The organism is Brevundimonas sp. M1A4_2e, from assembly GCF_053345555.1.
Genome location: NZ_JBKFAI010000005.1, coordinates 55328 through 110032, shown reverse-complemented (window position 1 = coordinate 110032; position 54705 = coordinate 55328). Strand labels below are relative to the sequence as shown.

Here is a 54705-nt window from a genome sequence, read left to right as displayed (position 1 = left end):
GAGGCCAGCGGCGTACGCAGCTCGTGGCTGGCGTGGGCCAGGAAATCGACGCGCATCTTCTCCATGCGCCGCACGTCCGTCTCGTCGCGCAGCGCCAGCAGGGCCAGGGCGCCGCCGCCCCAGTCGTTCGCCTCGCGCGCGGGAAGCGGCCGGATCAGGGCGCGCCAGTGCCGTTCCTGAGCGCCGCCCCCGACATATTCCACCGCCCCCGCCACACCCTCGAACAGGGCTTCATCCACCGCTTCCAGAACGCGCGGCTCGCGGATCACCGAGACCAGCAGCCCCGCGCCGGTCCCGCCCAGCCGAAACAGTTCGCGCGCCGCAGCATTGGCCAGGGCGATGCGGCGCCCGGCGATATCGTCCGCCTCGCCGCCGCTGATGATGAACAGAGGATCGTCCAGCGCTTCGAACACATCGCCCAGCAAAGCCGCATCCGGCCCCAGGTCCACGGCGCCGCCGTCCAGCTCGGAAATATCCACCGGCGCCGGGGGCGTCCGGTTGACCAGCCAGGTCGCCAGAATCACCGCCGCCGCGCCCGCCGCCAGCCACCCGGCCAATTCCGGCTTCATCACCGCCAGCACCGCCATGACCAGGACCGCCACGCCGCCGCTGGCGCCCGCCGTCCAGAGCCGGGACGTCGCCGTAGGGGCTACGGGTGATGGCGGATGCTCATAAGGCATGGTGATCGACGTTATCTCATTCTTCAGCAGACCGACGTTAGGCTGCTGGACTTGGGGGCGCCGAGTCGCACGACGTCAAACGACACTAACGGCGTTTCTTCACGGATTTACGGCGGATTTTTCAACAGTTTTCGGAGCAAGCGGAACACAGGCCATGAGGACCGTCATCAGTTGCCTCGTCAATGATCACGACTGGCGCCTGCTCCCGGTCGCCATACTGGTCTGCCTGTTCAGTCTGGCGACCGCCTTCGTGCTGGCCGACCGGGCGCGTCGCGTGGCGCGGCGCTCGCGCCTGCCCTACATGGCGGCGGCGGCGCTGGTGGGCGGCCTGGGAGTGTGGAGCACCCATTTCATCGCCATGCAGGCTTATGACGCAGGCGTGCCGGTGCGCTATGACCCGGCCGAAACCCTGTTGTCGCTGGCCGTCATCGTCCTGGCTCTGGGCGCCAGCATCAGCCTCGGTTTCGCAGCCCTGGGTCCGCGCCACCGTTCAATCGTCACCTTGGGACGCAGAGCGCCGGGCGGCCTCCTTCCAGCGGTGACCGCAGGTTTCGGCGTCGCCGCCATGCATTTCGTGGGCATGGACGCCGTGCGCCTGTCCGGCGCCGTCATTGTCTGGAACCTGCCTCTGGCGATAGCGGCCGTCGCCGGCGGCGTCGCCATTTTCGCCTCCATCGCCTTCCTGCCCTCATGGCGCGACTGGCGGGCGCTGGCGGGCGGAACCGGCATTGCGGCGCTGGGCGTCTGCTGGCTGCATTTCGTCGGCATGAGCGCAGCCGCCGTCACCCCGGCGCCCGGCGTGCTGCTGCCCGAAGCCGCCGCCTCGGCCCGGCTCATCGGCCTGTGGACGATGATCGGCGTCGGCCTGACGGTGCTGATCGCCGCCTTCCTGACCGGCATGATGTGGTGGTCGCGGCGCAGCGTGCTGGGGCAGGTGCTGGAGGCGATTCACGCCATGCCCGACGGTCTGGGCGTCTATGACGCCGACGACCGGCTGCAAATCTGGAACCAGCGGTATCTGGATATCAGCCCGCATCTAACCAGCGCGTTGAAAGTCGGCGTCTCGTTTGAAGAACTTCTCGACATCGGCCTGAAGGCGGGCGTCTATCCCGAGGCTGTCGGCCGCGAACGCGATTGGGCCGCAGAACGACTGGCCCAACGCCGCAATCCACAGGGCCCGCGCGAGCTTCAGGTCGGCGATCGCTGGCTGCGTGTCCAGGACCGTCGCACCACCGGCGGCGGCCTGGTCACCGTCTGTTCGGACATCACCGACATGATCCGCAGCGCCGAAGCCCTGGCCGAGGCGCGCGACGCCGCCGAAACCGCCAACCGCGCCAAGAGCCGCTTCCTGGCCAATATGAGCCACGAGATCCGCACGCCCCTGAACGGCGTCATCGGCGTGGCCCAGGCGCTGGCGCGAACCGAACTCAACCCCAGCCAGCATGAGATGCTGGACCTGATCCAGTCGTCCAGCCGCACCCTGCAGACCCTGCTCAGCGACATTCTGGACCTGGCCCGGATCGAGTCCGGACGGCTGGACCTGAAGGAGGAAGCCTTTGATCTGGCCCGCGTCGTCGAAGAAGCCGCCCTGCTCTACGCCGCCGCCGCGCGCGACAAGGGCCTGCAGTTCATCGTCGAGGTGGCGCCCGAAGCCCGCGCCTGGGTCATGGGAGACCCCGTTCGACTGAAACAGGTGCTGACCAATCTGGTCTCCAATGCGGTCAAATTCACAACCTCCGGCTTCGTCAGCCTGACCGTCGACGCCGCCCCGGCGCAGGGGCCTCAGACCCTGCGCTTCGTCGTGCAGGACACCGGCATCGGCTTTGACGCCCCTACTCGCGATCGCCTGTTCAACCGCTTTGAACAGGCCGACGGCGACATCACCCGCCATTATGGCGGTTCAGGCCTGGGGCTGGCGATTTCGCGCGATCTGGCGGCCATGATGGGCGGCGACCTAGACTGCGAGAGCGAACCGGGCGCGGGCGCCGCCTTCATCCTGACCCTGCCGTGGCGCGAGGTCGCCGCGCCCGATACCGCCGCGCCCGCCTCCCTGCCGCAGGCCTGCGACCCGCACGCTTGCGACCCGGCCCCGCGCCGCCTGCGTATCCTCGCCGCCGATGATCACCCCACAAACCGCAGGGTGGTCGAACTGATCCTCGACCCGTCCCTGGTCGACCTGGTCTCCGTCGAGAACGGCGCCGAAGCGGTCGAGACCTATAGGGCCCAGACCTTCGATCTGGTGCTGATGGACATGCAGATGCCCGTCATGGACGGCGTGACCGCCGTGCGTGAAATCCGGCTGCATGAGGCGGTCCTTGGCCTTACGCCCACGCCCATCGTCATGCTGACGGCCAACGCCTTGCCGGAACATCTGGAGCAGGCTCTGGTCGCCGGCGCCGACCGGCATATGGCCAAGCCGTTCAGCGTCGAAACGCTGCTTTCCACGGTCGCCGAGCTGACCGCGCAAACGCCTCAGGCCGCGGAAGCCGCGGCCTGAGGTCGTCTTCATCCAATGGCGACAGCGCCTATTCGTAGCCGTGCGCCGCTTCGTTGATGACCTGGCTGGGCATGGATGAGAAGTCTACGCTCAGCGGCCGGGCGGCCTTGGACTGGAACGTCCTGATGACGTGCTCCAGACGGCGGCGGGCCTCTCGCTCGCCCTCCCCTGATCCGTCGAGCCCCAGCGGCGCCAGACAGAAGTCGATGATGGCCTGCGGTCTGCTCAGCGGTTCCATAGGCTTTCCTTTCCTGTGAAGTCTGGAACTCAGGCGGCGTGGAACTGGGCGGTTTCGGTGGAGTCCTTCAGGGCCGTGGTCGAGGACTGGCCCGAAGAGATGACCGTGGCCACGTCGTCGAAATAGCCGGTGCCAACCTCGCGCTGGTGGCGGGTGGCGGTGTAGCCCGTCGCCTCGTTGGCGAACTCGCGCTGTTGCAGCTCGGAATAGGCCGCCATGCCGCGATCGCGATAGCCGCTGGCCAGTTCGAACATGCCGTTGTTCAGGCTGTGGAAGCCCGCCAGCGTGACGAACTGGAACTTGTAGCCCATGGCCCCCAGCTCGCGCTGGAACTTGGCGATGGTGTCCTTGTCCAGCTTGGCTTCCCAATTGAACGAGGGCGAGCAGTTGTAGGCCATCAGCTTGCCGGGATGCTCCTTCTGGATAGCCTCGGCGAACGTCTTGGCGTCGTCCAGATCGGGGTGCGAGGTCTCCCACCACAGCAGGTCGGCGTACTTCGCATACGACAGGCCGCGCGCGATGCAGTGGTCCAGACCCGTGCCCGGCTTTAGACGATAGAAGCCCTCAGGCGTGCGGTTCTCGCGGTCGATGAAGGGGTGGTCCCGCTCGTCGATGTCCGAGGTGATCAGTTGGGCCGACTCGGCGTCGGTGCGAGCCACCGTCAGGGTCGGAGTGCCGCAGACGTCGGCCGCCAGACGCGCCGCGATCAGGTTGCGCTCGTGCGCCTGCGTCGGGATCAGCACCTTGCCGCCCAGGTGGCCGCACTTCTTCTCGCTGGCCAGCTGGTCCTCGAAATGGACGCCCGCGGCGCCCGCCTCGATGAAGGCCTTCATGATCTCAAAGCTGTTCAGCGGCCCGCCGAAGCCGGCCTCGGCGTCGGCGACGATGGGGGCGAACCAGTCACGCTTGGCGCCGCCTTCGGCATGCTCGATCTGGTCGGCGCGCTGCAGGGTGCGGTTGATGCGACGGCACAGTTCCGGCGCGGCGTTGGCCGGATACAGCGACTGGTCCGGATACATGGTGCCGGCCGTATTGGCGTCGGCCGCGACCTGCCAGCCCGACAGATAGATGGCCTTCAGACCGGCGCGGACCATCTGCATCGCCTGGTTGCCGGTCACAGCGCCCAGGGCGTTGATGTAGGGCTCGCTGTGCAGCAGCTCCCACAAACGGTTGGCGCCGCGTTCGGCCAGCGTGTGGGTGACCGGCACCGAGCCGCGCAGACGCAGAACGTCCTCCGGCGAATAAGGGCGCTCGATACCGTCGAAACGGCCGGCGGGCGAAGGAACCAGATCGGCGAAGGTCGTCATGTTCGTCTCGGTCTCGATAAGGCGCGGCCACAGCCGCCGTCCCGAAGACCTGAACACGCACCCGTCACGAATGACACAGCACTAGGAGCGTTATTAAAGTCAAACAGTCACATCATGACACTTGCCAGTAAGTCATGATGTGACATGATCACGCCATGAACGCCGCCGCTGATCGCAAGCTGTTCCTGGGCGGCCGCCTCAAGCGGCTGCGGCGCGACCTTGGCCTGTCGCAGACAGCGATGGCGGCGGACCTGGGCGTCTCGCCCTCCTATCTGAACCATATCGAGCGCAACCAGCGCCCCGTCTCGGCCCAGCTGCTGCTGCGTCTGGCCGAAACCTACGATGTCGACCTGCGCAACCTCGGCCAGTCCGGCGGTCCGGCGTCGGAGGCGGAACTGTCCGAAGTCTTCGCCGATCCCCTGTTTCAGGGGCTGGCCGTGCCGCGCCACGAGATCATGCAACTGGCTGAGGACCAGCCCGCCGCCGCCGACGCCGTGCTGCGTCTCTACCGCGCCTTCTCCGACCGCCGCGTGCGCGACCGGGCCGAGATCGAGGCGGGCGGCGGCGCGGCCCCGACCGACAGCCCGTCCGAATGGGTGCGCGAATACGTCCAGGCCCGCCACAACCACTTTCCCGAGCTCGACGCCCTGGGCGAGGCCCTGCACGAGGCCCTGCGCGCCGAGGCCCCCGGCCCCGACGAAGGCTTTGAAGCTCTGGCCCGCGCGCGCCTGTTCGCGCGCCACGGCCTGACGGTCCGCACCCTGCCCGCCGAGGTCATGGTCGAGTGGACCCGTCGCTTCGACCCGCACCGGGGGCGGCTGCTGCTGTCCGACGCGCTGGGCCCGTCGTCGCGCGCCTTCGCCGTCGCCAACCAGTTGGCCCTGATGGAGCATGGGCCTGAATTTCAGGCCCTGACCGAGGCGGCGAACGCCCCTGACGCCCCGACGCGCAACCTGCTGAAAACCTCGCTGACCAACACCCTGGCCGCCGCCGTGCTGATGCCCTACGGCGCCTTCCAGCGCGCGGCCGAGGAAACCGGCTATGACCTGTCCCGGCTGCAGGCTCGCTTCGGCGTCGGTTTCGAGCAGGCGGCGCACCGGCTGACCACCCTGTCGCGGCCGACGGCGCGGGGCGTGCCCTTCTTCCTGATGCGGGTCGATCAGGCGGGCAATGTGTCGAAGCGATACGCCTCGGGCGCCTTTCCCTTCTCGCGCTTCGGCGGCGCCTGCCCGCGCTGGCGGCTGCACTCGGCCTTCCGAACGCCGGGCCGCATCGTCACCCAGATCATCGAGACGCCGGACGGCGGTCGCTGGTTCACCCTGGCCCGCACCGTCGACCGTCAGGGCCAGGACGCCTTCACCGAGGGCCACGACCTGGCCATCGGCCTGGGCTGCGAACTGAAACACGCCCACCGCCTGATCTATGCGCGCGGTCTGGACCTTCAGAAGCCGGAGGTCACGCCCATCGGCCCCGCCTGCCGCCTGTGCGAACGCCACCCCTGCGCCGAACGCGCCGCGCCGCCCGTGGGGCGAGCCCTGACGGTCGACGACTGGTCCAAGTCGGTGAGCCCGTATCCGTTCGCATAATTCCCTTCTCCCCTTGTGGGAGAAGGTGGTCCGCAAGGACCGGATGAGGGGTGTCGATGCGGCGGCCGGCCGTTTCTACGAGACGAGCATCAACGGCCAATGCAGGCGCAAACACCTCTCATCCGTCGGCCTGGGGCCGCCACCTTCTCCCACAAGGGGAGAAGGATTAGTGAGCCAGCATCAGCGCCACGGGCGCTTCGGTCAGCAGGGTCTGCGTCACCCCGCCGAAGATCCATTGCCGCATCCGCGCATGGCCCCAGGCCCCGGCGACGATCAGCCCGGCGCCCATTTCCTCGGCGCAGTCGATCAGGCGTCGTCCGCCCGAGCGGTCGTCGTGGGCGCGGGCATCGGGCTCGGCGGCGATCTCGTGTCTCTCCAGCCACCGCACGACATCCTGCGTCCTGATCCGCGCGCCGTCGATATCCTCCGGGTCGCACAGTTCGACCACCCGTACGCTATCGGCGCGCTTTAGCAGCGGCAGGGCCGCCTGCGCCGCAAGCCGGCTTTCGCGCGTGTCGGTCCAGGCCAGCAGCGCCGGAGCATCCACCATCGACCGGGTCGGATTGGGCGGCAGCACCACGACCGGCCGGCCTGCCCGCATGGCCAGATCCGCCGGATGCGGCGCGCGCCACGCGCTGACCCCGCCCGCATCGCGCCCGACCAGAGCCGCATCCGCCGCCCGCAGGTGGCGCAGCGTCAGACCCGTGGGATCGCCCACATCGCCCCGCCATTCGCCTTCGATCCCCGCCGCCTCGACGGCGGCGCGGAAACGCTGCTCGGCCGATTTCAGCGTGGTTTCGTTGCGTGCCTGCTGGGCCGCCATCACCTCGCCCAAAAGGATGCCCGCGCCATAGGCGTCCGCCACGGGCGTCTCCGGTGCGCAAGCGGACACCCCGATCAGTCGGGCCCCGTGCGCGCCGGCGAGGGCGCAGGCCTCGATCAGGCGAGCGGGGTTGTCGGCTTCGTCATCGACGTAAACGATCAGACTGGCCCAGGGCATGGCGGCCTCCTGTTTCAGGACACGCCCCATCAACGCACAAACCGCCGTTCCGCGCCTTGAGCCTGATCAATTCGTCCCATCAGGTCGTCAGAACGATCCGCCCGCCTTCAACCCGATGCGGCACGCCCGCGCGGCCGAACAGATCGGCGATCTCGGCTGCGGGATCGGCCGCCCCCTGATCCAGCATCCGCCCGATGTCGGCCGCCAGCGTCGGATCGCCCGACACCCGCGTCAGAGCGTTTAGCCATTCGTCGCGGGACAACACGCCATCCCCGCGGTTGGCGTCCAGCAGGGGCCGCAGGAAGCCGAACCAATCGCCGCCGTCGCGCCGCTTCTGCGCCCCCTCGGCCGTCATGGCGAAGACGGCGCCGCAGGCGTAATAGGCGCGGTGTTCGCCCCGCTCCGCCGCTCCGGCCACGTCGCGCCCCTGGCTCAGGGTCACGCAGTCGTCGACCTCTTCCTGCAACGCCTTGCGGTCGTCATAGGCCGAGTCCAGCGCCTTCAGCGCCCGCACCGCCATCAGGTCGGCCCCGCCCTCGGTGATCCACGCGTCGCGGGCGAATTCATAGCGCACCGCCTGGCCCAGCCAGAAGTGGGCGCTCTCATGGGCGATGAACCAACGGGACACCGTCTCCATCTCCGCCGTCGGACGGGTCACGCCCGTCCCCTCGAACGACATGACGATCAGGCCGGGCAGGACGCTGCCGCCCATGCTGGTCATCCGCTCGGTCGGGCCGTTCCACGACACCATGACGACCGGCTTGTCGCCGCCCGCGCCGGGGCGCCCCAGCCGCTGCATGTAGAACTGGCCCACGCGCGGGGCGAAGTCGCGGATCTTCTCGCCGATCCAGGGCGGAAGATTGGGGTCCATTACCGTGGTCAGACCCTCGCCCGGCGTCACCCGCGCCTGACCCAGCAGAACATAAGACCGCTCGCCCGTCGTCGTCAGTTCGGCGTGACGCTCGCCGTTGAACAGCACCGGCCCGTCCAGGTCGCGCCAGGTCACGCGCGAGGGTCCGCCATCCAGATTGACCCCGTTCAGATCGGCTGGAACCGCCGCCGCCGCCTCGGGCGAGCCCAGGGCGAAGACATCCATCTGCCGCGTCGGGAGGGCCACCGCCCCGTCCGAGAAGACCAGGGTCTTGTATTCCGCCTCAAGCTCGACCGCCTGAGGCGTGACGCTGAAACGGACATGGCGCGGCACGGGGCCGCCGTTTGCGCTGCGGATGATGTCGTAGTGGCCGCGCCGCTCCATCACCACGCCGGGCGTCTCGACCGTCCACTGGCGCGGCCGCCACGGCTCGCGAACCTCGTCGATCAGGGCCGAGTCCATGAAGGCCCAGACCACGGCGTCGCGGTTGAAGGCGTAGTCGACCGTCAGCCGCCCGTCGGCCCGCGTCACCGTCACCTGCGGCGCGGCCTCGACGTTCCACGGGCCGGGCGCGGGCGCGGCGGCGCAGGCGGTCAGCAGGAGGGCGGCTGCGACAGCCCCCGTGGCCAGGATTTTCAGACGCACGCACGGCTCCCGTTCTGCATGTTCACTCTCCCGATCCTCTCGCCATCACTCTTCGTCATCCGCTTGACCCGAGAGTGACGGGTGAAAGCTAGAGGCCAAGCCTTACGCCCGGCACCTTACGCTTTGCTCAGCTTTACGCCCGTTCGAGGGCGCGGCCCGCCGCCGCCAGCGCTTCGCCCATCACCGCCTTCAGCCGATCCGGCCCCACGATCGTCGCCTGCTCGCCCCAGGTGAACAGGTGCCAGGCGAGTTCGCGCATGCCCGAGGCGCGGAACCGCACCACGACCGATCCGTCGGCCTGATCCTCGATGGTCTGGGTCGGGTGCCAGCGCCAGCCGCGCGCCTCGTTGGCGCCCTCGGGCGAGATGCGCAGGGCCACCTCTTCGATCTCGTCCTGATAGATGCCGAAGGACTGGCTGGCGAAGGCGCCCAGGTCGAAGTCGGCGGGCGGCCGCGCCGTGCCCTCGCCCGCCTCGACTGCGCTCATCCGGTCCAGGCGGAAGGTCTGGATGCGCCCGCTTTCGCGGTCCGCCGCAACCAGATAGTTGGCCCGCCCGAACATCAGGCCGCACGGCGTCATGGTGCGGGTGCGCGCCTCAGCGCCGGGCCGGGCGTAGATGAAGTTCAGCGGCCGCTCGGCCAGCACCGCCCCGCGAATCTCGGCCAGCACCGTCTCGTCGGCGCTGGGGCGCGGCCCGGCCTGGACGGCGATGGTCTCGGCCCGCACCAGAGCCTCCAGATCCGGCGCCATGCGGTTCAGGGTGGTCGAGCGCATCGCCGCCTTCACCTTGCGCTCCAGGCTTTCCAGCGCCGCCGCCCGCGCCGGTTCGCCCGCCGCGCGCAGGGCCGCCGCCGCCTTGGTCAGCTCCAGCATCTCGGTCGCCGTCGGCGCCTGTTCAAAAGCCGAAAGCCCGCCGCGGATGCGCCAGCGTTTGGTCGGCGGGTCGGACACCTCCTCGACTTGGGGGAACAGCATCAGGACAGCGTCGCGCATCCGCTCGGCCGTGCGGCGCCCGACGTTCAGCTGGGCCGCCATTTCATTCAGCGTCAGCCCCTCCGCGCTGGCCGCCATGCCCCGCGCCAGGTCGATGACCATCGCCGCCTTGTCGTGCCGCAAAAAACTTCTCCACAGCGATACGTCCGAAACTGGCGCAATGCTGTCGCATCCTCTCATCATCAGCAAGAGGCAATCGCTTCAGGAGATCACGACATGGCCTTCGCCCGCACCCCGACGGTTCAAAAGCCCGCCAAGAAGACCTTCGCCGACCGCTACATGATCGTGCCGTGCGAAACGGAGAGCGATCTCGCCGTCATCTGGGACCGTCAGGAGGAACAGGTCGTCGACGTGATCAGCGCCTCGACCAGCCGCTACACCAACGAAGACGCCTTGTGGGACGAGTTCCACACTCCGCCCTTCAACGCCCGCTCAGACTGGCGCATGGCGGCCTGAGCGCCAGCTGCGATCAGGACGCCGGCGATGGCGTGAAGCTGGCGTTGCGCGCCGCGACCCGAGCGCGGATTTCGGCCCGCATCCGCTCCAGTTCGGCCGCATCGATCAGGCGGCCGCGCAGCACCACGGCCTCGGCGCCCCGGGTGGCGCTGACGTCCTTCAGGGGATCGGCGTCCAGCACCAGCAGGTCGGCCGACTTGCCCGCCGCCACCGCGCCGTAGCGTTCGCCCTGGTTCAGGAAGCGCGGCCCGTCCACGACCGAGCCCATCAAGGCCTCGCGCGGCGTCAGGCCCAGCTTGACGTACAGCTCCAGTTCGTCGTGCAGCGAGAAGCCCGGATAGTTGAACGAGTTGAGGAAGCCCGCGTCCGTCCCGGTCAGGATGGTCACGCCCGCGTCGCGCAGCATGGGCAGGGTGCGCGCGGTCACGTCCTTGACGAAGTGGCGATCCTCGACCTGCTGCGGCGTGGCCTGGGCGGCGCGCTGGATGCGCCAGTCATAGGTCGCCCGGATGCCCGGCCCGACATAGGCCAGACCCTCGTCTTGCGAGTGGTCGTCCAGATCCAGATTGGCCAGGGTGGTCGAGCCGTAGAGGGTCGGCGACACCGCCGTGCCTAGCGCCCTCAGCCGCGCATAGACCCGCTTCGCCGTCTCCACGTCGAAGGTGTCGGCGTAGCGCCGCATGGTCTGGGCGTAGGTGTATTTGCCCGCCAGATAGTCGGCCGCGATGGCCGCCTCATCGCGCGAGCCCGCCTTCATGGCGTAGTCGAGGTGTTCGATCGACGACAGGCCCGCCTCGGCGGCCTCCAGCACGGTGATGCTGGCGGGAATGTGGGCCGAGGTCTTCATGCCCCGCTTCTTCGCCTCGCGCACGGCGTAGAGGAAAAGCTCGGGCGTCAGGGTGTTGTCGGTGATCTTGACGAAGTCGACGCGCAGGGCCTGCAGCCGGTCGAGCGCGGCGTCCACATCCGCCTCGCTGCCGGTCTCGATCACGCCCTTCCAGACGGGGGCGACGCCCTCGATCTTGGGCCCAGAAGTGAAGATCCGCGGGGCGTCGGCCGTCGGCGGCGCGTCGCGCCAGTCCAGCACCTGCTGCGCCAGATCGCCCGCCGCGTCGCGCACCGCCACCACGCCGTTGATGACGAACAACGGCATCAGCTCGGCGTTCTCCTCGATCAGAGGCTCGCCGCCGCCGAAGTGGACGTGCATGTCCCACAGGCCCGGCATGACGTAGCGGTCGCCCAGATCCAGCGTCCGCGCGGCCTGATAACGGTCCGCCTCGCCCTCGGGGCCCACAGCCACGATATCGCCGCCGCGCACGGCCACCAGCTGATCCGGCGTCGTCGTCCCCTTCTCGATGTCCACCACGGTGGCCGAAGTCAGCAGCAGGTCGACCGGCTGTACCGGCGTTTGGGCGGCGGCCAGCGGCGCCAGGGCGCAGGCGGACAGCAGGGCGGAGGCGGCGATCAGAAAGGTGCGCATGAATCCGCTATAGGCCCTTCGCGCGCTCGGGCAAGCCAATCAGGGATAGCGGCGTTTCATCTCTTCGAAAGACCATTCGCACAGCGCCCGCAGCGCCTCCATGTCCACCTGATCCAGCCGCTTGATATACAGGCAAGAGACGCTGGTCGTGTGCGGCCCCAGACGGCCCAGAAGCGCCGCCTGCGCCTGAAAGCCGGGCATGATGTAGAGCGTCAGCGCCGCCTTGCGCGGAGAAAAGCCGATGCGCGGCCAATCCGCCGGCTTGTTCGTGCCGTTGACGTAGGTGTAGCGGCCGAAACCGACGATGGACGGCCCCCACATCACCGGCGCATCCCCGGTGACAGCCTGCATCAGGGCGCAGACCGTGCGGGCCTCCTCGCGTCGCCGCGCGGGCTCGACCGACGCCAGGAAATCCTCGACCGAGGCGTCGGTGGGCTTGGTCTTAGGTTCGCTCATTCCTGCCTCCGCTTCAGGACAGGCCGACACCCTGCACCGGTCCGATCCGCCCCGCCAGACACCATCCGCCGATCGCCCGCGTCCGAATCCAGCCGCCTTCAGGAACCGTGAGCCAGCGGCCCGATCTGGCCGCCAGAGTTTCCAACCGCACGCCCGCCTCCGTCGCCAGCTCGACCTCCAGGGCCGCCCCCATATAGACGGTCCAAAGCTCCTCGGCTTCCACCGCGCGCCAGTCGTGCGAAGCCTCGGGCGTCAGCAGGCGATAGGCGCTGACCACGCCGCAAGGCTCCGCGCCGCCCGCAGCCGCCATCGCACGCTCCCAGACGCCGTCGTCCAAGGCTTGCAGGCCCAGATTGCCGATGACTTCCTCGACCGTGAAATCCACGCCTCTTCGCCCGCCCCCAATGTTCGCCAGCAGCGCTAGATGGCGCCGTTCGACCCCCTGGCCAATGCCTGTGCGCGCCAGACACATTTCGGCCGCAGAACGTCGTTTTCATGATCCACCACTCGGGGGAATTTGAAATGTTGACGGCTCTGATGTCCCTGGCGATCGCCCAGGCCGATCCCGGCGCAGCTGCTGACACATGCGTCCATGACCGCGCCGCGCTTCTGGCGCTGTCGCCTGCGGACTTTGATCAGGATCTGGACGGCGGCTGGCGCCCTCTTGGCGAAAAGCCGGAGTGCGCCGAAATCGCCGCCGACCTGCTGGCCGATTATCGGAAGACGCGCTGGGGCGAACTGACCCCAGGCGAACTCCACACCAACTATTGGCACGAGGGACAGCTGCGCGCGGGGCTGGGCCAGACGCAGGCGGCGACACGGCTGATGATGGCCGGGGTGAACCCGGACATGGCCCGCAGCGGCTTTGCCGACTATGCGCTGGGGACCATCGCCTTCCTGCATCAGGACCGCGCCGGCCTGCTCGCCGCCAGAGAGCGGCTGGCCGCCCTGCCCAAACCGCCCGATTTTGACGACGCCGCCCGGCGCTTCAAAGCCCAGTACGGGTTGGAGTTGAAGTGGCCTGCCAATCTCGGGGTGCTGGACGGCTTCATCGCCTGTTTTGGCCGCCCCTATAATGAGGCCTATGGCGCCTGCCCCGCCGACGACGACCCGCCGCCTGCATCATCGTCTGAACAGCCGCGATAGGCGGAGCAGGCGGCGCCGATCGCGATGATGCGGACGCGAGCTCAGAGCGCCTTGACGATCCCCTCGACCATCTTCTTGGCGTCGGCGAACAGCATCATGGTGTTGTCGCGGAAGAAGAGCTCGTTCTCCACGCCTGCATAGCCGCTGCCCATCGAGCGCTTGATGAACAGGACCGTGCCCGCCTTCTCCACGTCCAGAACCGGCATGCCGTAGATGGGCGACTGGGGGTCGGTCTTGGCCGCCGGATTGGTCACGTCGTTGGCGCCGATGACGAAGGCGACGTCGGCAGAGGCGAATTCGCTGTTGATGTCCTCCAGCTCGAACACCTCGTCATAGGGGACGTTGGCCTCGGCCAGCAGGACGTTCATATGTCCCGGCATCCGGCCCGCGACGGGATGGATGGCGTATTTCACCTCGACGCCTTCTTCCTTCAGGGTGTCGGCCATCTCGCGAAGGGCGTGCTGGGCCTGGGCCACCGCCATGCCGTAGCCGGGCACGATGATGACCTTGGAGGCGTTCTTCAGGATGAAGGCGGCGTCCTCGGCCGAGCCCTGCTTGACCGGCCGCGTCTCGACCGCCCCGCCGCCCGCCGCAGCGCCCGCCTCGGCGCCGAAGCCGCCCAGGATGACGCTGATGAAGCTGCGGTTCATGCCCTTGCACATGATGTAGCTGAGGATCGCGCCCGACGACCCGACCAGGGCGCCGGTGATGATCAGGGCGATGTTCTCCAGCGTGAAGCCCAGGGCGGCCGCCGCCCAGCCGGAGTAGGAGTTCAGCATGGACACCACCACCGGCATGTCGGCCCCGCCGATGGGGATGATCAGGGTCGCGCCCAGGATCAGGGCGATGGCGAACACGCCCCAGAAGGCCCAGACCGCCGTGCCGCCCGTCCCGATCAGAATGCCGATCAGGAAGACCAGGGCCAGAGCCAGGGCGATATTGATCAGGTGCCGCGCGGGCAGAAGGATCGGCGCCCCGCTCATCCGCCCATCCAGCTTGGCGAAGGCGATGACCGAGCCGGTGAAGGTGACGGCCCCGATGGCCACGCCCAGGCTCAGCTCGACGATCGACAGAGTCTTGATCCCGCCGCTGGCGGTGACGATGCCGAAGGCGTCGGGCGCATAAACGGCACCGACCGCCACCAGACAGGCCGCCAGGCCGACGAGGGAGTGGAAGGCCGCGACCAGCTGCGGCATGGCCGTCATCGGCACGCGGTTGGCGATCACCGCCCCCGCCCCGCCGCCGACCACGACCCCGCCCGCGATCAGGGCCAAGGTGAGCGGGTCCAGCGCGCCCGATGTCCCCAGCGTCAGCAGGGTGACGCCGACGGCCAGGGCCATGCCGACCATGCCCAGCGTATTGCCCCGTCGGCTGGTCTCGGGGCTGGATAGACCCCTGAGAGAGAGGATGAACAGAACCCCCGCCGCCAGATAGGCCAGCGCCGCGATGGATGCGTTCATCCCCCTCCCCCTCTTTCAATCCTGAATCAGAAAACGTTGACGATGGCGGGCGCGCCGCCGTTTGTGCCCGCAGCCTTGGCTTCGCCGTCCTTGACCACCGCCAGGCCGACGGGGCCTTCGCCGCCGGTCTTGGTCACCTTGCAGCGACCGTTGTCGCCGGGCAGGCGACCGGCCATCCGGCCCGAGCCGGTGTGATTGATGCGGTTCATGTGAATCCCCCGGATCGTGACCGGGGTGAAGCCGCACTCCAGCGCCCAGTTGGCGCCCTGCGGCGCGACGACCGACCAGTGCAGGCCCGCATAGGGGTTCTTGCCCACTTCGCGGTCCGACTGAGCCGAGGCGGCGCCGGCGGCGGCGACAGCGGCGGACAGGATCAAGGCGGAAATCAGGGAAGTTTTCATCACGCGATACTCTTCGTTGGGTTAGCGTTTGACGGATTGAGTGCGCGACAGACGCCACAGCGCCGCCGCAATGAAAAGAGGGCCCAGCAGCATCATCGCCCAGTCGAAGACCGTCATCTCGCGATCCTGAATGATGATGCGCGTCAGCACGGCGGCGAACACCATGACCACGCCGCAGTCCTGGAACCGCAGCCGCCCGATGGGATCCTTGATCCGCACCCAGCTCACGATCCACAGCGCCACGCCCAGACCCGTGACGGCCCAGGAGGCGTAGAAGGCCAACATATAGGGGGACAAACACACGGCCTTGGGCCTTTCCTTCTTCTTGTACATGGCCAGCATCCGGCGCGTGACCATGAAGCCGCCGAAGATGTTGACGCTGGCCAGCGTCACGGCGGCCACGCCCGCGCCCTTGGCGATCCAGGCGTTCGGCCCGCCCGCCTGCGCGCTCATCGCCGCCGCTGCAATCAGGCCGCCGACGATGATGACGCTGGAAATGGCGTTGGTCACGGCCATCAGGGGCGTGTGCAGCGCTGGCGTCACGCTCCAGACAACGTAATAGCCGACGAAGATCGACAGGACGAAAATGGCCAGGCGAAAGACGGTGGGGTCGACGTGTTCCATCAGCCTCTCACTCCTTCATGCACCACGGCGCCGCCGTGGGTGACGACGGCGGCCTTGAGGATTTCCTCCTCCAGATCGACCGACAGGACGCCGTCCTTAATCATCAACCCCAGGAAGGCCACCAGGTTGCGGGCGTAAAGGGCGCTGGCGTCCGCCGCGATGCGGCCGGGCATATTGCTCCAGCCGACGATCTTCACGCCGTTGGCCGTAGTCACCACCTCGTTCGGCCTGGAGCCCTCGACGTTGCCGCCCGCCTCGACCGCCAGATCGATGATGACCGAGCCCGGCTTCATCGACGCGACGTGCGCCGCCGTCACCAGCTTGGGCGCCGGGCGGCCGGGGATCAGGGCCGTGGTGATCACCACGTCCTGCTTGACGATGTGGGCGGCGGTCAGATCGGCCTGCTTGGCCTGATATTCGGCGGACATGGCCTTGGCGTAGCCGCCCACCGTCTCGGCCGCCTTGAACTCTTCATCCTCCACGGCGACGAATTTGGCGCCCAGGCTCTCGACCTGCTCCTTGGCGGCGGGGCGCACGTCGGTGGCCGTGACGACCGCGCCCAGACGCCGCGCGGTGGCGATGGCCTGAAGTCCCGCGACCCCCGCCCCCATGACGAAGGTCTTGGCGGCGGCCACCGTCCCGGCGGCCGTCATCATCATGGGGAAGCCCTTGCCATAGGCGTAGGCCGCCTCGATCACCGCCCGGTATCCAGCCAGGTTGGCTTGGGACGACAGCACGTCCATGACCTGGGCGCGGGTGATGCGAGGCACGAACTCCATCGCGAAGGCCGTGGCCTGAGCGCCCCTCAACGCCTCAACCGTCGCCTTGTCGCGCCAGGCGTCCAGCAGGCTGATGACCACCGCGCCGGGTTTCAGGGCGCTGATCTCGGACGCGGTGGGCCCGCGCACCTTCAGCAGCACGTCAGCCCCGGCCAGCGCCGCCGACCGGTCAGGCTTCACGCTGGCCCCCGCCTCGGCGTAGTCGTTATCGGGAATGGAGGAGCCCAGGCCCGTCCCGGCCTCCACGCTGACCGTGGCTCCCAGGGCGATAAGCTTCTTCACCGTCTCCGGCGTTACGGCGCAGCGCGTTTCGCCTTCACGGCGTTCGCGGGTGACGGCGATGGCGACAGCCAAGCGAATCCCTCCCACTCCCCAGGGTCGAACCGACGTTAGGCCGAAGCCGAAGCGGGCGTCAAAGGCGCGTCTGCGAGGGAGAGCGATTTTCTTGCCGCCTAGGCCACCCGTTCGGCCCACGTCGGAAGTTTCGACCACCCAAGCCGCCTAGCACGCAAGCAAAAAGCCCGCCGGACGCGCCGACGGGCCTTTCAATCACTTCCGTAAGGGAGCTTAGTGGGTCTTCTTGCTCTTCAGCATGAAGAAGCCGACGACCGACACCACCACCGAGACGATAAAGGCCGGGAAGAAGCCAGCGCCCACGCCGAACCACACCGTCAGGAACAGGATCACCACCGCCGTGGCCAGCGAGACCCACTTGGTCAGGCCCAGGAACAGCGCCCAGGTCCAGGCCTGTTCCGAGATGTTCATTTCCCCGTGGACGTGGGGGGCGGTCGCTTCAGCGTGCTGGTCGGCCATGGGGTCTTCCAAAAAAGAGTCGGGATTTCGACGGCTCTTATAGCGAGGCCTGCGCGCGGCTCAAGTCCGTGGGGCCTCAAGCGCTTCAGTCGAGGCTTTCCAGCACCGCACGTGTAAAGGCGGCGACGTCGAACGGCTTGCCCGCCGGGTCTTCGCCGCGCCGCACGATGACCACCTGACGGCTGGGCACGATCACCACATACTGACCCCGGTTGCCGAAGGCGGCGAAGGCGTCGGCGGGCACGCCCTCGGAGCGGTTCATCAGCCAGAAGGTCGCGCCATAGCTGAATTCGCCCGTCGGCGGCTGCGGCCCGGTCGGCGCCGTGACGTAATCGCGCCAGCCCTCGGGCAGGATGCGCTCGCCCTCCCACACGCCGTCCTGCAGATACAGTTGGCCGAAGCGGGCCAGATCGCGCGCCGTGGTCCAGACCTGGCTCGACAGGATGTAGTTGCCGCGCCAGTCGGTCTCGGCCCAGGTGTGGGTCATGCCCAGCGCGTCGAACAGTTCGGCCGGCGGATGGGCGGCGAAGCTCGGGGCCGCCGCCATGGTCGCCAGAAGCGTGTCGTTGTTGGCGTAGCGATAGACCGTCCCGACCGGCGCCAGCAGCGGCCAGCCGGGCGCCTGTTCATCGACCGCCACGCCCCCGAAATAGAGGCCGTCAGTGCGGTTTCCCGCCGTGTCGCTGGTCAGGCCCGACGACATCCGCATCAGGGCGTCGACAGTGATGGCCGCGCGCGGGTCGCCCGGCGTGCGCCAGTTGGCGATGGCGGCAGGCGCCTTCACGTCCAGATCGCCGCGCTGCACCGCCGCGCCGATGACGGTTCCAGCCAGGCTCTTGGCCACCGACCAGGTGCGCTGGGGCGTGTTCGGGCCGAAGTCAGTCGCATAGCGTTCCGCCACCCGTTTGCCGCCCTGCATCACCACCACGCCGGTGGTGTTGGTCCCCTGGCCGAATCCCTGATCAAAGGCGCGTCCGACGGCGGCCTCCAGCGCGCGGGCATTCCCCTTAGGCCGGCCGGTCGGCAGGTCCGGGGCCGAGGCCCGGCGCGCCAGCGGGGCGCGTTCCGGCGCAGCGCCCGGCGCATAACCCATCGGCTCGATGACGCAGCCGCGCCCCTCGGTCCAGGTCGCCACGCGCGCCGGAGCGGCCTGGTCCCATGCGACCGAGACGGCGTTTCCGGCCATCTCGACCTTCATGGCGCCCACCAGAGGCTGGAGCTCAGGATAGATGCCGACCAGTTCGTTCGCCTCGACGCTGGCCACCGTCCGTTCGGCGCCCGCCGCGCGCGCCGAATGGACGGCGCTGCACACCGTCAGCGCCTTGTACCCCGCCGCCAAGGCGCGGTGATTGGCCGAAGCCTCAGTCTGGGCGAGAACCGTCGTCGGCAAGGCGAGAACGGCGGCGAGAACAAGCACACGGGACGCGATTTTCATGCGGCCACGCTTCAACGCCGGGCCCCGACTGTCAACGCTTCTTCCTTCTTCTGCGACGCGAGAAGAAGACGCGGGGCTTCCCACGCCGGCCTTCGCGCGCCACCTTGCCGGCCAAGCTCAGGAAAGACCTGTCATGACCTACGCCGCCACCGACCCTACCGGACGCGCCTCGCTGGATGGCGCGCGCGGGCTCGCCGCCCTTCGGATCGGCATCGGCCTGATGCAGGGGCTGATCCTCTATCTGCTCTACCGCTCGGCGTCGGACAGTGAGGCCCTGGCCTGGCCTGCGACCCAGCCGTCGCTGTTCGCCGCCCTGGTGCTGGCGACCCTGTTCGCGCCGGTGATGCTGCTGGCGGGCGTCGGGCGGGTGGGATGGAAGGCGCTGGCGCTGTGGGGCGTCGTCGCGGCGGCGGTGCTGGCGCTGATGGGCTGGCATGACGCGGCCCAACGAGCGAGCGACTATTTCCACCCGCCCTATCTGCGCTTTCCGGTCGTCGCCTTCGCGGCGGCGGCTCTGTTCATCGCCCACCATCTGATCGTGCCGGCCGTCGCCGCCAGACGCTGGATCGCTGATTTCGACGACTATTTCGACACGGCGTGGAAGGCCGGCGTGCAACTGGTGCTGTCGCTGGGCTTCACCGGCGCCTTCTGGCTGCTGCTGTTCCTGGGAGCGGCACTGTTCCGCGTCATCGGCCTCAGCTTCCTGAGCGACCTGCTGGGCAAGGAGTGGTTCTCCATCCCCGTCACCTGCCTGGTCTTCGCCGTGGCGGTGCAGCTGACCGACGTGCGCGGCGGGCTGATCCGGGGCGTGCGGACGGTGGCGTTGATGCTGTTATCCTGGCTGCTGCTGGTCATCACCGTCCTGGTGGCGGGTTTTCTGGCCGCCCTGCCCTTCACCGGCCTGGACGGGCTGTGGAAGACGGGCAGCGCCACGGCCCTGGTGCTGTCGGCGGCCGCCGCCCTGATCGTGCTGATCAACACCGCCTATCAGGATGGTCGCGAGGACAATCTGCCGCCCGCCGCCCTGCGCCTGGGCGCGCGCGTCGCCTCGGTGCTGCTGACGCCGCTGATCCTGATCGCGATCTGGGGTCTGAGCCTTCGCATCGGTCAGCATGGCCTGACGCCGGACCGCATCATCGCCTCGGCCTGCGCCCTCGTGGGCGTCATCTATGCCGCCGGATACGGGTGGGCCGCCCTGTCGCCGCTGTGGCGCAAGACCGCGTGGATGAAGCCGCTGGAGCGCACCAATGTCCTGGCCGCCGTCCTGACGGTGCTGGTCATCCTGGCCCTGTTCAGCCCCCTGGCCGACCCGGCGCGCCTGTCGGTCAACGATCAGATGGCGCGGCTGAAGCGTGGCGCCGTCAGCGCAGCCCAGTTCGACTACGCCTTCCTGCGCTATGATGCGGGCAAGGCGGGGCGCGCCGCCCTGGCCGAGCTGGCGAAATCGTCCGACGCGGAAGTCGCCCGTCACGCCAAGGCCGCTCAAGCCTCGACCTCGCGCTATGAGCTGACGGACGCGACCACGCCCCCGCGCGCGCCCAACATCGCCCCCTGGCCAGCGGACAAGCCCCTGCCCGCCGCCTTCCTGGCCCCGACGGCGCCCCCGGATCCGCGCTACGCCTGCAACAGCGACGACAACTGCCTTGCCGCTCAGCGCGACCTGAACGGCGACGGCCGCGATGAAATCCTGCTGGCGACGACCTACAGGATCGCCCTGTTCGCTCAGGACGCCGACGGCCGCTGGGTTCATCAGGGCGACTATCAGGTTCCGCATTGCCCCGGCCCCGGCGCCGGCGGCCGCGACCTGCGCGAGGCGCTCAAAGATCCCGATCTGAAGACCGCCGCCCCGCCCTGGCCCGATCTGAAAATGGGCGACGTAACCGGTCGACTTCAGCCGGAAACCGTCTGCCCGAAACCCGCTGTCGTTAACCCCTGACTCAGGTCTCCGAAACCCGATCTTCATTCCCTCCGTTCTAGGATTGTGTCGAAACGAGCCAGTCCCGAGCCAATGAGGACGGCCGTTCGATGGTGATGTTGAAGGGTGTGCTCCAATGGCCAAGACCATTCTGGTCGTCGACGATGATCCTACCCAGCGCCGCCTGCTGCAGGCGGTGCTGGAGCGTGAATCCTATGCCGTCGTCCATGCCGAATCCGGCGGCGAGGCCATTGATCGGCTGACCAAGGGCGGCGGCGCTGACGTCGTGCTGCTGGATCTGGTGATGCCCGGCCTGTCGGGTCTGGAGGCCCTGGCCGAGCTGCGCACGGCAGGCGTGACCACGCCGGTCATCGTGCTGACGGCCAACGGCGGCATCGAGACGGTGGTCAAGGCGATGCAGGCCGGGGCGCAGGACTTCTTCGTCAAGCCGGTCGGGCCGGAACGCCTGCTGGTCGGCGTGCGCAACGCCCTGCAGATGACCCAGCTGACGGCCGAGATCGGCCGTCTGAGGAAGCGCGCCGCCGGCCGGACCTCCTTCGACGACATGGTCGGCGACAGCGCGCCCATGCGCATGGTCAAGGCGCTGGGCCAACGCGCGGCCAAGTCCTCCATCCCCGTGCTGATCACCGGCGAGAGCGGCGTCGGCAAGGAAGTCATCGCCCGCGCCCTGCACGGCGCCTCGGACCGGGCAGGCAAGCCCTTCATCGCCGTCAACTGCGGCGCCCTGCCCGCCAATCTGGTCGAATCCATCCTGTTCGGCCACGAGAAGGGCGCCTTCACCGGCGCTCATGAGAAACACGCCGGCAAGTTCGTCGAGGCGAACGGCGGCACCCTGTTCCTGGACGAGATCGGCGAACTGCCGCTCGACATGCAGGTCAAGCTGCTGCGCGCGCTGCAAGAAGGCGAGGTCGATCCCGTCGGCGGCAAGCGTCCGGTCAAGGTCGACGTCCGCATCGTCTCGGCCACCAACCGCGACCCGGCCCAGCAGGTGAAGGAGGGTGCCTTCCGCGAAGACCTCTTCTATCGCCTGAACGTCTTCCCGATCGAGGCCCCCGCCCTGCGCGAACGGCGCGAGGACATCCCCGCCCTGGTCGACCACTTCATCGCCCGCTTCAACGTCGAGGAAGGCAAGCGCGTCACCGGCTGCTCGGCCGAGACCCTGGCCCTGCTGCAGGCCCACGACTGGCCCGGCAATGTCCGCCAGCTGGAGAACGCCGTCTATCGCGCCCTGGTGCTGGCCGATTCGCCCCTGCTCCAGCCGCACGATTTTCCGGCCATTTCCGGCGTCGCCGTGCCGCTGGGGTCGATCACAGCCGCCCCGGCCGGAGCGATAGCGTCCGACCCGACGACAGCCGCCTCGCCGGCCGACGGCGACGACGGCCAGCATGACAGCCCGGTCCGCATCACCGATGAACGCGGCCATGTCCGCACCCTCGAGGAAATTGAACGCGACCTGATCCAGCACGCCATCGAGGTCTATTCCGGCCACATGTCGGAGATCGCCCGTCGTCTGGGCATCGGCCGCTCCACCCTGTACCGCAAGGTCCGCGAACAGGGGCTGGAAGAGCAGGTTCGAGAAGCGGGCTGAAGGCCCCGCCATCGTTAGGCGTCGTCGACGACCGGTCACAGCCATGCGGCGCCTGGATGTTGCGGATTTCCGACAATGGAACCTAGCGTGGCCGATCCACGCTTGCTGGTTGAAGGCAACGGACAGCAACAGGCGGCGCAGACGATGGACGCACATTTCCGACTGGATGGGCACGTCGCCCTGGTGACGGGGGCTGGCGCTGGAATCGGCCGCGCCATCGCTGAGACCTTCGCTGCGGCGGGCGCCGCGGTGGCCGTCACCGATCTGGACGTGGCCAAGGCCCTGGCTGTGGCGGACGGGGTGACGCAGGCGGGCGGACGCGCCGTCGGCCTGGCCTGCGACGTCACCGAAGAAGACCAGCGCATCGCCGCCGTTCAGGCCGTCGTCGCGGCCTTCGGCAAGCTGACCCTGCTGGTGAACAATGCGGGCGGCGGCGGACCCAAGCCGTTCGACATGCCGATGAGCGATTTCGAGCGCGCCTATCAGCTCAACGTCTTCGCCCCCTTCCGTTTCATGCAACTGGCGGCGCCGCACATGCAGGCCGCAGGCGGCGGGGCGGTGCTGAACATCACCTCGATGGCGGGCGACAACAAGAACGCCCGCATGGCGTCCTACGGCTCGTCCAAGGCGGCGGTCAGCCACCTGACCCGCAACGTCGCCTTCGATCTCGGCCCCGCCGGAATCCGCGTCAACGCCATCGCGCCGGGCGCCATCAAGACCGACGCCCTGGCCAGCGTCCTGACGCCGCAGATCGAAGAGGCCATGGTCAAGCACACGCCGCTGGGTCGGCTCGGAACGCCCGACGACATCGCCCGGGCGGCGCTGTTCCTGTGTTCGCCCGCCGCGTCCTGGATCAGCGGCCAGATTCTGACTGTCTCCGGCGGCGGCGTTCAGGAACTGGACTGACGCCCCTCGGGGTTCCATCGGCGGGTTTTACAGGCCAAACCTCTTCCCTCCTGTTCACGGAGGGGAGCCTTCCACCTTGCTACGTCCCGTTGTTATCGCCCTGAGTCTGGCGTCCGTCGCCGCCCTGACCGCCGCCTGCTCCAACGCCGAGGCGCCGGCCAAGGCTGAGGCCGCCGCTTCCGCCGCGAGCAAGATCGCCCTGCCGCCCGAGTGCGAGAACCATCCCCTTCTGGCGGCCATGCCGACGGCCCAGATCATCGCCGGCAAGCCGCTGACCGAGGTCGAGTGTCAGGCCTTCTCCGTCGCGATGACCTATGGCGAGCCGGGCGCCAGCGCCAAGATCACCCTGATCGACGCCCAGGCGCCGATTCCCGAGGACGCGGGCGCCCTGGCGGGTCTGCTCTCCAAGGCCCAGCAGACCGCTTATGAAAGCGTCTCTCGCGGCGTCATCATGGTCAAAGGCGTGCGCGAGGCCGCCCTCACCTCCCCGACCGCCGTCGCTTCCGTCGGCGGCGAAAACTATCTGTCCGTCGTGATGGACGGCCCGACGGGCGAGCCCGCCGTCATCAGCGTCGAGCCGAAGGACGCCGACGGCCGCGTCGGCGCGCTGATGAGCGTGCTCAAGGGCCGCTACGCCCTGAGCATCGGCATCGAACAGGACGACCTGTCCGGCGCAGACGCGGCGCGCGCAGCCTACCAGCCCTACTTCAGCGCCATGCGCCTGAACGCCTTGCCCTGAAGCAACAGCAGGGCGGCGGAGTTTGTCTCCGCCGCCCCCTTTCGGGTTTTCCCAGATCAGTTGCGGCTGATCGTCAGGGTGTAGCTTCCTTCCGATCCCCGACGCGCCATGGCCCGAGGCTGATAGGGCGTAATGACGTAGGTCGTGTCCTTGGACGCTTTCAGCTCAGCCGTTTCGCCGTCGACCTCCCCTCGAAATACGGCGGCGCCGCTCTGATCGCCCGCATCGCTGATGTTGACATACAGATTAGCGTTCGACGGCTTGAAGGCGACCTTCAGCGTCTGCCCTGACGCCACGGGCACGGCATAGACCGGCGCCGCATACCCCTTCACCGTCCCTTCCTTCGTCACCGAACCGATCCGCTCGAAGGAAAGCGCCTCCAGCGTGGAGCCTGCATCCCTGACAAAGGCGCGCGCGGCCGCTTCATCGACCGCAGGCAGGGGCGAGACCGCGTCCGGCGCCGCGGTTACCGCCTGGGGCGCGGCCGCAGGACCGCCACTGAGATCCGTCGTCGCCGCTGTAGCGGCCTCGGGCGCGGCGCCTGGACGATCCCCGCACGCAGCCAGGGCCAGGCTGAGGCTCAGAAGACCGCCGGTCAGGGCGGCGGGGCCGAAGCGTGTCATCAGTCTTCTCTCTCGGGAAATACGGAAATTCAGCAGGCGCAACGCACAGCCAAGCTGGGCGGTTGCCTTCAGTCTTCTGTCTTGGGCGGCGCAGGTCGGCCCCAGCCCCGCGCAGATCGGCGCGGTTCGCCCTTGGCCTTGGCTGTGATCTCTTTCAACTTGCGGCCCTGCATGGCCGACAGCGGTTGACCCGGCGCGCCCTTTTCCGGATCGGCGAAGGCGCGGCCGTGTTCACGAATCCGCTCCCCGACCGAATCGAGAAACTCGCCCTCCCATTCGGACAGGGAAACGCCCGCCTTCTCGGCCGAGCGGCGGGCGCGTTTCAGGGCGTTGAGCGCGGACCGCTTGGCCGCCTCCTTCTGCTGCTCCCAGGGGCTCAGCGAAGGCTTGGTTTTAAGGGCGCTATCGCCCTTCGGCTTGAAGCCGCCGGAGCGCATCTTGCTCGAGTCGCCGCCCTTCAGGCTGCTGGAGCGTGAAGGGCCGTGGGAGGGCTTGAAGGGCGTACGCTTCAGGCCCGCCTCCCTTAGATCTCGCCGAGCGCCGACAGATAGAGGTCAAGAATCGCTTCTTCTTCCTGACGCTTGGCCTTGTCCTGCTTGCGCAGGCGCAGAACCTTGCGCAGCACCTTGACGTCATAGCCTTCGCCCTTGGCCTCGGCGAAGACCTCCTTCATGTCGCCCATGACGGCCTGCTTGTCCTCTTCGAGGCGCTCCAGGCGCTCGATGATGGAGCGCAGACGGCCCTGGGCCGTGGCGGTCAGGACGTCGGGGCTGGCGTCGAAGGAAGCGTCGTCCATGACTGAACTCCAGAACTCATAAACAGGCTGCGCCCTCAAACAGGCCAAGGGCCGTTAGGGCAAGAAATAAAGCTCTCAAACAGGCCGAAGGCCGTTAGGGCGACTAAGCACGCCCTCAAGCAGGCCAAGGGCCGTTAGGGCCGCTTGAGAAAGAATCACTAATCACGCGCAAGGGTCAGGCTCAACGCCGGACGCGAAAAAGCCGCGGACAACGCCCGCGGCCCTGTGGATAGTCATCCCATCCACCGACGATCGGCGCGCGCCTCGCCTTCAGCAGGCGGGGCGCGCCGGATCGCGCCTGATCAGCCTTGTTTGGCTTTGAAGCGCGGGTCGGTCTTGTTGATGACGTACAGAACGCCCTTGCGGCGAACGATCTTGCAGTCGCGGTGGCGACCCTTCAGCGATTTCAGCGAGCTACGGACCTTCATGGTCGGACGTCCCGGATTTGGAGGCCCGTGAGGGCGGGTAAAACAAAAGAGCCGCGGGCGAACCTGCGGCGGAGGCGGTCGTATAGAGAGGCCTTGGCCTTTCGTCAACATTCCGCGCGGGGAATCCGCTGGAGGCCTGGCCTCCGAGTCGAACGGAGGATCTCCGGACATGCACGTCCGACGCGTCGCCCCTCCGCCACCAGGCCGTGCTCAGGGAACGACACAATGTAAATTCCCGCCCCTTAACCGCCTGCTGTCGAAAAGGGTTAACGGCGCTTTCACCCTTATCACGGAAACTGATCCTGCCTTCGCGCGCTTGTGATTGGTCGTGGAATTCGGGGGCGTTAGCCTGTGCTCATGCGTATCGCTTATCGCCTTGTTTTGTTGGGTTCGGTCGCCGCGTGCGCCCCTATGGTCCCCATGCCGCCGCAGCCTCAGCCGGCGCCGCCGCCCGTGGTCGAGCCTGCGCCTGCGACGCCTGCGCCCACGCCGCCTCCCGCCCAGACCGATCTGAGCGAGGCCTATGACCACGCCAGCTTCGACGCCTGGAAACAGAGTTTCCTTGAGCGCCACGGCGGCGCGCATAAATGGGAGTACGCCCGCGAACTGGAAGGCGTGACGCCGAACCCCAGCGTCGTGCGCCTGGACCGCAACCAGCCTGAGTTTTCACGCCCCGCCGGGGTCTACATCCAGAACGCCACCACCCCGGCGCGAATCTCCATGGCCCGCCAGCGCGTCGATCGCGTGCCGTGGGAGGTGACCCAGAAATACGGCGTGCCGACCGAGATTCTCTTGGGCATCTGGGCGCAGGAGAGCGCCTTCGGCCAGGTTCAGGGCGACTTCGACGTCATCCGTTCCCTGGCGACCCTGGCCTATGACGGCCGCCGCCGCGACTGGGCTGAGGAGCAGCTGAAGCACGCCCTCGACATCGTCGTGTCGGGCAAGCGCGACCGCGCAGGGCTGAAGGGCAGCTGGGCCGGGGCGATGGGCCAGACCCAGTTCATGCCGGACAACTATCTGAAGCTGGGCGTCGATCAGAACGGCGACGGCAAGGTCGACATCTGGGGCTCGGACGCCGACGCCCTGGCCTCGGCGGCGAACCTGCTGGCCCAGGCGGGATGGAAGCGCGGTCAGGGCTGGGCCTATGAAGTGACCCTGCCCTCCAACTTCGATTACAGCCAGGCTGAGGGGCCGAAACACCCCTGGTCCTATTGGGTCGCGCGCGGTGTGCGCCTGGCCGACGGCGCCTCGCCCAACAGCGCCGAGGCGGCTGAGGGCGCGGCCATCCTGCTGCCCCAGGGCGCCAAGGGGCCGGCCTTCCTGGCCCTGCCCAACCACTATGTGATTCGCCGCTACAACAACTCGGTCAGCTATGCGCTGGCCATCGGCATGATCGCCGACGGGGTGGCGGGCAAGCCGCCCCTCAAGGCCTCCTGGCCCAACGACGGCCCCCTGACGCGGGACCAGAGAATCGGCGCTCAACAGGCCCTGACCCGCATGGGCTTCGACACCCAGGGCGTGGACGGCGTCATCGGCTCCAACACCCGCGCCGCCCTGCGCCGCTGGCAACAGGCGAACGGGCGGACGGCTGACGGCTATCTGACGGACGTGCTGGCGGAAGAGTTGATCAGAAGAGCGCGGTAAGCCTCTCCCTCTCCTGTTGGGAGAGGGTTTCCTAGCCCTTCATCCGCCAGGTCGCGCCTTGCGGGCCGTCCATGACCACCACGTTCAGTTCGTTCAGGCGGTCGCGGATGCGGTCGGCCTCGGCCCAGTTCTTGGCCGTGCGGGCGGCGGCGCGTTGCTCCAGCAGGCCTTCGACCTCGGCCTTCAGCCCTTCGTCGACGCCCGAGAACCATTCCGCCGGATCCGCCTGAAGCACGCCCAGGATCGAAGCCGCAGCGATCAGCTGGCCCTTGGCCGCCGCCACCGCACCCTCGTCGCCCGCCGTCATGCCACGCTCGATCTCGCTGGACAGGGCGAACAGGGTCGCCATGGCGCCCGGCGTGTTCAAGTCGTCCTCGATGAACTTCAGGAACTCCACCGGCGGTTCGACCTCCGCCGCCTCGACCGAGGCCGCGCGGTGCAGGGCGCCGTAGAGGCGGTCGAGGTTCTTGCGGCTCTGCTCCAGCAGGGTCTGATTCCAGTCCAGCGGCTGACGATAGTGGGCGCTCAGCAGGGCCCAGCGCACCACCTCGCCCGGCATGGCCTGCACCAGGTCGTGCAGCAGCAGGACGTTGCCGATCGACTTGGACATCTTCTCGGCGTCCACGGTCAGGAAGCCGTTGTGCATCCAGTAGCGGGCGTATTCTTCATGCGCGTCGTCGCCGTGGGCGTGGCCGTGGGCGCAGACGCCTTGGGCGATCTCATTCTCATGGTGCGGGAAGACCAGGTCGATGCCGCCGCCGTGGATGTCGATGGGCAGGCCCAGCGTCTGTTCGATCATGGCCGAGCATTCGATGTGCCAGCCGGGACGGCCCTCGCCCCACGGCGACGGCCAGGACGGCTCGTCCGCCTTGGACGGCTTCCACAGCACGAAGTCGTGCGGGTTCTTCTTGTAGGGGGCCACCTCTACGCGGGCGCCGGCGATCATGTCGTCCAGATTGCGCCCCGACAGCGCGCCGTAGGACGGATAGGAGGACACGTCGAACAGCACATGGCCCTCGGCCGCATAGGCGCAGCCGGCGTCGATGATGGCCTGAATCTGCTTGGTGATCGCCTCGATGTAGTCGGTGACGTGCGGGGCGATGTCAGGCGGGCTGACGTTCAACAGGCCCATGTCGGCCAGATAGGCGGCCTCATAGCGTGCGGTGATCTCGCCGATGGCGACGCCTTCCTTGGCCGCCTTGGCGTTGATCTTGTCATCCACGTCGGTGACGTTGCGGGCGTAGATCACCTTGTCCGCCCCATAGGTGCGGCGCAGCAGGCGCACCAGGACGTCGAACACCACCGGCGGGCGGGCGTTGCCGATGTGGGCGTAGTCATAGACCGTCGGACCGCAGACATAGAGGCTCACCCGGTTCGGATCACGCGGCTCGAACAGGCGCTTTTCACGGCGCAGGGTGTCGTGGATGTGCAGGGCCATAGGTCAGGTCTTTTGCGAGTTTTCTTGCGGGACGGACGAGGTGTCCCATATAGCGGCCTGATAGACAGTCAGGGCCGCGCGCCCAAGTCCATATATAATAGTATTCTGAACAGGCGCTCTCGCCGCCGCCGGATCGTTTCATGAGCAGCACCCCCGCCAAGCCCGTCCTCGTCGCCAATGAGGCGCCCCAGCGCCCCAGCCGCGAGCAGGCTCTGGAAGCCGTGCGCACCCTGATCGCCTGGGCCGGCGACAACCCCGACCGCCCCGGCCTGCTGGACACGCCCAAGCGGGTGGTCGACGCCTATGGCGAGTGGTTCGACGGGTATGACGCCGATGCGGGCAAGGAGTTGTCGCGCACCTTCGAGGACGTGACGGGCTATGACGACATGGTCATCCTGCGCGACATCGAGGTCGAGAGCCACTGCGAGCACCACCTGGCCCCCTTCCTGGGCAAGGCCTACGTCGCCTATCTGCCGGGCGAGAAGGTGGTGGGCATCTCCAAGCTGGCGCGCGTGGTCGAGATCTTCGCCCGCCGTCTCCAGAACCAGGAGACCCTGACCAACGACATCATCGACGCCATCGAATCGCACCTGCAGCCGCGCGGCGTGGCCGTCATGGTCGATGCGGCGCACCAGTGCATGACGACGCGCGGCGTGCACCACCGCCACGTCTCGACCATCACCACCCGCTTCACCGGCGCCTTCAAGGCCGACCCGGCCCTGGCCGAGCGATTCCTCAAACTGGCCCGGGGCTGAGCCGCAAACGGCTGTGATACGGGGCTGAATTGATCGCGGCCAAGGCGGGCTTACGCCGAATTCGCAATCTTATTCCCCCAGCGGCGTCATTTCCTCGCATTCAACGGCTTTACAAGCTCGCTTGAGGACGCCAAGAGACGAGCGAGACTTTCAGTTTGGCCCGCCGGAGGGTGCGGGTCTTGATAGAGACGAGGGCGTAATGGGCGCGAGACTTTCTTCGGGCGGCGGCGGCGGCAGCGGCAAGCTGGCGGCACAGAACGCGGACATCAACGTCACGCCGTTCGTGGACATCATGCTGGTGCTGCTGATCATCTTCATGGTCGCGGCCCCGATGGCCACCGTGTCGATCCGTCTGGACCTGCCGCCGGCGACGCCGCCGGCCGACAACGCCGAGCCCAAGGAACCGGTGTACATCACCATCCAGGAATCCGGCTCGCTGTTCATCGCTGAACAGGAAACCACGCTGGCCAAGCTGGCCGGCGACGTCTGCGCCGCCCAAGGCGCCGTGGCCGACTGCCGTGAGGAGCGCGTCTTCGTCCGCGCCCAGCCGGAAGTGAAGTACAATCAGTTCATGGAAGTCATGAACACCCTGCAGGAAAACGGCTACTTCAAGGTCGGTCTGCTGAACGAAGACATCACCTGATCGGGTCTTCCAGTTGAACATCGAAAGGGTCGCCTTCGGGCGGCCCTTTTTCTTTGCGGCAAGCCTATCTGCGGCTTGCGCCCTGCCCCTGTTCCGGCCTCAATGCGCGCGTCGAACGAGGGGGAGTACAACATCATGCGTCGCCGCACTTTTCTGTCGGCCCTGCCGGCCGGAGCCCTGATGGCGGGCGCCGCCCGCGCCCAGCAGGCGCCCGCCGCTGCGCCGGTCGCCAATCCGGCTTCGGTCCAGCCCGCGCCGACGCCCGACCCTTACGCCGGCGTCGGCATCGGCGACCGCATCACCGGGCCGCGTTTCGTCGGCCGTTCGACCGTCTGGGGCGCCAACGGCGCCGCCGCCACGGCCCATCCGGCCGCGACGATGATCGGCCTGGACACTCTGCGGCGAGGCGGCTCGGCCATCGACGCGGCCATCGCCATCAACGCCGCCCTGGGCTTTCTGGAGCCGACCGCCAATGGCATCGGCGGCGACGCCTTCTGCCTGATGTGGGACCCGGCCCAGAAGAAGGTCGTCGGCTTCAACGGTTCAGGCGCCAGCCCGCGCGGCCTGTCGCTGGAGACCGCGCGATCCAAGGCCGGGCCGGACGGCTACCTGCCGCGCTACGGCGCCGTTACGGTCAATGTTCCCGGCACGGTCGACGCCTGGTGGAGCGCGCACCAGCGCTACGGCAAGCTGCCGTGGAAGGACGTCCTGCTGCCCGTCGCCGAACTGTGCGAGCAGGGCGTGCCCGTGCCGCAGGTCGTGGCCTACTACCTCGAACGCAACATGGCCGGCTTCGACCGCAGCGCCGCGACGATCGAGGAAAACGACAACCGCAGGAAGGTCTGGCTGACCGGGGGCCGCACGCCCAAGACCGGCGAGGTCTTCGCCAACCCCGACCTGGGCCGCACCTACCGCATGATCGCCGAGGGCGGGCGCGACGCCTTCTATGACGGGGTGATCGCCGACCACATCGAGCGCTATTTCAAGCGCATCGGCGGCTGGATGACCCGCGCCGACCTGGCCGCCCACCGCACCGAATGGGTCGAGCCGCTGATGACCACCTATCGCGGGGTCGAGGTCTATTCGCTCGGCCCGAACACTCAAGGCCTGTCGACCAATCAGATCCTGAACATCTGCGAACAGTTCGACCTGAAGGCCATGGGCTTCCAGTCCGCCGCCTCGATCCACGTCCAGGCCGAGGCCAAGCGCCTGGCGTTCGAGGACCGCGCCCGCTACTTCGCCGATGAGCGCTTCGCCAAGGCCCCGACCGCCTGGTTGAACTCCAAGGCCTACGCCGCCGAGCGGGCCAAGCAGATCAACCCGAACCGCGTGATGGACCGCGTCTTCCCCGGCGACGCCCCGACGCAGGGCGACACCACCTACTTCAGCGTCGCCGACAGCGACGGGATGATGGTCAGCTGGATCCAGTCCAACTATCGCGGCATGGGCGGCGGCCTGGTCGCCGACGGTCCCGACGGCCGAACGCTGGGCTTCATGTTCCAGAATCGCGGAGAACTGTTCGCCCTGACCGACGGCCACCCCAACGTCTATGCGCCGGGCAAGCGCCCCTTCCACACCATCATCCCCGGCTTCGCCTGCAAGGACGGAGAGCCGTGGCTGGCCTATGGCGTCATGGGCGGCGGGATGCAGCCCCAAGGGCAGGCCCAGATCATCATCAACATGGTCGACTACGGCCTGGACCCGCAAGAAGCCGGCGACAGCCCGCGCTGGCAGCACTACGGCTCGTCCGAACCGACCGGCCAGCCCGCCGAGGGCGTCGGCAAGCTGCATCTGGAATCCGGCGTGCCGGAGGCCACCAAGCGGCAGTTGACCGCCATGGGCTGGGATCTCGGCCCGCCCGACGGCGGCTTCGGCGGCTATCAGAACGTGATGAAGCAGATCAACGAACAGGGCCGCTGGACCTACGGCGCCGCCACCGAAATGCGCAAGGACGGCAACGCCCTGGCCTATTGATCAGCGCCCACATGAGGAAGACGCCATGATCGCGACTTTGCTAGCCGCCGCCGCCCTTGCTGCGCCTTCCGCCTGTGCGCCCATTCCCGGCGTCGAGGCCCTGTGGAAGGACGAGATCCGTTACGTCGTCATCGGCGAGATGCACGGCACCACCGAGACCCCCGCCGCCTTCGCCGATCTGGTCTGCGCGGCGCGGGACAAGGGGCCGGTGACGGTCGCGCTCGAATTCTCAGAAGGCATGCAGCCGATGCTGGACGCCTTCATGGCGGCCGAAACCGAGCAGGCCGCACGCGCGATCCTGGCCGCCTATCCGCATGGTCCCTTCGTCCACCACGACGGGCGCGGCAGCGTCGCCATGCTGGACCTGCTGCTGCGCCTGCGGGCGATGAAACGTGAGACGCCTAGCCTCAAGGTCGTCGCCTTTGCGCCCGACAGCCCGCGCGTTCAGGGCTTCAGCCAGTCCTATTACGACCTGGACATGGCCCACCGACTGGCGACCGCCGCCCGCAAGGCGCCCGATAGCCGGATGCTGGTTCTGGTCGGCAACATCCACGCGCAACGGAAACCGATCGAGCGCATGAACCTGATTCCGGCCGTCGTGCACCTGCCGCCTGCCGAGGTCCTGAGCCTCTACGTCGTTCAGCAGGGCGGAACATCCTGGAACTGCCGCCGCGACGGCTGCGGCCCCGCCCCCTTGCCTGTGTCTTACGACGCGGCTGTACGGGGTGTGATCGTCCAGCCGTACGAGAACGGCGCCTTCGACGGCGTCCTTGCTCTGGGCCCAACCACCGCCGCCGAACCCGCCAAGCCTTGACCTGACGCGGCGCCGATCGCCTAGACGGTTAGCCCGCCCTGATCAGCCTCCACGCCCCCAAGGGACTTCGGCGCGCGTCGCATCGGCCACGAGGGCGCCTTTTCCGCGAGGGGATGGAGCCGCTGCAGGACCGGATTTTCCACTGGCTGGACAATGGCGACGCCCGAGCCGGCGCCTATATCGAAGGCTCCTGAATCTCGCGGAGCCTCCCATGCCCTATTCCAACCAGCCGACCGTCACCGCCTCGGGCGTGGAGATTCCGCTGCTGGGCTTCGGCACCTGGCAACTGGAGCCCGACGACGCCCGCCGCATGGTGCGCGAGGCCCTGCGCATCGGCTATCGCCACATCGACACCGCCTGGATCTACAAGAACGAGAAGACGGTCGGCGACGGCATCGCCGACGCCGTGGCCGAAGGGATCGTCACGCGCGACGACATCTTCGTCACCACCAAGATCTGGGTCGAGCATTTCCATCGCGACGCCCTGCTGCGTCAGGCCGAGGAATCGGCGCTCAGCTTGGGCCTGACGCCGGACCTGCTGTTGCTGCACTGGCCCAAGCCGACGCCGGCGCTGGAGGAAACCATCGGCGCCCTGAACGAGGCGCAGGAGAAGGGATTCGCCAAGAACATTGGCCTGTCCAACTTCCCTTCGGCCCTATTCCGCCAAGCGGCCGCCCTGTCGACGGCGCCGCTGATCACCAACCAGGTCGAGTATCACCCCTATCTGTCGCAGAAGACGCTGATCGCGACCGCGCGCGAGCTCGGCTCGTCCGTCACCGCCTGGTCGCCCCTGGCTCAGGGCAAGATCGCCGACGACGCCGTGATCGGCGAGATTGCTCGCGCCCACGGCAAGACCAACGGCCAGGTCACGCTGCGCTGGATCATCCAGCAGGGCGTGATCGCCATTCCGCGCACCGCCAAGGAAACCCGCGCCGCCGAGAATTTCGACATCTTCGACTTCGCGCTGTCGGCGGAGGAAATGGCGCGCATCCACGCCCTGGCCTGTCCCGACGGTCGCCTGGGCGACTGGCTGGACGCCGCCTTCCAATGGGATAAGGATGCCGTCTGACGGGACCGCCTGATCAGGGCGTCGGGAGGCGAAGGATGGGTTCGGTTCTGGGGTTCCCTAACATTGACCCGATCGACGCCGTCATCGGCGCCCGTATTCGGCGCTGGCGGGATCAGCGGGGCGTCGCATCGTCCGATCTCGCCGCCGCCCTGAACCTGACGCCCGAGGCCCTGCGACGGGTCGAGGCGGGCCGCCAGCATCTGGATTCCGCCGGCATCGAAGCCGCCACCCGCGCTCTGCGCCTGCCGGTGTGGGCGCTGGTGTCCGACGTCCCGGCCTATTGACGCGCGCATGGCGTGACAGACGGGCGATTGCCGCCTAAGCGTCAGCGCATGGCCTACAAGTCCCTGCGCGATTTTCTTGCGACCCTCGAAGCCGACGGCGAACTGGTCCGCGTGTCGGAGCCCGTCTCCACCACCCTGGAGATGACCGAGATCCAGACACGGCTGCTGCGCAACGGCGGCCCGGCGGTGCTTTTTGAGAAGCCGGTCATGCCCGACGGTTCGATCAGCCCCATCCCCTGCCTGGCCAATCTGTTCGGCACGGTGAAGCGGGTCGCCATGGGCGTGACGCTGGAGGGCAAGCAACGCACCACGGTGGGCGAGCTGCGCGAAGTCGGCGAGCTGCTGGCCTTCCTGCGCAACCCGACGCCGCCGCGCGGATTCTCCGACGCGATGGAGATGCTGCCCCTGGCCCAGACCGTCATGTCCATGCGGCCCAAGACGGTGAAGAAGGCTCCGGTGCAGGAGGTGGTGCTGAAAGGCGATCAGATCGACCTGACCGCCCTGCCCATTCAGGGCTGCTGGCCCGGCGAGCCCGCGCCGCTGATCACCTGGGGTCTGGTCGTCACCAAGGGGCCGTCGGACGACCGCGAGGACGACTTCAACCTGGGCATCTATCGGATGCAGGTGCTTGGCAAGGACAAGGCGATCATGCGCTGGCTGGCCCATCGCGGCGGGGCCCAGCACTACGCCCGGCACAAGAAGGCGGGCAAGCGGGAGCCCCTGCCCTGCGCCGTGGTTCTGGGCGCCGATCCGGGGACCATCCTGGCCGCCGTGACCCCGGTGCCGGACACCCTGTCGGAGTATCAGTTCGCCGGCCTGATGCGCGGCTCCAAGGCCGAGCTGGTCCCATGCAAGACCGTGCCGCTGATGGTGCCGGCCAACGCCGAGATCGTGCTGGAAGGCCACGTCCTGCTGGACGAGTTCGAGGACGAAGGCCCCTACGGCGACCACACCGGCTACTACAACTCGGTCGAGAAGTTCCCGGTCTTCCAGGTGACGGCCATCACCATGCGCAAAGACCCCATCTATCTGACCACCTTCACCGGCCGCCCGCCGGACGAGCCGTCCGTGCTGGGCGAGGCGCTGAACGAGGTCTTCATCCCCCTGATCCGTCAGCAGTTCCCCGAGATCACCGACTTCTGGCTGCCGCCCGAGGGGTGCAGCTATCGCATCGCCGTGGTGTCGATGAAGAAAGCCTATCCGGGCCACGCCAAGCGCGTGATGATGGGCTGCTGGAGCTATCTGCGCCAGTTCATGTACACCAAGTGGATCATCGTCGTGGACGACGACATCAACGCCCGCGACTGGAAGGACGTCATGTGGGCCGTCTCGACCAAGATGGACCCGGCGCGCGACATCACCGTCATCGAGAACACCCCGATCGACTATCTGGACTTCGCCAGCCCCGAGAGCGGCCTGGGCTCCAAGATCGGTCTGGACGCCACCGACAAGTGGGAGCCCGAGACCAAGCGCGAATGGGGCGAGGAGATCCGCATGGACGAGGCCGTGGTCGAGCGGATCAACGACATCTGGGATCGCCTGGGTCTGCCGGGCGACAAGAGTCCGATCTGGAAATAGCTGACTTCTCCCGTTGGGAGGGGGCTGAAAGCTTGCCTCATCGGACCATTCGGCCCACCAAAGCGCATGCGCTCCTGTCTGCTGTTCGCCGCCGCCCTTCTGCTTGCGAGTCCCGCCATGTCCCAGACGCCCCCATCGGCCCTGCCCAATGTCGCGCCGTGGGATCAGGCCTTCCTTCCGCCTGCGCCTGCCTGGAACGGCCCTAGCCGCGCCCTGTTGCGGGACGCCGCCGACCCGTGGGTCACGGGCTTCGAGGCCGATGCGGCGCATGACTTCTCGCCGACCTACGCCGACACCCGCGCTTGGTTCGACAAGCTGGACGCCGCCAGCGACCTGATCCGCATCGAACAGTTCGGAACCTCGCCGGAGGGGCGCCCGATCTACGCCGTGATCGCCTCCAAGGACGGCGCGACCTTCGATCCGAACAAGCCCGTCCTACTGGCCCAGGCCGGGATCCATCCCGGCGAGATCGACGGCAAGGACGCGGGCATGATGCTGCTGCGCGACATCGCCTTTTACGGCAAGGACGGCTTGCTGGACCGGGCCAACCTGATCCTGATCCCCATCCTGAGCGTCGACGGCCATGAGCGCACCGGCCCGTATTCCCGCCCCAACCAGCGCGGGCCGCGCAATCAGGGCTGGCGCCACACGGCGACGAACCAGAACCTGAACCGCGACTTCATGAAGCTGGATCAGGCCGAGATGCAGGCCGTCATGGGCCTGATCCACAAGTACAAGCCGGACCTCTACGTCGATATCCACGTCACCGACGGCATCGATTATCAATACGACGTCACCTTCGGCTACAACGGCGAGGACGGCGTCTGGAGCCGCAGCCCGGCCATCGCCTCATGGCTGGACGCCGCCTTCAAGCCCGTCATGTACGAGGCGCTGGAGGCTCAAGGGCACATCCCCGGCGAACTGATCTTCGCCATCGACGACCGCGATCCCAAGAAGGGCCTGAACGACGGCGGTCTGGGCGAGCGCTTCTCCAACGGCTGGGGCTCGGCGGCCCACATCCCGACCATATTGATCGAGAACCACAGCCTGAAGCCGCACGAACAGCGGGTGCTGGGAACCTACGTCTTCCTCGAACAGGCGCTGAAGCTGCTCGCTGAAAAGTCCGGCGACCTGCGCGCCGCCATCGCCGCCGACTGCGCCCTGCGCCCCGCCGAACTGCCCGCCAACTTCGCCAGCGACGAGACGCCCTCGCGCACCCGCCCCTTCAAGGGCATCCGCTATGAGACGTTCGACAGCGTCGCCTCGGGCCGCCCCGAGATCCGCTGGCTGGGCCAGCCGGACGCCGAACTTTGGCAGATGCCCTTCTACGGTTCGCACCCGACTCTGACGCTGAAGCGGCCGAGCGCCTATTGGGTGCCGTCCTATCGTCAGGACGTGATCGAGCGCCTGCGCACCCACGGCGTGCAGATGGAGACGCTGGACGCCCCGCGCACCGTCGCCGTCGACATGCTGCGCCTAGTCGATCCCAAGGTGTCGGGCCGCACCAACGAAGGCCATGTGCCGATCTCGGTCAGCGACGTCCGGGCGGAGGCCCACGAGTGGACCTTCCCTGTCGGCTCCGTGCGCGTGCCGACCGATCAGCCGATGGGCGACGTCGCCATCCTGCTGCTGGAGCCGCAGTCGAACGAGAGCTTCTTCGCCTGGGGCATGTTCCCCGAGGTGCTGAACCGCGTCGAATACATCGAGGCCTACGCCATCGCCCCGCTGGCCGAAAAGATGCTGGCCGCCGATCCGGCGCTGAAGGCCGCGTTCGAGGCGAAACTAGCGGCCGACCCCGCCTTCGCCGCCGACGGCGATGCGCGCCTGGCCTGGTTCTATGAGCGCACGCCCTTCTACGACCAGCGCTATCGCCTCTATCCGGTGGGGCGTGAGAAGTGAGCCTGATCCCGACCATTCAAGCGGCCGCCCTGTGGGGCGGACTGCTGATCCTCTTGCTGCTGGTCCTGTCGGGCGTGGTGGTGAACCGGCGGCGCAAACATCTGGTCGAGTTCGGCGACGGCGGCGTGCGCGAACTGGTCTGCGCCACCCGCGCCTTTTCCAATGCGGCCGAATACATCCCCGCCGGCATGTGCGGCCTGATCCTGCTGGCCTTCCTCGGCGCCCCGGCCCTGTTGATCCATGCGGTCGGCGGGATGCTGTTCGCCGGGCGGGTGATTCATGCGCTGGGCCTGCTGTTCCAGGAAGGGCCGTCGCTGGGCCGTTCGGTCGGCATGATCCTGACCTGGCTGGCCCTGCTGGTGGCCGCGGTCAGCCTGATCGCCTGGTCCATTCTCTAGTCTGGCTGTTGCGGGCGCGGGTTCCGTCCGCCATATCGGGGCATGTCCGATAAGACGCCCTCCCCCGACATCCTGAACGATCTGATCTCCGCCGCGCTGAAGGCCGGCGCCGATGCGGCCGAGGCCGTGTCCGCCCATCGCGCTTCCCTGTCCGTCGGCGTGCGCAACGGCGCGCTGGAAGACGTGGAGCGTGAAGAAGCCCGCGACCTGGGCCTGCGCGTCTTCATCGGGCGGCGTCAGGCGACGGTGTCCGCCTCTGACCTGTCCGACGCCACCCGCGCCCGTCTGGTCGAGCGCGCCGTGGCCATGGCGAAGCTGGCGCCGGAAGATCCCTACGCCTCGCTCGCGCCGCAGGATCGGCTGGCCGCCGCGCCCCATGCCGATCTCGACCTCTATGATCCCGCCGAACGCTCGGCCGAAGCGCTCGAAGCGGCCGCCGCCGAAGCCGAGGCCGCGGCTCTGGCCGTATCCGGCGTGTCCAAGTCGGAAGGCGGCCACGCCTCATGGTCCGCCAGCGAGTGGCGCCTCGTCACCTCGCACGGCTTCGACGGCCGCCATCGCGGCAGCGCCTTCTCTCTGGGCGTCGGCGTCATCGCCGAGAAGGACGGCGCCATGGAGCGTGGCGGCGAAAGCCGCGCCGTCCGCCACCTGTCCGACCTGCCGGACGCCGCCTCCATCGGCCTGAAGGCGGGCGAGCGCGCCGTCGCCCGCGTCGGCCCGCGCAAGATCGCCTCGACCACCGCCCCCGTCATCTTCGAGAACCGCGTCGCCACCCAGGTGCTGTCGCCGCTGCTGAGCGCCATCTCCGGCCCGTCGATCGCTCGCGGCAGCTCCTTCCTGAAGGACAAGCTGAACCAGAGCGTGCTGCCGAGCGGCGTCGATCTGATCGACGACCCGTTCCGCCCGCGCGGCCTCGGCTCCACCCCCTTCGACGACGAGGGCGTGGCCGTCGAACGGCGCGAGATCGTCAGGGACGGCGTGCTGACCACCTGGCTGCTGAACACGGCCTCGGCGGCCCAGCTGGGGCTGCAGACCACCGGCCACGCCTCGCGCGGGCTGGCGGGGCCGTCGGGCGTCTCGACCCACAACCTGCATCTGACGCCGGGCGAAGGCGATCTGGAAGCCCTGATGGCCCAGGCCGGGACCGGCCTGCTGATCACCTCCATGTTCGGCCCCTCGCTGAACGGCAACACGGGCGACTGGTCGGCCGGGGTCTCGGGTTTCTGGTTCGAGAACGGCCAGCGCGCCTATCCGGTCAGCGAAGTCACCGTGGCGGGCAATCTGATCGACCTCTACGCCCGGCTGCAGCGCGCGGGAGACCTGGAGTTCCGCAGCGCGTTCAACAGCCCCTCCCTGCTGTTCGACAAGGTGGCGATCGCAGGCAAATGAGCGACGCTTCTTCAGCGCTCTGGGCCGCCGACCTCGCCCTGATCCGCGACGCGGCGCTGGCCGCAGGCCGGCTGGCGCTCGAACACCGCGAGGCCGGGCTGAAGGTCTGGTCCAAGGACGGCGGCTCGCCCGTCACCAGCGCCGATCTGGCGGTGGATCAGCTGCTGCGCGACACGCTCCTGACCGCCCGGCCCGACTACGGCTGGCTGTCCGAGGAGACGGCCGACAGCACGGAACGCCTGTCGAAGAAGCGCATCTTCGTGGTCGACCCGATCGACGGCACGGTCGCCTTCATGAAGAACAAGCCGTGGTGGTGCGTGCCCATCGCCGTGGTCGAGGACGGCCGCCCGGTCGCCGCCGTCATCCACGCCCCGATGATGGACGAGCTGTTCGAGGCGACGCTGGGCGGCGGCGCGCGCCTGAAGGGACGGCCGATCAGCGCGTCCGACACCGACGACCTGGAGGACGCCGAGCTTCTGGCCGACGCCCGGCTGATGGAGGCGCGCGAATGGGACGAGCCGTGGCCGCCGATGCGCTTTTCCAAACGCAACGCCCTGGCCTATCGCATGGCCCTGGTGGCGGCGGGGGCCTTTGATGCGGCCATCGCCATCAGCCCCAAATGGGACTGGGACGTCTGCGCGGGCGCCCTGATCGCCGAAGAGGCCGGGGCGAAGGTCAGCGACCACATGGGCCGTCCCTGGCGCTTTAATCGCCCTGATCCGCGTCAAACCAGCCTGATATGCGCCGCACCGGCCCTTCACCCGTTGATCGTAAGGCGCACAGCGCCTATCCCGCTGGCCATCTGACATTCCTCCCGCAATGGACCCCCTCTCCATGGCCGACTCTCACGATCCCCAACTGCTTCACCTCGTCATCGGCGGCGAGATGCGCCACCCGGCCGAGCCGGTCTTCCGCGATCTGTCCCAGGTCGAGTTCGTCGGCGCCTTCGGCAACTATGAAGAAGCCAAGAAGGCGTGGAAGGCCCGCGCCCAGGCGACCGTCGACAACGCCCACATGCGCTATTTCATCCTCCACGCGCACAAGCTGATCGACCCGCGCAGCGACGTCTGATCCAGCGCTCAGGGCGTCATCACGCCGCTGTTCCGGAACCGTCGAGGCGGCTGATGCGCTTTCGAGTCAGTCGCCTTTGTTCTTGAACAGGATTTCCCATGCTGCCGACGATCATTGTGCTGCTGCTGGTCGTGGTCGCTGTCGCGGCGATCGTCTGGGTCGTGCGTAGGGGCCCCAAGCACGTCCCCCGTCCCGGCGAGGATCAGGACACCGCCTGGAACGACCCCATCACCCCGGCTGATCGAGACCCTCGACCTTGACCTTTTTCGGCCAGACGCTGGACGGCCAGCAGATTTTCAGCCTGGTCTCCATGCTCGCCGTGTTGGCGCTTTGCATGGTCACCTTGCGGCGCCGCATCGAACACGACCGTCAAATGAAACGGTGGAAAAAAGAGCAGTCCGTGCGTCAGGCTCCGTCTCGCGGCCCCGAGCCCGGCGGCCCGTGGGGCTGAGCTATTCCCGTTTCAGCAGGCGATCCACCACCAGCTTGCCCCACCAGCCGGCCTTGAACTCGGCCCGAATGGCCTTGGGATCATAGGCTTCGCTTTCGACCCAGTCCTCGAAGCTGACGCCCGTGGGTTCAACCTCGGCGACATATTTCTCCAGAGTATAATCCAACACTCCGGTCAGCCCCTCACGGCTGTGCAGGGTGCGCTTGCCCAGTTCCTCCATCGCCTCAGAGATCGGCTCGCCTAGACGGAAGTGCCGATAGAAAACCGCCATCATCCCCGCGCGATCCGCGCCCGACTTGCAATGGATCAGGGCCGGATACTCGATCGTCTGGAACAGGGCCTTGGCCCGGCGCACCCGGTCCTTGCCCGGCGGATCGCGCGAATCCAGCGGCGCGTCGATCAGCGTCAGCCCCAGCTTGTCGCAGGCGTCCTTCTCCAGCCAGTAATAGGCCTCGTCCCTCTGGCCGCGCAGGTTGACGACGGTCTTGATCCCCTGCCGTTTCCAGAAGGCCAGCTGTCGCGGCGAGGGCTGGTTGGTCCGCACCAGGTCCGGCCCCAGCCAGTGGGCGTTGGTGAAGGCCGTGCGCAGGAAGGCGTGATCGGCCCAGAAATAGGACCAATGCGCCTTGAAACGGCCGAACGGCGTAGTCAGATCGAAGCGCCCCATGGCGGCGAGATAGCGCCGTTTGCACCCCGCGTCACCCGTCCGGCGGCGCCTCTCTCGTTCGCGGCCGCTTGACTTGCCGCCTCAGCCGTTCGACCGAAGGCCGATGACCGTTCCCGCCCCCCAACTCGACGCCCGCGAGCCGCTGCGCCCCCTGCTCGCCCGCATCTGGCGGGACTATCTGTCCCAGCACAAGCCGGCCTTCTTCGCCTCCTTGCTATGCGCCGCCGTCTCGGGCGGGCTGACCGCCGTGCTGCTGAAATTCCTAGAGCCGGCCATCGACCTGCTGTTCGGCCGGCACGAGGGGCCGGTGACCGTCTGGGGCGTGGTGACGCTGCCGGCCGACAAGGTGCTGATCGTCATCCCCCTGTTCATCGTCGTGGCGGCGGTGATCCGCTCCCTGGCCATGGCCGGCCAGTCCGCCCTGGTGAACCGTCTGGGCCACGGCATCGTCGGCGACATCCAGAAGCAGTTGTTCTCGGGCATGATCCGGGCCGACCTGTCGCGCCTGCGCAGCCAGCATTCGGGGACCTTCGTCTCCTCCGTCCTGTTCGACGCCAATCTGGTGCGCGAGGCCTTCACCTCGGGCGTGGTCAACTACACCCAGAACGCCCTGATGCTGCTGGGCGTCATCGTCGCCATGGGCTTCATCGACCTGCCGCTGACGCTGATCGTCCTTCTGGGCGTGCCGCTGGTCAGCTGGATCATCCGCCGCTTCGGCAAGAAGTCGCGCAAGGCCGCGCGCGGCGCCATGGCCGAGACCGAGGCCCTGTCCAGCGCCCTGATGGAGAACCTGGACGGGGTGCGCGTCATCAAGATCGAGAACCGCGAAGCCGCCGAGGAAGCCCGCGTCGCCGCCGTCATCGACCGCCGCCAGCGCCATGTCATCAAGGGGGCCGACAGCCGCGCCTTCGCCGGCCCGGCCAGCGACATCGTCGCCTACGCCATCGTCGCCGCCGTCATGGCCTATGCCGGCTGGCGCGCCGGCCAGGGCGAGATGACCGTCGGCGCCTTCGCCTCCTTCATCGGCATGCTGCTGTTCGCCGGCCAGGCCCTGCGCCAGGTGACTAATCTCAGCACCGTGCTGAGCGAGGGCCTGACCGCCGCTCGCCGCCTGTTCGCCGCCCTGGACATCGAGCCCGAGATCCGCGAGGCGGCCGACGCCGTCGAACTGCCCCCCGGCCCGGCGACCGTGGCTCTGGAAGACGTCTCCTTCGCCTATCACGCGGGCGAAGAGGGCGCGGCCCCCACCCTGTCGGACGTCAGTCTGCATGTCGCGCCGGGCGAGACCATCGCCCTGGTCGGCCCCTCGGGCGGCGGCAAGTCGACCATCCTCAGCCTCCTGCCGCGCTTCTACGACGTGACCTCGGGCCGGGTGACGATCAACGGCCGCGACGTGCGCGAGCTGAGCCTGGCGTCCTTGCGCGACCACATCGGCCTGGTGACGCAGGAGCCCTTCCTGTTCGACGACACCATCGCCGCCAACATCGCCTATGGCGGCCAGGGCGCGACCGCCGAACAGATCATCGAGGCCGCCCGCGCCGCCGCGGCCCACGACTTCATCGCCGCCCTGCCCGAAGGCTACGCCACGCGCGTCGGCGAGGCGGGCCTGCGCCTGTCGGGCGGCCAGCGCCAGCGCATCGCCATCGCCCGCGCCTTCCTCAAGGACGCGCCCATACTGCTGCTGGACGAGGCCACCAGCGCGCTGGACACCCAGAGCGAGGCCATGGTGCAGGCGGCGCTGGAACGGCTGATGGACGGCCGCGCCACCCTGATGATCGCCCACCGTCTGTCGACGGTGAAGAACGCCGACCGCATCTACGTCATCGACGGCGGCCGCGTCGTCGAGGAAGGAACCCACGACGCCCTGGTGGCGCGCGGTGGCCTCTATGCCCGGCTGGCGCGGCAGCAGTCGCTGGACAGCGACCCGGAGGCCTTGCCCGGGTTCGACACCCTGCCGCCTCTGGCCGAACTGCCTGACGAGACGGGCGCATGAGACCGCTGCGCAACCCGGTCATCCAGAACGCCGCCGCCTGGCTTTTGTCCGAGTGGATGCGGTTCTGCTACGCCACCACACGCTGGACGCATGAGAACCAACATCTCGCCGAAGAGGTCTGGGCCGACGGCGGCGGCGTGCTGTGCGCCTTCTGGCATTCGCGCCTCGCCCTGGCTCCGGTCTGCTGGCCCATGAAGCGGGCGCAGCAGGTCAAGGGGCTGGTTTCGCTGAGCGCCGATGGCGAGTTCTTCGCCAAGGCCGTAGGTCGCCTGGGCATTCCCGCCGTGCGGGGCTCTTCCTCCAACAAGGACAAGATCAAACAGTCCAAGGGCGGCGCCCAGGCCCTGCGCGACGGCCTGAAACAGCTGAAAATCGGCGGCCTGGCTATCACGCCAGACGGTCCGCGCGGCCCGGCGCGCCAGATGGCCGAAGGCCTGCCGCTGATGGCCAAGATGTCCGGCGCCCCGGTCCTGTTCATCGGCCTGTCGTGCAAGCCGGCGATGCGACTGAACAGCTGGGACAAGGCGGTCCTGCCCCTGCCGTTCGGACGGGGCGCCATTGTCTGGGACAAGGCCTGGTATCCTCAAGGCGCCGACCTGGCCGAGGTCGCCGCCGAATGGACCGCGCGCCTGACCGCCGTCGAGGCGCGCGCCGACGCCATCACCGGTCTGGAGCGCGTCTGAACGTGGCCTTCAGCCCTGCCCTGATCGTCTATCAACTGCTGACCCGCCTGCTGGAGCCGCTGGCCCCGCGCCTGCTGGACGCCCGGGTCCGCAAGGGCAAGGAAGACCCCGCCCGCGTCGATGAACGGCTGGGCCTGCCGGGCATGGCGCGGCCCGACGGCCCTTTGATCTGGATCCACGGCGTTAGCGTCGGCGAGGCCCTGTCCATCCTTCCGCTGGCCGAGCGCATCCGCAAGGACCGGCCCGACGTGACCGTGCTGGTCACCACCGGCACCCTGACCTCGGCCCAGGTGCTGGCCAGCCGCCTGCCGCGCGGCGTCATCCATCAGTTCGCCCCGGTGGACGCCCCCTCGGCGGTCGCCGCCTTCCTCGACCACTGGCGGCCCAATGTCGGCGTCTTCGTCGAGAGCGAGCTGTGGCCCAATCTGCTGACCACAGCGCAAAAACGCGGCGTGCCGCTGGCCCTCGTCAGCGCCCGCATCACCGACAAGACGGCGCAAGGGTGGAAGAAGGCGCCCGGCATGGCCCGCGCCCTGATGAACGGCTTTTCCCATGTCTGGCCCCAGGATCAGGACAGCGCCGACCGGCTGACGGCCCTGGGCGCCCGCGTCGACGGCCAGGTGAACCTGAAGCTGTCCGGCGAGCCTCTGCCTTATGACAAGGGCGAGTTCGCCCGCCTGTCAGCCCTGATCGACGACCGCCCCGTCGTCGTCGCCGCCAGCACCCATGAGCATGAGGAAATGGCCATCGTCGGCGCGCTGGATCATCTGGCCGACCGGCTGTTCCTGATCGTTGTGCCGCGCCACCCCGAACGCGCCGACGCCATCGCCGAGGCTCTGAGCCACGAAGGCTACGGCTTTGCGCGGCGCAGTCACGGTCAGCCGATCTGCGACCAGACCGACATCTATCTGGCCGACACCCTGGGCGAACTGGGCCTGTTCCTGCGGCTGGCCGATGTGGTGGTCATGGGCGGCTCCTTCGCCCCAGCGCTGGGCGGCGGCGCGGTCGGCGGCCACAACCCGCTGGAGCCTGCGCGCCTGGCAAAGCCCATCGTCACCGGGCCGGACGCCAGCAACTGGCAGGCCGTGACCCGGATGCTGAAGCAGGCGGGCGGTCTCGTCTCTGTCCTGTCACCCGCCGAACTGCCCTCGGTCGTCGGCCCCATGCTGGCCGACCCGGACGCCGCCCGCGACATGGGCGAGCGCGCCCGCCGCTCCGCAGAGGCCGCCGCCGCCGGGCTGGACCGCCTGTGGCTGGCGCTTCAGACCCACCTGCCCGCCGCCCCCTCGCGGAGGCGCCCGTGAAACTGAACACCCCCCGCTGGTGGTACAGCCGCGAGCGTCGCCACGCCCCGGTGACGCGAATGCTGCTGAAGCCCGCGTCATGGCTGTGGGCGGGCGTGACCGCGCGCAAGATCGCCTGCGCCACGCCGGTCGATCCGGGCGCAGCGGTCGTCTCCATCGGCAATCTGACCGTCGGCGGCTCGGGCAAGACGCCGATCGCGCGTGAGACGCTACGCCTGCTGCGCGCTCAGGGGATCGAGGCCGCCGCCCTATCGCGCGGCTATGGCGGCAAGCTCGAAGGCCCGGTCCGCGTCGATCCGGCCGTCCACACCGCCGCCGACGTCGGCGACGAGCCGCTGATGCTGGCGCAGGGCTCGCCCGCCTGGATCGCGCGCGACCGCGTCGAAGGCGCCCGCGCCGCTGCAGCCGACGGCGCCGCCGTCCTGGTGCTGGACGACGCCCATCAGAATCCCGCTCTGAAAAAGGCGATCAGCCTGATCGTGGTCGACGGCGAGACGCGCGGCGACGAATGGCCGTTCGGCGACGGTTCGGTCTTTCCGTCCGGCCCGATGCGCGAGCCCCTGAAGGCGGGTCTGGCGCGCGCTGACGCCGTGGTGGTGCTGCTGCCCACCGACCTGGCCGAGGTCGATCCGGAACTGATCGACGTGTTCGGCGGCCTGCCCGTCTTCATCGCCCGACTGGCGCCCCAAGGCCCGCCGCCGCCGGGGCCGCAGGTCGGCTTCGCGGGCATCGCCAAGCCGTGGAAGGTGGAGCGGTCGCTGATCGCCGCCGGGTGCGATCTGAAGGACTTTGTCCCCTTCCCCGACCACGCCGAACTGTCGGATCGCGACTTCGCCTTCCTGAATGATCGCGCGTCGGTCTACGGCGCCGGTCTGGTGACGACGGAAAAGGACTGGGTCCGGCTCAGCCCAGAAAGAAGGGCCAGGGTTTCACCCTGGCCCGTCGTCGCTCGTTTCGAGGATGAGGCGGCTTTCGCCGCCTTCCTGCTGGATCGGCTGAACCTCAGTCCTGACGGAAGACCTGGCCGCCCTTCATGACGAAGCGGACCCGCTCGAGCTCGGTCACGTCGGTCAGCGGGTCGCCGGCGACGGCGATCAGATCGGCCGGCATGCCCGGCGCGATACGGCCCGCTTCGGCCGAGATCTTCAGGTGTTCGGCGGCGCCGATCGTGGCCGACTGGATGGCCTGAAGCGGCGTCAGACCGGCGCGGACCAGCAGGGCGAACTCCTGGGCGTTGTCGCCGTGGGCCGAGACGCCCGAATCGGTGCCGAAGGCGATCTTGACCCCGCCGCGATGGGCGCGGGCTGCCATGTCCAGCATCTTGGGCCCGGCTTCCAGGGCCTTGGCGCTCTGCGCCGGGGTGAAGAAGTTATCGGGCCCGGAGGCCACGCGCGCGACGAAGTCGCCCGCCAGCAGGGTCGGCACCAGCCAGGCGCCGTTGGCCTTGAACAGGCGCATGGATTCGTCGTCCAGATAGGTGCCGTGCTCGATGGAATCGCCGCCGGCCTTCAGGAAGGCGTTGATGCCGTCGGCGCCGTGGGCGTGGGCGGTCACCTGACGACCCATCCGGTGCGCGACCTCGACGATGGAGGCCAGCTCGTCCTGGGTGAACTGCTGGTTCAGACCAGCGGCGGTGTTCGACAGCACCCCGCCCGTGGCCGTGATCTTGATGATGTCGGCGCCCGCGCGCACCTGGGTCCGCACGGCGCGGCGGCAGTCTTCGGCCCCCGAGCAGACGCTCTCGTTCGACAGGACGTGCAGGATGTCTTCGCGATAGCCGTTGGCGTCGCCATGGCCGCCGTGCACCGAGACGGACGAACCCGCGGCGATGATGCGCGGTCCGACCACGTCGCCGCGCCGCACCGCGTCACGCAGGGCGAAGATCGACTCATTGGCTCCGCCCAGGTCCGCCACCGTGGTGAAGCCCGCATTCAGCGTGCGACGGGCGTGGCGCGCGCCGACCATGGCCTGATCGGCGTTCGACATGGTCAGGCGGTCCAGCCGGCTGGTCGGGCTCTGCTCGCTGCCCAGGTGGACGTGGCTGTCGATCAGGCCGGGCAGCACGAAGGCCGAGCGCAGATCGACGACGTTCCCCTCGCCGACGAAGCCGTCGCGGATTTCGACGACCTGGTTCCCTCTGATCACGAGAGTTTTATCGCGCAGCACGCGGCCGCTGGCCGGGTCGGCCAAAAGCCGCCCCACTTGGACGAACTTCGTCGCCTGTTCAGCCGAAACCGGCGCTGCCGCCGGGGCTTGGCGCGCCTCGGCGCCGGTGGCAGCCAAAACAGCTGCGGTCACAATCAGGGCAAGCTTTTTCATGTATCCCTCCCGTTACTGAAGCGTGCAACATAACCATTCCAATCTTCACGCCAAGGCCAAGGTTGCGTTCCAACGACGCTTCATGAAACAAGCCGATACAGTTGTTTAACCGTGCGGGGGGCGTCGCATGCGGCTTTCCAGACGTGGCTTGATTTTGGGCGGCTCGGCCCTGTTGGCGGGGTGCTCCTCCGCCGCCTCCACCTCTCAACTTCACCTCGCCGGAGCCGTCGCTCCAGCCCTGCCGATCGTGCCTGAGCGCGCGCGCTCGGCTCACGTGCAGATGGCCAACGCCGGGACGACGATCGACCCCCATGGCATCGTGCGCCCCGACCTGATCGAGCGCGCCCGCGCCGCGATGGACGTGCATGGTCATAAGATCTCGAAGCGCGACCGGATGTATCTGGTCGATTTCCAGAAATTCTCGGGCGAGGACCGCCTGTATGAAGTCGATCTGGAAGGCGGCTGGGTCACGGCCTATCGCACCAGCCACGGGCGCGGCTCGGACCCGGCGCATTCAGGCTTCGCGCAGCAGTTCTCGAACCGTCCCGACAGCCATATGTCCTCGATCGGCGCCTACGCCACGGCGGGCGCCAGCTGGGGCAGCCAGCAGGGGCCGAACGTCCTGCTGGACGGGCTGGAGTATTCCAACAATCTGGCGCGCGAACGGGCCATCATCATCCACGGCGCCGATTACGCCGACCCGGCCTTCCTGGCGCGCCAGGGCAAGCTGGGCCGTTCCTACGGCTGCTTCTCGGTGTCCCACGCCGACCTGGTTCCCTTGCGCGAACGCATGGGCGAGGGTCGGCTGCTGTTCGCGATGACCTAAAGCATGGGGGAGCCGCTTAGCGCGGCTCCAGCGCCCGCCAGCCGATGTCGGTGCGGTGGAAACCGCCCGGCCAGTCGATCTTCGCAATCGCTTCATAGGCGCGCTCGCGCGCCTGGGCCACGTCGTCGCCATAGGCGCAGACGTTCAGCACACGGCCGCCCGCCGCCGCCAAGGCGCCGTCGTCGCGCAGCTTGGTCCCGGCGTGGAAGACCTGGACGTGCGGCCCGAAGTCCTGATCCGCGCCCCGGATGACCGAGCCTTCCAGCGGGCTGTCGGGATAGCCCTTGGCCGCCAGGACGACGCAGATCACTACGCCCGGCTTGAAGGCCGGCGCCGGCGCCTGGGTCAGGTCGCCGCGCGCGCAGGCCAGCAGCAGCGGCACGACATCGCCGTCCAGCCGCATCATCAGCACCTGACATTCGGGGTCGCCGAAGCGGGCGTTGAACTCGACCACCTTGGGGCCTTCAGCCGTCGCCATCAGGCCGACATAGAGAACGCCGCGATAGGGAACGCCTTCCTCGGCCATCTTCTGGATGGTCGGAACGACCACGCGTTCGTTCGCCGCCTCGGTGAAGGCCGCCGTGAAAACGGGCGCGGGCGAATAGGCGCCCATGCCGCCGGTGTTCGGCCCCAGGTCGCCGTCGAAGGCGCGCTTGTGGTCTTGCGCCCCGCCGAACAACACCGACCGCGTCCCGTCCGACAGGACGAACAGGGAGCCCTCCTCCCCGTCCATGAATTCCTCGATCACCACGCGCGACCCGGCCGCGCCGAACCGGCCGCCCAACATCCGCTCGATCTCGGCCTCGGCGTCGGCGCGATCGGGGCTGATGGCCACGCCCTTGCCCGCCGCCAGACCGTCGGCCTTGATGACATAGGGGGCCGAGTACCGATCCAGCGCCGCCTTGGCCGAGGCGACGTCCTCATAGACGCCATAGCCTGCCGTCGGGATGCCGTGGCGTTGCAGAAAGGCCTTGGAGAAGGCCTTGGAGGTCTCCAGTTGCGCCGCCGCCCGGGTCGGGCCGAAGCAGGGGACGCCCGCCGCCTGCAGCCGGTCGGCCAAGCCTTCGGCCAGCGCCGATTCGGGGCCGACGACGACCAGGTCCGCCTTCATCTCGCGCGCCAGGGCCGCCAGGCCTTCAGCGTCCGTCGCCTTCAGGTCGGGGCGCATCTCGCCGAGCGAGGCCATGCCGGGATTGCCGGGCGCGACGACAAGCCGCGTGACCAGCGGCGACTGGGCGATCTTCCAGGCCAGGGCGTGTTCGCGCCCTCCCGATCCGACGAGCAGAATGTTCATCCGGGCGGAATGGCCGCGCGCGCCGTCCCGGTCAAGCGCCGGAAAGGGTTAGCGGACGCACGATCAGGCCAATCAGGGCGTCCAGGCGGGCATGGCCTTCAGCTGCTCAAGCGTCATATCGGCCACCAGATCATAGTCGTCGCCTTCCTTTCGGGGCGTCAGACCATCCAGCGAAATGCGCACCCAGCGCGGTCCGCCCTGCCCGGCCGGCTCGATGATCAAGCCCGTAACCGCGCCCGAGGCGTCCACATCGACCCGCTGGACGTCGCCCAGATCAACGCCCGCCGGGGTGATCAGATCGGCGTCCTCCAGTTGCTTGACGGTCAGGCCCAGCGCTGTGGCGCTTGCCGCCGGAGCAGGCGTATGCGTCATCGTCGGCGCCGAGGCCGCATCGGGCGAAGCTTCCGGCGTCTTTGTCGGCTTGGAGGGCGCCTCTGAGCAGGCCGCCATCAGGGCCAAGGCCGAGGCCGCGGCGAGCCATATCCTCGTCATCACATCCTCCTGTCCTAGATCAGGGCCGAGACCACATAGACGACGGCGCCGGCCAAAAGAATCACGCCCAGTATCAGCCAGGGACTGAGCGCCGGGTTATGACTGCGGCGGGCCAGATCGCGCTCGCGCGCCTGATCAGCCGGCAGGTCATTGTCCGTTGCGTCGTCCGGAGTCGGGTCTGGGGACTGCACCATGATGCGCGAACGCGCGCGGAGAGGCGCCCGTTCCGCCACGCTTGTCGCCCATGTCTTTGCGACGGCGACCGCGCCGGTTAGGGTGGCGTCATGACCTCCGACGACGACTACGCCTTCGAGGGCGCGGCCCCGCAGGCCGCCCGCGACAACAATCCGCCGCTGTCGATCTCGGAGCTGAGCTTCGCCCTGAAACGCACGCTGGAGGAACGCTTCGGCCATGTGCGGCTGCGCGGCGAGATCTCCAAGGTGAACCGCCACGCCTCAGGCCACGTCTATCTGACGCTGAAGGACGACAAGTCGGCCATCGACGGCGTGATCTGGAAGGGCGTGGTGCGCGGCTTAAGCGTCCAGCCCGAGACGGGGCTGGAGGTCATCGTCACCGGCAAGATCACCTCCTATCCGGCGCGCTCTTCCTATCAGATCGTGATCGAGAGCATGGAGGCGGCGGGCGCGGGCGCCCTGCTGGCCCAGTTGGAGCGGTTGAAGGTCCGCTTGCGCGACGAAGGCCTGTTCGATCCGACGAAGAAGAAGCCGCTGCCGACCTTCCCCGCGACCATCGGCGTCATCACCAGCCCGACCGGCGCCGTCATCCGCGACATCCTGCACCGCATCGCCGAGCGCTGGCCCTGCCGCGTCATCGTCTGGCCCGTGGTGGTTCAGGGCGACGCCGCCTGCGGCCAGGTGTCCAACGCCATCCGCGGCTTCGACCAGATGACGCCGGACGGGCCGATTCCGCGCCCCGACCTGCTGATCGTCGCGCGCGGCGGCGGCTCGGTCGAGGACCTGTGGTGCTTCAACGACGAGGCTCTGGCGCGCACGGTCTCAGCCGCCCGCATCCCCATCATCTCGGCTGTGGGGCACGAGACGGACACCACCCTGATCGACTTCGTCTCCGACCGCCGGGCGCCGACCCCGACCGGGGCGGCCGAGATCGCCACCCCGGTGCTGGCCGACCTGCGCTGGGCGCTTAGCGATCTGGAGGGCCGTCTGTCGCGCGCCGGGGCGCGGATGTTGGAGGACCGCCGCACCCGCCTGCGCGCCGCCGCGCGCGGCCTGCCCGCCCGGCCCGAAGACCTGCTGGCCCTGCCGCAGCAACGGCTGGACCACGCCGCCAGCCGCCTCGGCTCGGGCCTGCATCGCAACGTCGCCGTACATGAGCGACAGCTGGCGGTCGCCGCCGGTCGTCTGACGCCCGGCCTGCTGCGCGCCCGCGTCGAGCGCGGTCAGGACCGCCTGCGCGGCGCCGCCGACCGTCTGACTTCCGCGCTTCAGGCCGGCGTCGCCCGCAACGAGCGCCGCCTGCTGCAGACGGCGGGCCGCCTGAGCCCGGTGCCCCTGCATCGCCGCCTCGACCAGAGGCAGGCGCGGCTGGAGGCGCTCAGCCTGCGTCTGGACGGCGTCATGCCGCGTCGGCTGGAGCGGGCCGAGGACCGCCTCGCCGCCCTGTCCCGCGCCCTGACGACGCTGAACCCCAAGACGCCCAAGCCCGGCTTCGCCCGCATCGAGGACGCCGACGGCGCCATGATCGCCTCGGCCGCCGCCCTGTCGCCGGGTCAGACGGTGCAAATCGTCTTCGGCGACGGCGCCAGGGGCGCCATCATCGACGGCGAGGGCGCGGTGCCGCGTCCGAGGCCTGCGCCCAAGCCCGCCCCGCGCCCGAAGGCGCCGCCTGCAGGCCAAGGCGACCTGTTCTGACCTTTCCTCCCCATCGCTGCGCGACAGGGAGGATAAATCAGCGCGTGCCCAGCGCCGACGACAGGGACACGCTTCCAGATGACCGCGATTCGGCTCTCGTCCCGGCCCCGGTCCGCGCTATGATGGCGTCATGAGCACGCAGATTTCTCAAGACTCGGGCCAGACGGCCAGCCTCCACTATGGCGACGGCGAGTTCGCTGTTCTGTCCGCCGGCGCCTTTGTGCGCTGCGCCGTCAGCGGCGTCGCCATTCCTCTGACGGCCCTGCGCTACTGGTCGGTAGAGCGCCAGGAGGCCTATGCCGGGCCGCGCGAATACCTGGCGGCCGCGTCCTCCCCCAACTGAGCCGCGTCCGTCTTCCGCCACTGTGTCCGCCGGATGCTCCGGCTTCTCCGTTCGCCGGTGTTCCGATGTCCGCCCTGAGTTCGATCCACGTCCTGCTGGTGGACGACAATCCCAATATGCGCGCCATCGTCGCCGCCATGCTGAAGTCGGTGGGGGTCGGTCGCCTGACCGAGGCGGAAGACGGGGCGGCGGCGCTTGAACTACTGGGCCAGAAAGCCATCGACATCGCCATCGTCGACTTCCGCATGAAGCCGATGGACGGGGTGGCCTTCACCCGCGCTGTCCGCAACGAGGGCGACAGCGCCAACCCCTATCTGCCGGTCATCATGATGACCGGCCATTCCGAGAAAAGCCGCGTGACCGAGGCGCGCGACGCGGGCGTCACCGAATTCGTGTCCAAGCCGGTCAAGGCGCAGACCCTGCTGACGCGGATCGAGGCGGTGATCCTGCGTCCGCGGCCCTTCGTGCGTTCGGCCGACTATTTCGGGCCGGACCGTCGCCGCACACGAACCGAGAGCTACGCCGGTCCCTTCCGTCGCGCCGACGACGCAGCGACCTAAGCCTCAGCCTCTCTCAGCGCCTCGTAGACCTGAGACGGCCAGCGCTTATGCACCCAGAACCAGTCGACCGGATGCTCGCGCACCCGGTCTTCGACGAACCGGTTGGCCGCCTGGACGCCCGCCAGGACATCAGCCGCCTTATCGCCCGTGTCGGGCACGGCGATCGGTTCATGCGCCGTGACGCGGAAGCGCACGCCGGGCAGGCGCACCACCGACAGGGGTTGCATCACCGTGCCGAACTTCAGCGCCATGCGCGCCGCCCCGGGCGAGGCGTTGACCGGCTGGCCGAAGAATTCGACCTCCGGCCCCTGATTGTATTTCTGATCGACCAGCAGGGCGATGGATTCGCCGCGCTTCATCCCCGCCATCAGTTCGCGCGTGCCGTCGCCCTTGGGCGCGAACAGCTTGATGCCGTAGCGCTCGCGGCTCTGGCGGATCAGGGCGTCGACATAGGGGTTGTTGGCCGCGCGATAGGTCACCTGGCACGGCACCCCCGCCGCCATGATGACCGCCGCCATGACTTCGAAATTGGCCAGGTGGCCCGAGATCAGCACGACCGGGCGGCCAGAGTCGCGCACCGCGTGCAGCCGCTCCAGCCCGACGATGTCGATGCGTCCGCTTTCCGGCGTCAGCCGGTCCATGACGGCCAGTTCTGCGAAGGTGCGACCCGTCTGCTCCCACTGATCCACGGCCAGGCGGTCGCGCTCGGCGGCGTCCATGTCGGGGAAGGCGATGCGCAGGTTGCGCGTCACCGTCTTGTGCGTGCCGGTCAGCGGCCCCAGCGTCCGCAGCAGCTTGCCGCCGAAGCCCGAGGCGCGCTCGACCCCCAGCATACGCAGGAAGGCGAACAGCCCCTTGAAAGCCGCCGCCTCCAGCCGCCAGTTCAGGTCCTGAAGGAACCCAGGCCTTTTCTCTTTCTCACCAGGCAATCGTCAGTCCGCCGTCCACCACCAGGGTCTGGCCGGTCACATAGGCCGACGCAGGGCTGCACAGATAGACCGCCGTGCCCGCGATTTCATCCGGCTGGCCGATCCTTTTCAGCGG

General features: G+C 68.4%; 57 protein-coding genes, 1 tRNA gene and 1 pseudogene (2 of these 59 only partly in view). 31 read left to right on the top strand and 28 right to left on the bottom strand.

Annotation, left to right across the window (positions count from 1 at the left end; genetic code table 11):
- Positions 1-602, bottom strand: partial view of a sensor histidine kinase gene (locus tag ACLBV5_RS12050; protein WP_447605825.1) — the beginning only. Its footprint begins 718 nt before the window's first position; only the first 602 of its 1320 coding nucleotides appear in the window; it begins with the start codon at positions 600-602; its stop codon lies off the left edge, out of view.
- A 232-nt stretch (positions 603-834) separates the two neighbouring features.
- On the opposite strand from ACLBV5_RS12050, the gene ACLBV5_RS12045 reads away from it, so the two are divergent.
- The gene (locus tag ACLBV5_RS12045; RefSeq protein WP_447605824.1) at positions 835-3177 is read left to right on the top strand and encodes an ATP-binding protein; all 2343 of its coding nucleotides are present in this window, start codon (positions 835-837) and stop codon (positions 3175-3177) included.
- A 28-nt stretch (positions 3178-3205) separates the two neighbouring features.
- Here ACLBV5_RS12045 and ACLBV5_RS12040 read toward each other — a convergent pair whose 3' ends face one another.
- Positions 3206-3415, bottom strand: coding sequence for a hypothetical protein (locus ACLBV5_RS12040; RefSeq protein ID WP_024353321.1), 210 nt, complete (start codon positions 3413-3415; stop codon positions 3206-3208).
- Between the two features lie 29 nt (positions 3416-3444).
- Entirely contained in the window at positions 3445-4722 is a 1278-nt protein-coding gene (gene aceA, locus ACLBV5_RS12035) for an isocitrate lyase (protein WP_447605823.1), read from the bottom strand.
- Between the two features lie 155 nt (positions 4723-4877).
- Here aceA and ACLBV5_RS12030 point away from each other — a divergent pair, with 155 nt between their 5' ends.
- Positions 4878-6308 (top strand): helix-turn-helix domain-containing protein, encoded by a 1431-nt coding sequence (locus ACLBV5_RS12030; protein WP_447605822.1) that lies wholly within the window; start codon positions 4878-4880, stop codon positions 6306-6308.
- 166 nt (positions 6309-6474) lie between these two features.
- Here ACLBV5_RS12030 and ACLBV5_RS12025 read toward each other — a convergent pair whose 3' ends face one another.
- The 3 genes from ACLBV5_RS12025 to ACLBV5_RS12015 form a co-directional block, all read right to left on the bottom strand.
- The gene (locus ACLBV5_RS12025) at positions 6475-7308 is read right to left on the bottom strand and encodes a universal stress protein (protein WP_447605821.1); all 834 of its coding nucleotides are present in this window, start codon (positions 7306-7308) and stop codon (positions 6475-6477) included.
- 79 nt (positions 7309-7387) lie between these two features.
- Positions 7388-8824: a hypothetical protein gene (locus ACLBV5_RS12020; protein ID WP_447605820.1), complete on the bottom strand. Its 1437-nt coding sequence runs from the start codon at positions 8822-8824 to the stop codon at positions 7388-7390.
- Positions 8825-8957: 133 nt separating this feature from the next.
- A complete protein-coding gene (locus tag ACLBV5_RS12015) occupies positions 8958-9941 on the bottom strand; it encodes a helix-turn-helix transcriptional regulator (protein ID WP_447605819.1) in 984 nt (327 codons plus the stop codon).
- A gap of 93 nt (positions 9942-10034) precedes the next feature.
- Here ACLBV5_RS12015 and ACLBV5_RS12010 point away from each other — a divergent pair, with 93 nt between their 5' ends.
- Positions 10035-10274 (top strand): hypothetical protein, encoded by a 240-nt coding sequence (locus tag ACLBV5_RS12010; protein ID WP_025978313.1) that lies wholly within the window; start codon positions 10035-10037, stop codon positions 10272-10274.
- Between the two features lie 13 nt (positions 10275-10287).
- Here ACLBV5_RS12010 and ACLBV5_RS12005 read toward each other — a convergent pair whose 3' ends face one another.
- Genes ACLBV5_RS12005 through ACLBV5_RS11995 form a run of 3 tightly spaced genes read right to left on the bottom strand, consistent with a single transcriptional unit; the run spans position 10288 to position 12595 of the window.
- Positions 10288-11754, bottom strand: coding sequence for an amidohydrolase family protein (locus ACLBV5_RS12005; RefSeq protein WP_447605818.1), 1467 nt, complete (start codon positions 11752-11754; stop codon positions 10288-10290).
- Between the two features lie 39 nt (positions 11755-11793).
- Positions 11794-12210 (bottom strand): DUF1801 domain-containing protein, encoded by a 417-nt coding sequence (locus ACLBV5_RS12000; RefSeq protein WP_447605817.1) that lies wholly within the window; start codon positions 12208-12210, stop codon positions 11794-11796.
- Between the two features lie 13 nt (positions 12211-12223).
- Positions 12224-12595 carry a cupin domain-containing protein gene (locus ACLBV5_RS11995; protein WP_447605816.1) on the bottom strand — a complete coding sequence of 124 codons (372 nt, stop codon included), beginning with the start codon at positions 12593-12595 and terminating at the stop codon, positions 12224-12226.
- Positions 12596-12732: 137 nt separating this feature from the next.
- Here ACLBV5_RS11995 and ACLBV5_RS11990 point away from each other — a divergent pair, with 137 nt between their 5' ends.
- The gene (locus ACLBV5_RS11990; protein WP_025978317.1) at positions 12733-13356 is read left to right on the top strand and encodes a hypothetical protein; all 624 of its coding nucleotides are present in this window, start codon (positions 12733-12735) and stop codon (positions 13354-13356) included.
- 41 nt (positions 13357-13397) lie between these two features.
- Here the strand turns inward: ACLBV5_RS11990 and ACLBV5_RS11985 are convergent, their stop codons facing one another.
- The 6 genes and pseudogenes from ACLBV5_RS11985 to ACLBV5_RS11960 all read right to left on the bottom strand — a co-directional run bounded on the left by ACLBV5_RS11985 (position 13398) and on the right by ACLBV5_RS11960 (position 18868).
- Positions 13398-14816, bottom strand: a complete 1419-nt coding sequence (locus ACLBV5_RS11985) for an NAD(P)(+) transhydrogenase (Re/Si-specific) subunit beta (protein WP_025978318.1) — start codon at positions 14814-14816, stop codon at positions 13398-13400.
- A 26-nt stretch (positions 14817-14842) separates the two neighbouring features.
- A complete protein-coding gene (locus ACLBV5_RS11980; RefSeq protein ID WP_447605815.1) occupies positions 14843-15217 on the bottom strand; it encodes a hypothetical protein in 375 nt (124 codons plus the stop codon).
- Positions 15218-15526: 309 nt separating this feature from the next.
- Positions 15527-15841 (bottom strand): annotated as a pseudogene (locus ACLBV5_RS11975) (NAD(P) transhydrogenase subunit alpha); the annotation flags it as partial.
- Positions 15841-16974 carry a Re/Si-specific NAD(P)(+) transhydrogenase subunit alpha gene (locus ACLBV5_RS11970; RefSeq protein ID WP_447605814.1) on the bottom strand — a complete coding sequence of 378 codons (1134 nt, stop codon included), beginning with the start codon at positions 16972-16974 and terminating at the stop codon, positions 15841-15843. The pseudogene ACLBV5_RS11975 and the gene ACLBV5_RS11970, both read right to left, overlap by 1 nt.
- A gap of 213 nt (positions 16975-17187) precedes the next feature.
- Positions 17188-17433, bottom strand: coding sequence for an aa3-type cytochrome c oxidase subunit IV (locus ACLBV5_RS11965; RefSeq protein ID WP_025978324.1), 246 nt, complete (start codon positions 17431-17433; stop codon positions 17188-17190).
- Positions 17434-17518: 85 nt separating this feature from the next.
- On the bottom strand, positions 17519-18868 hold the full coding sequence (locus ACLBV5_RS11960) for a serine hydrolase domain-containing protein (protein WP_447605813.1): 1350 nt from the start codon (positions 18866-18868) through the stop codon (positions 17519-17521).
- A gap of 133 nt (positions 18869-19001) precedes the next feature.
- Between ACLBV5_RS11960 and ACLBV5_RS11955 the strand changes: the two genes are divergently transcribed.
- The 4 genes from ACLBV5_RS11955 (at position 19002) to ACLBV5_RS11940 (ending at position 24037) form a co-directional block, all read left to right on the top strand.
- A complete protein-coding gene (locus tag ACLBV5_RS11955) occupies positions 19002-20804 on the top strand; it encodes a DUF4153 domain-containing protein (RefSeq protein ID WP_447605812.1) in 1803 nt (600 codons plus the stop codon).
- 115 nt (positions 20805-20919) lie between these two features.
- Complete coding sequence (locus tag ACLBV5_RS11950; RefSeq protein ID WP_447605811.1) at positions 20920-22392, top strand: sigma-54-dependent transcriptional regulator; 1473 nt, start codon at positions 20920-20922, stop codon at positions 22390-22392.
- Between the two features lie 87 nt (positions 22393-22479).
- Positions 22480-23298: a 7-alpha-hydroxysteroid dehydrogenase gene (gene hdhA / locus ACLBV5_RS11945; RefSeq protein WP_447605810.1), complete on the top strand. Its 819-nt coding sequence runs from the start codon at positions 22480-22482 to the stop codon at positions 23296-23298.
- A gap of 76 nt (positions 23299-23374) precedes the next feature.
- Positions 23375-24037 (top strand): hypothetical protein, encoded by a 663-nt coding sequence (locus tag ACLBV5_RS11940; protein WP_253119506.1) that lies wholly within the window; start codon positions 23375-23377, stop codon positions 24035-24037.
- 56 nt (positions 24038-24093) lie between these two features.
- Here the strand turns inward: ACLBV5_RS11940 and ACLBV5_RS11935 are convergent, their stop codons facing one another.
- The 5 genes from ACLBV5_RS11935 to ACLBV5_RS11915 all read right to left on the bottom strand — a co-directional run bounded on the left by ACLBV5_RS11935 (position 24094) and on the right by ACLBV5_RS11915 (position 26090).
- Entirely contained in the window at positions 24094-24660 is a 567-nt protein-coding gene (locus ACLBV5_RS11935; protein WP_447605809.1) for a hypothetical protein, read from the bottom strand.
- Between the two features lie 68 nt (positions 24661-24728).
- Entirely contained in the window at positions 24729-25097 is a 369-nt protein-coding gene (locus ACLBV5_RS11930; protein ID WP_134580095.1) for a hypothetical protein, read from the bottom strand.
- Positions 25098-25183: 86 nt separating this feature from the next.
- Positions 25184-25456: a DUF2312 domain-containing protein gene (locus ACLBV5_RS11925; RefSeq protein WP_024353345.1), complete on the bottom strand. Its 273-nt coding sequence runs from the start codon at positions 25454-25456 to the stop codon at positions 25184-25186.
- 302 nt (positions 25457-25758) lie between these two features.
- A complete protein-coding gene (ykgO, locus tag ACLBV5_RS11920) occupies positions 25759-25884 on the bottom strand; it encodes a type B 50S ribosomal protein L36 (RefSeq protein WP_003165750.1) in 126 nt (41 codons plus the stop codon).
- Between the two features lie 129 nt (positions 25885-26013).
- Positions 26014-26090: transfer RNA gene (locus ACLBV5_RS11915), tRNA-Ala, on the bottom strand.
- A gap of 151 nt (positions 26091-26241) precedes the next feature.
- Between ACLBV5_RS11915 and ACLBV5_RS11910 the strand changes: the two genes are divergently transcribed.
- Positions 26242-27528: a lytic murein transglycosylase gene (locus ACLBV5_RS11910; protein ID WP_447605808.1), complete on the top strand. Its 1287-nt coding sequence runs from the start codon at positions 26242-26244 to the stop codon at positions 27526-27528.
- Between the two features lie 31 nt (positions 27529-27559).
- Here ACLBV5_RS11910 and cysS read toward each other — a convergent pair whose 3' ends face one another.
- On the bottom strand, positions 27560-28966 hold the full coding sequence (gene cysS / locus ACLBV5_RS11905) for a cysteine--tRNA ligase (RefSeq protein WP_447605807.1): 1407 nt from the start codon (positions 28964-28966) through the stop codon (positions 27560-27562).
- Between the two features lie 140 nt (positions 28967-29106).
- Between cysS and folE the strand changes: the two genes are divergently transcribed.
- From folE to ACLBV5_RS11835, 14 genes are all read left to right on the top strand, one after another.
- A complete protein-coding gene (folE, locus tag ACLBV5_RS11900; RefSeq protein ID WP_025978333.1) occupies positions 29107-29721 on the top strand; it encodes a GTP cyclohydrolase I FolE in 615 nt (204 codons plus the stop codon).
- Between the two features lie 199 nt (positions 29722-29920).
- Entirely contained in the window at positions 29921-30364 is a 444-nt protein-coding gene (locus ACLBV5_RS11895) for a biopolymer transporter ExbD (RefSeq protein ID WP_025978334.1), read from the top strand.
- 135 nt (positions 30365-30499) lie between these two features.
- Positions 30500-32338 carry a gamma-glutamyltransferase family protein gene (locus tag ACLBV5_RS11890; protein WP_447605806.1) on the top strand — a complete coding sequence of 613 codons (1839 nt, stop codon included), beginning with the start codon at positions 30500-30502 and terminating at the stop codon, positions 32336-32338.
- Between the two features lie 25 nt (positions 32339-32363).
- Positions 32364-33152: a hypothetical protein gene (locus ACLBV5_RS11885; protein WP_447605805.1), complete on the top strand. Its 789-nt coding sequence runs from the start codon at positions 32364-32366 to the stop codon at positions 33150-33152.
- 211 nt (positions 33153-33363) lie between these two features.
- Positions 33364-34221: an aldo/keto reductase gene (locus ACLBV5_RS11880; RefSeq protein WP_447605804.1), complete on the top strand. Its 858-nt coding sequence runs from the start codon at positions 33364-33366 to the stop codon at positions 34219-34221.
- 35 nt (positions 34222-34256) lie between these two features.
- A complete protein-coding gene (locus ACLBV5_RS11875; RefSeq protein ID WP_313632007.1) occupies positions 34257-34505 on the top strand; it encodes a helix-turn-helix domain-containing protein in 249 nt (82 codons plus the stop codon).
- A gap of 48 nt (positions 34506-34553) precedes the next feature.
- Positions 34554-36083, top strand: a complete 1530-nt coding sequence (locus ACLBV5_RS11870) for a UbiD family decarboxylase (RefSeq protein WP_447605803.1) — start codon at positions 34554-34556, stop codon at positions 36081-36083.
- 117 nt (positions 36084-36200) lie between these two features.
- Positions 36201-37982, top strand: coding sequence for a M14 family metallopeptidase (locus ACLBV5_RS11865; RefSeq protein ID WP_447605802.1), 1782 nt, complete (start codon positions 36201-36203; stop codon positions 37980-37982).
- Positions 37979-38380 (top strand): MAPEG family protein, encoded by a 402-nt coding sequence (locus ACLBV5_RS11860; RefSeq protein ID WP_025978341.1) that lies wholly within the window; start codon positions 37979-37981, stop codon positions 38378-38380. The genes ACLBV5_RS11865 and ACLBV5_RS11860 overlap by 4 nt, the downstream gene beginning before the upstream one ends.
- A 42-nt stretch (positions 38381-38422) precedes the next feature.
- Positions 38423-39769 carry a TldD/PmbA family protein gene (locus ACLBV5_RS11855; protein WP_447605801.1) on the top strand — a complete coding sequence of 449 codons (1347 nt, stop codon included), beginning with the start codon at positions 38423-38425 and terminating at the stop codon, positions 39767-39769.
- The gene (locus tag ACLBV5_RS11850) at positions 39766-40575 is read left to right on the top strand and encodes a 3'(2'),5'-bisphosphate nucleotidase CysQ (protein WP_025978343.1); all 810 of its coding nucleotides are present in this window, start codon (positions 39766-39768) and stop codon (positions 40573-40575) included. Before ACLBV5_RS11855 ends, ACLBV5_RS11850 begins: the two co-directional genes overlap by 4 nt.
- A gap of 13 nt (positions 40576-40588) precedes the next feature.
- On the top strand, positions 40589-40840 hold the full coding sequence (locus tag ACLBV5_RS11845) for a DUF4170 domain-containing protein (protein ID WP_035302662.1): 252 nt from the start codon (positions 40589-40591) through the stop codon (positions 40838-40840).
- 98 nt (positions 40841-40938) lie between these two features.
- Positions 40939-41100, top strand: coding sequence for a hypothetical protein (locus tag ACLBV5_RS11840; protein ID WP_167309442.1), 162 nt, complete (start codon positions 40939-40941; stop codon positions 41098-41100).
- On the top strand, positions 41097-41291 hold the full coding sequence (locus ACLBV5_RS11835; RefSeq protein WP_227157315.1) for a hypothetical protein: 195 nt from the start codon (positions 41097-41099) through the stop codon (positions 41289-41291). Before ACLBV5_RS11840 ends, ACLBV5_RS11835 begins: the two co-directional genes overlap by 4 nt.
- 1 nt (position 41292) lies before the next feature.
- On the opposite strand, the gene ACLBV5_RS11830 is transcribed toward ACLBV5_RS11835, so the two are convergent.
- A complete protein-coding gene (locus ACLBV5_RS11830; RefSeq protein ID WP_134580063.1) occupies positions 41293-41958 on the bottom strand; it encodes a fused DSP-PTPase phosphatase/NAD kinase-like protein in 666 nt (221 codons plus the stop codon).
- A 103-nt stretch (positions 41959-42061) separates the two neighbouring features.
- On the opposite strand from ACLBV5_RS11830, the gene ACLBV5_RS11825 reads away from it, so the two are divergent.
- From ACLBV5_RS11825 to lpxK, 4 genes are read left to right on the top strand one after another with little or no spacing between them, the layout of a single operon-like run.
- A complete protein-coding gene (locus ACLBV5_RS11825) occupies positions 42062-43951 on the top strand; it encodes an ABC transporter ATP-binding protein (RefSeq protein ID WP_134580061.1) in 1890 nt (629 codons plus the stop codon).
- Positions 43948-44634, top strand: coding sequence for a lysophospholipid acyltransferase family protein (locus ACLBV5_RS11820; protein WP_447605800.1), 687 nt, complete (start codon positions 43948-43950; stop codon positions 44632-44634). Before ACLBV5_RS11825 ends, ACLBV5_RS11820 begins: the two co-directional genes overlap by 4 nt.
- Before the next feature lie 2 nt (positions 44635-44636).
- A complete protein-coding gene (locus tag ACLBV5_RS11815) occupies positions 44637-45938 on the top strand; it encodes a 3-deoxy-D-manno-octulosonic acid transferase (protein ID WP_447605799.1) in 1302 nt (433 codons plus the stop codon).
- Positions 45935-46975: a tetraacyldisaccharide 4'-kinase gene (gene lpxK, locus ACLBV5_RS11810; protein WP_447605798.1), complete on the top strand. Its 1041-nt coding sequence runs from the start codon at positions 45935-45937 to the stop codon at positions 46973-46975. Before ACLBV5_RS11815 ends, lpxK begins: the two co-directional genes overlap by 4 nt.
- Here the strand turns inward: lpxK and ACLBV5_RS11805 are convergent.
- Positions 46941-48257 carry a metal-dependent hydrolase family protein gene (locus ACLBV5_RS11805; protein WP_025978351.1) on the bottom strand — a complete coding sequence of 439 codons (1317 nt, stop codon included), beginning with the start codon at positions 48255-48257 and terminating at the stop codon, positions 46941-46943. The genes lpxK and ACLBV5_RS11805 overlap by 35 nt on opposite strands.
- Positions 48258-48384: 127 nt before the next feature.
- On the opposite strand from ACLBV5_RS11805, the gene ACLBV5_RS11800 reads away from it, so the two are divergent.
- A complete protein-coding gene (locus ACLBV5_RS11800) occupies positions 48385-49083 on the top strand; it encodes a murein L,D-transpeptidase catalytic domain-containing protein (protein WP_303705871.1) in 699 nt (232 codons plus the stop codon).
- Positions 49084-49099: 16 nt separating this feature from the next.
- Here ACLBV5_RS11800 and purD read toward each other — a convergent pair whose 3' ends face one another.
- The 3 genes from purD to ACLBV5_RS11785 form a co-directional block, all read right to left on the bottom strand.
- A complete protein-coding gene (purD, locus tag ACLBV5_RS11795; protein ID WP_447605797.1) occupies positions 49100-50377 on the bottom strand; it encodes a phosphoribosylamine--glycine ligase in 1278 nt (425 codons plus the stop codon).
- 72 nt (positions 50378-50449) lie between these two features.
- Positions 50450-50869 carry a hypothetical protein gene (locus ACLBV5_RS11790; RefSeq protein ID WP_447605796.1) on the bottom strand — a complete coding sequence of 140 codons (420 nt, stop codon included), beginning with the start codon at positions 50867-50869 and terminating at the stop codon, positions 50450-50452.
- A gap of 14 nt (positions 50870-50883) precedes the next feature.
- A complete protein-coding gene (locus ACLBV5_RS11785) occupies positions 50884-51102 on the bottom strand; it encodes a hypothetical protein (RefSeq protein WP_278070599.1) in 219 nt (72 codons plus the stop codon).
- A gap of 51 nt (positions 51103-51153) precedes the next feature.
- Here ACLBV5_RS11785 and xseA point away from each other — a divergent pair, with 51 nt between their 5' ends.
- From xseA to ACLBV5_RS11770, 3 genes are all read left to right on the top strand, one after another.
- Positions 51154-52758 (top strand): exodeoxyribonuclease VII large subunit, encoded by a 1605-nt coding sequence (gene xseA, locus ACLBV5_RS11780; protein WP_447605795.1) that lies wholly within the window; start codon positions 51154-51156, stop codon positions 52756-52758.
- A 130-nt stretch (positions 52759-52888) separates the two neighbouring features.
- On the top strand, positions 52889-53101 hold the full coding sequence (locus ACLBV5_RS11775; protein ID WP_025978357.1) for a DUF2093 domain-containing protein: 213 nt from the start codon (positions 52889-52891) through the stop codon (positions 53099-53101).
- A 65-nt stretch (positions 53102-53166) separates the two neighbouring features.
- Complete coding sequence (locus ACLBV5_RS11770) at positions 53167-53661, top strand: response regulator (protein WP_253119558.1); 495 nt, start codon at positions 53167-53169, stop codon at positions 53659-53661.
- On the opposite strand, the gene ACLBV5_RS11765 is transcribed toward ACLBV5_RS11770, so the two are convergent.
- Together ACLBV5_RS11765 and ACLBV5_RS11760 are read right to left on the bottom strand one after the other, a co-directional pair.
- Positions 53658-54590 carry a lysophospholipid acyltransferase family protein gene (locus ACLBV5_RS11765; RefSeq protein ID WP_447605794.1) on the bottom strand — a complete coding sequence of 311 codons (933 nt, stop codon included), beginning with the start codon at positions 54588-54590 and terminating at the stop codon, positions 53658-53660. The genes ACLBV5_RS11770 and ACLBV5_RS11765 overlap by 4 nt on opposite strands.
- Positions 54580-54705 carry the end of an SDR family NAD(P)-dependent oxidoreductase gene (locus ACLBV5_RS11760; RefSeq protein ID WP_447605793.1) on the bottom strand. 645 nt of this gene lie beyond the right edge of the window, so only the last 126 of its 771 coding nucleotides appear in the window; its start codon lies beyond the right edge, outside the window; its stop codon occupies positions 54580-54582. The genes ACLBV5_RS11765 and ACLBV5_RS11760 overlap by 11 nt, the downstream gene beginning before the upstream one ends.

Coding starts and splice junctions, on each gene's coding strand:
- ACLBV5_RS11890 (WP_447605806.1), top strand. CDS start 30,500: ATGCGTCGCCGCACTTTTCTGTCGGCCCTGCCGGCCGGAGCCCTGATG.
- ACLBV5_RS11775 (WP_025978357.1), top strand. CDS start 52,889: ATGAGCACGCAGATTTCTCAAGACTCGGGCCAGACGGCCAGCCTCCAC.
- ACLBV5_RS11855 (WP_447605801.1), top strand. CDS start 38,423: ATGTCCGATAAGACGCCCTCCCCCGACATCCTGAACGATCTGATCTCC.
- ACLBV5_RS11990 (WP_025978317.1), top strand. CDS start 12,733: ATGTTGACGGCTCTGATGTCCCTGGCGATCGCCCAGGCCGATCCCGGC.
- ACLBV5_RS11825 (WP_134580061.1), top strand. CDS start 42,062: ATGACCGTTCCCGCCCCCCAACTCGACGCCCGCGAGCCGCTGCGCCCC.
- ACLBV5_RS11805 (WP_025978351.1), bottom strand. CDS start 48,257: ATGAAAAAGCTTGCCCTGATTGTGACCGCAGCTGTTTTGGCTGCCACC.
- purD (WP_447605797.1), bottom strand. CDS start 50,377: ATGAACATTCTGCTCGTCGGATCGGGAGGGCGCGAACACGCCCTGGCC.
- ACLBV5_RS11985 (WP_025978318.1), bottom strand. CDS start 14,816: ATGAACGCATCCATCGCGGCGCTGGCCTATCTGGCGGCGGGGGTTCTG.
- ACLBV5_RS11820 (WP_447605800.1), top strand. CDS start 43,948: ATGAGACCGCTGCGCAACCCGGTCATCCAGAACGCCGCCGCCTGGCTT.
- ACLBV5_RS11840 (WP_167309442.1), top strand. CDS start 40,939: ATGCTGCCGACGATCATTGTGCTGCTGCTGGTCGTGGTCGCTGTCGCG.
- ACLBV5_RS11910 (WP_447605808.1), top strand. CDS start 26,242: ATGCGTATCGCTTATCGCCTTGTTTTGTTGGGTTCGGTCGCCGCGTGC.
- ACLBV5_RS11875 (WP_313632007.1), top strand. CDS start 34,257: ATGGGTTCGGTTCTGGGGTTCCCTAACATTGACCCGATCGACGCCGTC.
- ACLBV5_RS11845 (WP_035302662.1), top strand. CDS start 40,589: ATGGACCCCCTCTCCATGGCCGACTCTCACGATCCCCAACTGCTTCAC.
- ACLBV5_RS11950 (WP_447605811.1), top strand. CDS start 20,920: ATGGCCAAGACCATTCTGGTCGTCGACGATGATCCTACCCAGCGCCGC.
- ACLBV5_RS11800 (WP_303705871.1), top strand. CDS start 48,385: ATGCGGCTTTCCAGACGTGGCTTGATTTTGGGCGGCTCGGCCCTGTTG.
- ACLBV5_RS12010 (WP_025978313.1), top strand. CDS start 10,035: ATGGCCTTCGCCCGCACCCCGACGGTTCAAAAGCCCGCCAAGAAGACC.
- ACLBV5_RS11850 (WP_025978343.1), top strand. CDS start 39,766: ATGAGCGACGCTTCTTCAGCGCTCTGGGCCGCCGACCTCGCCCTGATC.
- folE (WP_025978333.1), top strand. CDS start 29,107: ATGAGCAGCACCCCCGCCAAGCCCGTCCTCGTCGCCAATGAGGCGCCC.
- ACLBV5_RS12040 (WP_024353321.1), bottom strand. CDS start 3,415: ATGGAACCGCTGAGCAGACCGCAGGCCATCATCGACTTCTGTCTGGCG.
- ACLBV5_RS11830 (WP_134580063.1), bottom strand. CDS start 41,958: ATGGGGCGCTTCGATCTGACTACGCCGTTCGGCCGTTTCAAGGCGCAT.
- ACLBV5_RS11965 (WP_025978324.1), bottom strand. CDS start 17,433: ATGGCCGACCAGCACGCTGAAGCGACCGCCCCCCACGTCCACGGGGAA.
- cysS (WP_447605807.1), bottom strand. CDS start 28,966: ATGGCCCTGCACATCCACGACACCCTGCGCCGTGAAAAGCGCCTGTTC.
- xseA (WP_447605795.1), top strand. CDS start 51,154: ATGACCTCCGACGACGACTACGCCTTCGAGGGCGCGGCCCCGCAGGCC.
- ACLBV5_RS11770 (WP_253119558.1), top strand. CDS start 53,167: ATGTCCGCCCTGAGTTCGATCCACGTCCTGCTGGTGGACGACAATCCC.
- ACLBV5_RS11930 (WP_134580095.1), bottom strand. CDS start 25,097: ATGCGCTCCGGCGGCTTCAAGCCGAAGGGCGATAGCGCCCTTAAAACC.
- aceA (WP_447605823.1), bottom strand. CDS start 4,722: ATGACGACCTTCGCCGATCTGGTTCCTTCGCCCGCCGGCCGTTTCGAC.
- ACLBV5_RS12045 (WP_447605824.1), top strand. CDS start 835: ATGAGGACCGTCATCAGTTGCCTCGTCAATGATCACGACTGGCGCCTG.
- ACLBV5_RS11790 (WP_447605796.1), bottom strand. CDS start 50,869: ATGACGAGGATATGGCTCGCCGCGGCCTCGGCCTTGGCCCTGATGGCG.
- ACLBV5_RS11865 (WP_447605802.1), top strand. CDS start 36,201: ATGTCCCAGACGCCCCCATCGGCCCTGCCCAATGTCGCGCCGTGGGAT.
- ACLBV5_RS12030 (WP_447605822.1), top strand. CDS start 4,878: ATGAACGCCGCCGCTGATCGCAAGCTGTTCCTGGGCGGCCGCCTCAAG.
- ACLBV5_RS11955 (WP_447605812.1), top strand. CDS start 19,002: ATGACCTACGCCGCCACCGACCCTACCGGACGCGCCTCGCTGGATGGC.
- ACLBV5_RS11885 (WP_447605805.1), top strand. CDS start 32,364: ATGATCGCGACTTTGCTAGCCGCCGCCGCCCTTGCTGCGCCTTCCGCC.
- ACLBV5_RS12005 (WP_447605818.1), bottom strand. CDS start 11,754: ATGCGCACCTTTCTGATCGCCGCCTCCGCCCTGCTGTCCGCCTGCGCC.
- ACLBV5_RS11980 (WP_447605815.1), bottom strand. CDS start 15,217: ATGAAAACTTCCCTGATTTCCGCCTTGATCCTGTCCGCCGCTGTCGCC.
- ACLBV5_RS11960 (WP_447605813.1), bottom strand. CDS start 18,868: ATGAAAATCGCGTCCCGTGTGCTTGTTCTCGCCGCCGTTCTCGCCTTG.
- ACLBV5_RS11925 (WP_024353345.1), bottom strand. CDS start 25,456: ATGGACGACGCTTCCTTCGACGCCAGCCCCGACGTCCTGACCGCCACG.
- ACLBV5_RS12000 (WP_447605817.1), bottom strand. CDS start 12,210: ATGAGCGAACCTAAGACCAAGCCCACCGACGCCTCGGTCGAGGATTTC.
- ykgO (WP_003165750.1), bottom strand. CDS start 25,884: ATGAAGGTCCGTAGCTCGCTGAAATCGCTGAAGGGTCGCCACCGCGAC.
- ACLBV5_RS11870 (WP_447605803.1), top strand. CDS start 34,554: ATGGCCTACAAGTCCCTGCGCGATTTTCTTGCGACCCTCGAAGCCGAC.
- ACLBV5_RS11880 (WP_447605804.1), top strand. CDS start 33,364: ATGCCCTATTCCAACCAGCCGACCGTCACCGCCTCGGGCGTGGAGATT.
- ACLBV5_RS11895 (WP_025978334.1), top strand. CDS start 29,921: ATGGGCGCGAGACTTTCTTCGGGCGGCGGCGGCGGCAGCGGCAAGCTG.
- ACLBV5_RS12025 (WP_447605821.1), bottom strand. CDS start 7,308: ATGCCCTGGGCCAGTCTGATCGTTTACGTCGATGACGAAGCCGACAAC.
- ACLBV5_RS11935 (WP_447605809.1), bottom strand. CDS start 24,660: ATGACACGCTTCGGCCCCGCCGCCCTGACCGGCGGTCTTCTGAGCCTC.